Annotated in this window: 52 protein-coding genes, 5 tRNA genes, 1 other RNA gene and 1 riboswitch (2 of these 59 cut by a window edge); of the genes, 35 read left to right on the top strand and 23 right to left on the bottom strand. The window is 63.9% G+C overall.

What is annotated here, in order from left to right; all coding sequences use genetic code 11:
• Positions 1-131 carry the 3' portion of a helix-turn-helix transcriptional regulator gene (locus O0881_RS16160; RefSeq protein ID WP_289912175.1) on the top strand. The gene continues 649 nt to the left of window position 1, outside the view, so the window shows 131 of its 780 coding nt (coding positions 650-780); its start codon lies beyond the left edge, outside the window; its stop codon occupies positions 129-131.
• A gap of 83 nt (positions 132-214) precedes the next feature.
• Positions 215-1141: a LysR family transcriptional regulator gene (locus tag O0881_RS16155; protein WP_289912174.1), complete on the top strand. Its 927-nt coding sequence runs from the start codon at positions 215-217 to the stop codon at positions 1139-1141.
• Positions 1142-1147: 6 nt separating this feature from the next.
• Here O0881_RS16155 and O0881_RS16150 read toward each other — a convergent pair whose 3' ends face one another.
• From O0881_RS16150 to O0881_RS16130, 5 genes are all read right to left on the bottom strand, one after another.
• Positions 1148-2116, bottom strand: coding sequence for an LLM class oxidoreductase (locus O0881_RS16150; RefSeq protein WP_289912173.1), 969 nt, complete (start codon positions 2114-2116; stop codon positions 1148-1150).
• On the bottom strand, positions 2113-2601 hold the full coding sequence (locus O0881_RS16145) for a nuclear transport factor 2 family protein (RefSeq protein WP_289912171.1): 489 nt from the start codon (positions 2599-2601) through the stop codon (positions 2113-2115). The genes O0881_RS16150 and O0881_RS16145 overlap by 4 nt, the downstream gene beginning before the upstream one ends.
• A 15-nt stretch (positions 2602-2616) precedes the next feature.
• Positions 2617-3717 carry an alkene reductase gene (locus tag O0881_RS16140; protein WP_289912169.1) on the bottom strand — a complete coding sequence of 367 codons (1101 nt, stop codon included), beginning with the start codon at positions 3715-3717 and terminating at the stop codon, positions 2617-2619.
• A 219-nt stretch (positions 3718-3936) separates the two neighbouring features.
• A tRNA-Lys gene (locus O0881_RS16135) sits at positions 3937-4012 on the bottom strand.
• 71 nt (positions 4013-4083) lie between these two features.
• Positions 4084-4159: transfer RNA gene (locus tag O0881_RS16130), tRNA-Lys, on the bottom strand.
• Between the two features lie 130 nt (positions 4160-4289).
• Here O0881_RS16130 and O0881_RS16125 point away from each other — a divergent pair.
• Together O0881_RS16125 and O0881_RS16120 are read left to right on the top strand one after the other, a co-directional pair.
• The gene (locus O0881_RS16125; protein ID WP_289912167.1) at positions 4290-4748 is read left to right on the top strand and encodes a MarR family transcriptional regulator; all 459 of its coding nucleotides are present in this window, start codon (positions 4290-4292) and stop codon (positions 4746-4748) included.
• The gene (locus O0881_RS16120; protein WP_289912166.1) at positions 4745-6232 is read left to right on the top strand and encodes an MDR family MFS transporter; all 1488 of its coding nucleotides are present in this window, start codon (positions 4745-4747) and stop codon (positions 6230-6232) included. Before O0881_RS16125 ends, O0881_RS16120 begins: the two co-directional genes overlap by 4 nt.
• Here O0881_RS16120 and O0881_RS16115 read toward each other — a convergent pair.
• Positions 6226-7314, bottom strand: a complete 1089-nt coding sequence (locus O0881_RS16115; protein ID WP_289912164.1) for an NADH:flavin oxidoreductase/NADH oxidase — start codon at positions 7312-7314, stop codon at positions 6226-6228. The genes O0881_RS16120 and O0881_RS16115 overlap by 7 nt on opposite strands.
• Before the next feature lie 106 nt (positions 7315-7420).
• On the opposite strand from O0881_RS16115, the gene O0881_RS16110 reads away from it, so the two are divergent.
• The 4 genes from O0881_RS16110 (at position 7421) to O0881_RS16095 (ending at position 9627) form a co-directional block, all read left to right on the top strand.
• Positions 7421-7762, top strand: coding sequence for a helix-turn-helix domain-containing protein (locus O0881_RS16110; RefSeq protein WP_099668182.1), 342 nt, complete (start codon positions 7421-7423; stop codon positions 7760-7762).
• Between the two features lie 122 nt (positions 7763-7884).
• Complete coding sequence (locus O0881_RS16105; protein ID WP_289912162.1) at positions 7885-9015, top strand: acyltransferase; 1131 nt, start codon at positions 7885-7887, stop codon at positions 9013-9015.
• A gap of 80 nt (positions 9016-9095) precedes the next feature.
• A complete protein-coding gene (locus O0881_RS16100; protein ID WP_289912160.1) occupies positions 9096-9368 on the top strand; it encodes a BrnT family toxin in 273 nt (90 codons plus the stop codon).
• A complete protein-coding gene (locus O0881_RS16095) occupies positions 9328-9627 on the top strand; it encodes a BrnA antitoxin family protein (RefSeq protein WP_289912159.1) in 300 nt (99 codons plus the stop codon). The genes O0881_RS16100 and O0881_RS16095 overlap by 41 nt, the downstream gene beginning before the upstream one ends.
• A gap of 45 nt (positions 9628-9672) precedes the next feature.
• Here the strand turns inward: O0881_RS16095 and O0881_RS16090 are convergent.
• The 9 genes from O0881_RS16090 to ybgC all read right to left on the bottom strand — a co-directional run bounded on the left by O0881_RS16090 (position 9673) and on the right by ybgC (position 15369).
• Positions 9673-9748: transfer RNA gene (locus O0881_RS16090), tRNA-Lys, on the bottom strand.
• Between the two features lie 89 nt (positions 9749-9837).
• Positions 9838-9913: transfer RNA gene (locus tag O0881_RS16085), tRNA-Lys, on the bottom strand.
• Between the two features lie 67 nt (positions 9914-9980).
• Entirely contained in the window at positions 9981-10739 is a 759-nt protein-coding gene (ybgF, locus tag O0881_RS16080; RefSeq protein ID WP_099664974.1) for a tol-pal system protein YbgF, read from the bottom strand.
• 134 nt (positions 10740-10873) lie between these two features.
• Positions 10874-11395 carry a peptidoglycan-associated lipoprotein Pal gene (gene pal / locus O0881_RS16075; RefSeq protein WP_034786578.1) on the bottom strand — a complete coding sequence of 174 codons (522 nt, stop codon included), beginning with the start codon at positions 11393-11395 and terminating at the stop codon, positions 10874-10876.
• A gap of 43 nt (positions 11396-11438) precedes the next feature.
• Entirely contained in the window at positions 11439-12716 is a 1278-nt protein-coding gene (gene tolB / locus O0881_RS16070; RefSeq protein ID WP_289912158.1) for a Tol-Pal system beta propeller repeat protein TolB, read from the bottom strand.
• Positions 12713-13726, bottom strand: a complete 1014-nt coding sequence (tolA, locus tag O0881_RS16065; protein ID WP_289912157.1) for a cell envelope integrity protein TolA — start codon at positions 13724-13726, stop codon at positions 12713-12715. The genes tolB and tolA overlap by 4 nt, the downstream gene beginning before the upstream one ends.
• A gap of 48 nt (positions 13727-13774) precedes the next feature.
• On the bottom strand, positions 13775-14215 hold the full coding sequence (locus tag O0881_RS16060; protein WP_223278896.1) for an ExbD/TolR family protein: 441 nt from the start codon (positions 14213-14215) through the stop codon (positions 13775-13777).
• Between the two features lie 15 nt (positions 14216-14230).
• The gene (gene tolQ / locus O0881_RS16055) at positions 14231-14920 is read right to left on the bottom strand and encodes a protein TolQ (protein ID WP_034759183.1); all 690 of its coding nucleotides are present in this window, start codon (positions 14918-14920) and stop codon (positions 14231-14233) included.
• A gap of 47 nt (positions 14921-14967) precedes the next feature.
• Positions 14968-15369: a tol-pal system-associated acyl-CoA thioesterase gene (gene ybgC / locus O0881_RS16050; protein ID WP_046682324.1), complete on the bottom strand. Its 402-nt coding sequence runs from the start codon at positions 15367-15369 to the stop codon at positions 14968-14970.
• 314 nt (positions 15370-15683) lie between these two features.
• Positions 15684-15808, top strand: a riboswitch (ZMP/ZTP riboswitch).
• A 111-nt stretch (positions 15809-15919) separates the two neighbouring features.
• On the opposite strand from ybgC, the gene glyA reads away from it, so the two are divergent.
• From glyA to O0881_RS15995, 11 genes are all read left to right on the top strand, one after another.
• On the top strand, positions 15920-17167 hold the full coding sequence (gene glyA / locus O0881_RS16045; RefSeq protein WP_034786580.1) for a serine hydroxymethyltransferase: 1248 nt from the start codon (positions 15920-15922) through the stop codon (positions 17165-17167).
• Positions 17168-17311: 144 nt separating this feature from the next.
• On the top strand, positions 17312-17773 hold the full coding sequence (gene nrdR / locus O0881_RS16040; RefSeq protein ID WP_077401309.1) for a transcriptional regulator NrdR: 462 nt from the start codon (positions 17312-17314) through the stop codon (positions 17771-17773).
• Between the two features lie 221 nt (positions 17774-17994).
• A complete protein-coding gene (gene pilV / locus O0881_RS16035) occupies positions 17995-18585 on the top strand; it encodes a type IV pilus modification protein PilV (RefSeq protein ID WP_289912155.1) in 591 nt (196 codons plus the stop codon).
• Complete coding sequence (locus O0881_RS16030) at positions 18582-19541, top strand: PilW family protein (RefSeq protein WP_289912154.1); 960 nt, start codon at positions 18582-18584, stop codon at positions 19539-19541. Before pilV ends, O0881_RS16030 begins: the two co-directional genes overlap by 4 nt.
• A gap of 84 nt (positions 19542-19625) precedes the next feature.
• Entirely contained in the window at positions 19626-20210 is a 585-nt protein-coding gene (locus tag O0881_RS16025) for a pilus assembly protein (RefSeq protein ID WP_289912153.1), read from the top strand.
• A complete protein-coding gene (locus O0881_RS16020; protein ID WP_289912151.1) occupies positions 20207-24169 on the top strand; it encodes a PilC/PilY family type IV pilus protein in 3963 nt (1320 codons plus the stop codon). Before O0881_RS16025 ends, O0881_RS16020 begins: the two co-directional genes overlap by 4 nt.
• Before the next feature lie 58 nt (positions 24170-24227).
• Positions 24228-24731, top strand: a complete 504-nt coding sequence (locus O0881_RS16015; protein ID WP_289912149.1) for a type IV pilin protein — start codon at positions 24228-24230, stop codon at positions 24729-24731.
• Between the two features lie 57 nt (positions 24732-24788).
• Positions 24789-25385 (top strand): GspH/FimT family protein, encoded by a 597-nt coding sequence (locus O0881_RS16010; RefSeq protein WP_354670218.1) that lies wholly within the window; start codon positions 24789-24791, stop codon positions 25383-25385.
• Positions 25386-25420: 35 nt separating this feature from the next.
• Positions 25421-26521, top strand: coding sequence for a bifunctional diaminohydroxyphosphoribosylaminopyrimidine deaminase/5-amino-6-(5-phosphoribosylamino)uracil reductase RibD (gene ribD / locus O0881_RS16005; RefSeq protein ID WP_289912144.1), 1101 nt, complete (start codon positions 25421-25423; stop codon positions 26519-26521).
• Positions 26522-26702: 181 nt separating this feature from the next.
• Positions 26703-27338, top strand: a complete 636-nt coding sequence (locus O0881_RS16000; RefSeq protein ID WP_034786589.1) for a riboflavin synthase — start codon at positions 26703-26705, stop codon at positions 27336-27338.
• A gap of 99 nt (positions 27339-27437) precedes the next feature.
• Positions 27438-28832 (top strand): hypothetical protein, encoded by a 1395-nt coding sequence (locus O0881_RS15995; protein ID WP_289912143.1) that lies wholly within the window; start codon positions 27438-27440, stop codon positions 28830-28832.
• Here O0881_RS15995 and O0881_RS15990 read toward each other — a convergent pair.
• The gene (locus tag O0881_RS15990) at positions 28829-29254 is read right to left on the bottom strand and encodes an OsmC family protein (protein WP_099664963.1); all 426 of its coding nucleotides are present in this window, start codon (positions 29252-29254) and stop codon (positions 28829-28831) included. The genes O0881_RS15995 and O0881_RS15990 overlap by 4 nt on opposite strands.
• Before the next feature lie 357 nt (positions 29255-29611).
• On the opposite strand from O0881_RS15990, the gene ribBA reads away from it, so the two are divergent.
• From ribBA to nusB, 3 genes are all read left to right on the top strand, one after another.
• Positions 29612-30730 (top strand): bifunctional 3,4-dihydroxy-2-butanone-4-phosphate synthase/GTP cyclohydrolase II, encoded by a 1119-nt coding sequence (ribBA, locus tag O0881_RS15985; protein ID WP_289899303.1) that lies wholly within the window; start codon positions 29612-29614, stop codon positions 30728-30730.
• Positions 30731-30906: 176 nt separating this feature from the next.
• Positions 30907-31389 (top strand): 6,7-dimethyl-8-ribityllumazine synthase, encoded by a 483-nt coding sequence (gene ribH, locus O0881_RS15980; protein ID WP_034759563.1) that lies wholly within the window; start codon positions 30907-30909, stop codon positions 31387-31389.
• 188 nt (positions 31390-31577) lie between these two features.
• Positions 31578-32048: a transcription antitermination factor NusB gene (gene nusB, locus O0881_RS15975; protein WP_034759129.1), complete on the top strand. Its 471-nt coding sequence runs from the start codon at positions 31578-31580 to the stop codon at positions 32046-32048.
• A 121-nt stretch (positions 32049-32169) separates the two neighbouring features.
• Here nusB and O0881_RS15970 read toward each other — a convergent pair whose 3' ends face one another.
• Positions 32170-32979 carry a lytic transglycosylase domain-containing protein gene (locus O0881_RS15970; RefSeq protein WP_251350887.1) on the bottom strand — a complete coding sequence of 270 codons (810 nt, stop codon included), beginning with the start codon at positions 32977-32979 and terminating at the stop codon, positions 32170-32172.
• Positions 32980-33566: 587 nt separating this feature from the next.
• On the opposite strand from O0881_RS15970, the gene ubiD reads away from it, so the two are divergent.
• A complete protein-coding gene (gene ubiD / locus O0881_RS15965; RefSeq protein ID WP_071650179.1) occupies positions 33567-35051 on the top strand; it encodes a 4-hydroxy-3-polyprenylbenzoate decarboxylase in 1485 nt (494 codons plus the stop codon).
• A gap of 82 nt (positions 35052-35133) precedes the next feature.
• Positions 35134-35232: signal recognition particle sRNA small type (gene ffs / locus O0881_RS15960), an RNA gene on the top strand.
• Between the two features lie 28 nt (positions 35233-35260).
• Here the strand turns inward: ffs and O0881_RS15955 are convergent.
• Entirely contained in the window at positions 35261-35413 is a 153-nt protein-coding gene (locus O0881_RS15955) for a hypothetical protein (protein ID WP_161789605.1), read from the bottom strand.
• Positions 35414-35469: 56 nt separating this feature from the next.
• Here O0881_RS15955 and dnaX point away from each other — a divergent pair, with 56 nt between their 5' ends.
• Genes dnaX through O0881_RS15930 form a run of 5 tightly spaced genes read left to right on the top strand, consistent with a single transcriptional unit; the run spans position 35470 to position 41210 of the window.
• Positions 35470-37800, top strand: coding sequence for a DNA polymerase III subunit gamma/tau (gene dnaX, locus O0881_RS15950; RefSeq protein ID WP_289912142.1), 2331 nt, complete (start codon positions 35470-35472; stop codon positions 37798-37800).
• Positions 37801-37841: 41 nt separating this feature from the next.
• Entirely contained in the window at positions 37842-38168 is a 327-nt protein-coding gene (locus tag O0881_RS15945; protein WP_034759121.1) for a YbaB/EbfC family nucleoid-associated protein, read from the top strand.
• 47 nt (positions 38169-38215) lie between these two features.
• Entirely contained in the window at positions 38216-38806 is a 591-nt protein-coding gene (gene recR / locus O0881_RS15940) for a recombination mediator RecR (protein WP_034786598.1), read from the top strand.
• A 7-nt stretch (positions 38807-38813) separates the two neighbouring features.
• Positions 38814-40034 carry a CaiB/BaiF CoA-transferase family protein gene (locus O0881_RS15935; RefSeq protein WP_289912140.1) on the top strand — a complete coding sequence of 407 codons (1221 nt, stop codon included), beginning with the start codon at positions 38814-38816 and terminating at the stop codon, positions 40032-40034.
• 33 nt (positions 40035-40067) lie between these two features.
• Positions 40068-41210: an esterase-like activity of phytase family protein gene (locus tag O0881_RS15930; protein WP_289912137.1), complete on the top strand. Its 1143-nt coding sequence runs from the start codon at positions 40068-40070 to the stop codon at positions 41208-41210.
• On the opposite strand, the gene O0881_RS15925 is transcribed toward O0881_RS15930, so the two are convergent.
• From O0881_RS15925 to O0881_RS15910, 4 genes are all read right to left on the bottom strand, one after another.
• Complete coding sequence (locus tag O0881_RS15925; RefSeq protein WP_099664956.1) at positions 41179-43338, bottom strand: EAL domain-containing protein; 2160 nt, start codon at positions 43336-43338, stop codon at positions 41179-41181. The genes O0881_RS15930 and O0881_RS15925 overlap by 32 nt on opposite strands.
• Position 43339: 1 nt before the next feature.
• Positions 43340-46198, bottom strand: coding sequence for a response regulator (locus O0881_RS15920; protein ID WP_289912135.1), 2859 nt, complete (start codon positions 46196-46198; stop codon positions 43340-43342).
• A gap of 190 nt (positions 46199-46388) precedes the next feature.
• Positions 46389-46589 (bottom strand): YbdD/YjiX family protein, encoded by a 201-nt coding sequence (locus O0881_RS15915; protein ID WP_010396213.1) that lies wholly within the window; start codon positions 46587-46589, stop codon positions 46389-46391.
• Entirely contained in the window at positions 46589-48649 is a 2061-nt protein-coding gene (locus tag O0881_RS15910) for a carbon starvation CstA family protein (protein WP_251350882.1), read from the bottom strand. Before O0881_RS15910 ends, O0881_RS15915 begins: the two co-directional genes overlap by 1 nt.
• Before the next feature lie 241 nt (positions 48650-48890).
• Between O0881_RS15910 and O0881_RS15905 the strand changes: the two genes are divergently transcribed.
• The 6 genes from O0881_RS15905 (at position 48891) to O0881_RS15880 (ending at position 55930) form a co-directional block, all read left to right on the top strand.
• Positions 48891-50261 carry a cache domain-containing protein gene (locus tag O0881_RS15905; protein WP_289912133.1) on the top strand — a complete coding sequence of 457 codons (1371 nt, stop codon included), beginning with the start codon at positions 48891-48893 and terminating at the stop codon, positions 50259-50261.
• Between the two features lie 14 nt (positions 50262-50275).
• Positions 50276-50905 carry a response regulator transcription factor gene (locus O0881_RS15900; protein WP_099664952.1) on the top strand — a complete coding sequence of 210 codons (630 nt, stop codon included), beginning with the start codon at positions 50276-50278 and terminating at the stop codon, positions 50903-50905.
• Between the two features lie 302 nt (positions 50906-51207).
• Entirely contained in the window at positions 51208-52296 is a 1089-nt protein-coding gene (locus O0881_RS15895) for an HDOD domain-containing protein (protein WP_354670217.1), read from the top strand.
• A 1-nt stretch (position 52297) separates the two neighbouring features.
• On the top strand, positions 52298-54343 hold the full coding sequence (locus tag O0881_RS15890; RefSeq protein WP_289912130.1) for an EAL domain-containing protein: 2046 nt from the start codon (positions 52298-52300) through the stop codon (positions 54341-54343).
• Between the two features lie 121 nt (positions 54344-54464).
• A tRNA-Ser gene (locus O0881_RS15885) sits at positions 54465-54554 on the top strand.
• A 194-nt stretch (positions 54555-54748) separates the two neighbouring features.
• Positions 54749-55930 carry an integrase arm-type DNA-binding domain-containing protein gene (locus O0881_RS15880; RefSeq protein ID WP_289912129.1) on the top strand — a complete coding sequence of 394 codons (1182 nt, stop codon included), beginning with the start codon at positions 54749-54751 and terminating at the stop codon, positions 55928-55930.
• Positions 55931-56073: 143 nt separating this feature from the next.
• On the opposite strand, the gene O0881_RS15875 is transcribed toward O0881_RS15880, so the two are convergent.
• Positions 56074-56144 carry the 3' end of a hypothetical protein gene (locus O0881_RS15875; protein WP_289912128.1) on the bottom strand. Its footprint extends 97 nt past the window's final position, so 71 of the gene's 168 nt are visible here — the last part of the coding sequence; its start codon lies off the right edge, out of view; its stop codon occupies positions 56074-56076.

Genomic DNA, 56144 nt, shown 5'->3' with positions numbered 1-56144 from the left:
TATTGGCCACCGGCCAGCCCGTCACGACGATTGCACTCGACCTGGGTTACGAGACCGTCAGCGCCTTCATCGCCATGTTCAGGCGCGTGATGGGCGTGACGCCGGGCAGGTATGGGGCCATGGCCGGGTGAAGGGCGGCGCGCCAGCGTGTTGAAGACTGCAAGCATGCAATCGGCGTAAAATCGCTGAATTCATTCTCTGGATTCCACAATATATGCACAACGACGACCGCTTCGATGGCATCAACGATTTCGTCATGACCGTCAAGCTGGGCAGTTTTGCCGCCGCCGCCGCCGCACAAGGTGTGACGGCGTCGGGCGTGGGCAAGAGCGTGTCGCGGCTGGAAGCGCGCCTGGGCACCAAGCTGCTGCACCGTACCACGCGCCGCTTGACCCTCACGCCGGAAGGGCGCACGTATTACGACATGTGCGTGCAGATGCTGGAAGACCTGGAGGCGACGGAGCATGGCCTGATCGTCGGCCAGCAAGTGCCCACGGGACGCCTGCGCGTCGATGTGCCGGCCGCGTTCGGCCGCCGCCACATCCTGCCCACCTTGCTGGCACTGGCCGAACAGCACACTGGCATCGAACTGGCCGTGACCTTCACGGACCGCACCGTCAACCTGGTCGAGGAGGGCATCGACCTGGCCGTGCGCATCGGCGCATTGAACAACGATGCGGACCTGGTGGCGCGCCAGCTGGGCACGCAGCGGCTGCTGATCTGCGCCGCCCCGTCTTACCTGGCGCGCCACGGCACGCCGCAGGTGCGCGGCGACCTGGTCCGGCACGACTGCATCGTGGGCTGGCACCGGCAAGGGCCGGCAGTCTGGTTGCTGCGCGAGGCCGACGGCACCTCCACCGAGCAGGCGATCCGCGTGCGGCATGCCTTGCGCGACGGCGAGGCGATGCTGGCGGCGACCCTGGCGGGCGCCGGCCTGTGCCAGCTGCCCACCTGGCTGATCGACGCGCACCTGGCGTCGGGCCAGCTGGTGCCCGTGCTGGAGCAGCATGCGGGCGGCGAAATGCCGATTCACGCCGTGTGGCCGGCCACGCGCTACGTGAAGCCCAGGCTGCGCGCAGCCATCGATGCGCTGGTGGCGCTGGCGGCCGCACCGAATCCCGTGTTTCACCCCGCCGATTGAGCGGCCTCAGTCCGCGTGAAACAGGGGCAGCACATGCTCGGCCATCTCCGCGATGACTTCTTCGGCCGGGCGCTGCGACGGCTTCATGTTCAGCGCCACGTGGCGCACGCCCAGTTCGCGCTGCGCCTGCCAGCGGTCGATCAGGGCATGGCGGCCGATGCGCACCACATTGTAGAAGCGCCGGGGCGGCGCGTCCGGGTCCTTGTCCAGGTCGAAGAAGGTGGCGTAGCCATACGCGGGCGGCGGCTGCTCGCCCGCATGGTGGCGCAGGCTGGCCAGGATGTCCTGGATCGCTTGAGCATCGTCGACGGACCAGATCCACGCATCGACATTGCGCGCCAGCCAGTCGATGGGCTGGCGCGAGCGGCCGATCGCCAGCATGGGCAGGCGCTGGCGCACGGGCTTGGGCAGCAGGTCCAGGGTGCCATCCAGGGTGCCGTAATGCTGCGTCGTGGCGGCGGGGAAGTCTTGTTCGCCCAGCTGGCGCAGCAGCGCGAAGGCTTCGCGGTAGCGTTCGTCGCGATTGTCGAAATCGGCGCCGAAGGCCGGGTATTCGGCCGGGCGGTCGCCCGTCGACAGGCCAAGCAGGAAGCGTCCGCCGCTCAATTGATCCACCGAGGCCGCCTGTTTGGCGACGATGACGGGATCGCGCAGGGGCAGCACGATGCCGGCCGTGCCGATGCCGATGCGTTTGGTGACGGAGGCCAGGAAGCCCGCATACACGAAGGGATCGAACACCTGCCCGGCGTCGCCGAATGCCGGATCGAGGAAAGGCACGTCGCGCAGCCAGATGCTGGCAAAGCCCGCGTCGTCGACCAGCCTGGCCATGCGTTCGTGGTCTTGCAGCGTGGGCACGGGCGTGCAGGGATACGCCTCCAGCGGCGCGATCAGGCCGAAGGTCAGCTTGCCCGGGCTGAACACGCGCCGGAACGGGGCGTGCTGCGCCAGGTCCATGCGCGCTCCGGCCGCCGTCATGCAGCCTCCCGTGCAGGCAGTTCCAGATCGTCGCCGGGCTGGCCACCGCCGCCATTGCGCGCGGGCCAGACGATGTCGAGCTGCGAGCGGCTGATGTGCCAGCGGCCGTCGATGCGGCGGTATTCGTCCGCATATGCACCGAGCAGTATCCACGGGTCGCGCTGTTCCGGCTGGCGCGTGTGCAGGTCGATCAGGTAGCAGCGTCCCTGCGCCGTGTCGGCGTCGAGCAGTTCCACCCAGTGGTTCGTCACGGCGTGCAGGAAAGGGTAGCTGCCGTGGCGCTCCGTGTCGTAGTCGTCGAAGGCCCGCTGCAGGCCTGCGCGGATGGCGTCGCGGCCCCGCCATTCGCCCAGGCCCGCGTTGCAGACGGCGTCCGGCGCGAACAGTTCGGCCAGTTCCGCGATGCGGTTGCTGTCCAATAAATGGCTGTAGCGGATGCGCAGGTTTTTGATGGCTTCCAGGTCCAGCAGTGTTTGCATGTTCATCGTGTGTCCTTTCAGTTATTGCGCCGCAAAGGCGGGGTAGTCCGTATAGCCGTTCGCACCGTGCGGGCCGTAGAAGGTGGCGCGCTCGGCCTGCGCCAGCGGCCAGCCGTGACGCAGGCGCTCGACCAGGTCGGGGTTGGCGATGAACGGGCGGCCGAAGGCGGCTAGGTCGATGCGGCCATCGTGCAGCGCCGCTTCCGCGCTGTCGCCGTCGAAGCCGCCCGCCGAGATCAGCGTGCCGCGGTAGGCGCGGCGGAAGTCGGCCGCGAAGCCGGCGGGTATCGGCGTCTGCCCCAGGGTCAGCTGGTCGCTCGTGTGCACGTAGGCGAGGCCGCGCGCGTTGAGCGCTTCGGCCAGGGCCAGCCAGGTGGCCGCCTCGTCGTCGAACGGCTGCATGTCGTACAGGCGGCCGAACGGCGAGATGCGCACGCCGACGCGCCGTGCGCCCACTTCCGCAATCAGGGCGTCGATGGTGTCGAGGATCAAGCGCAGACGGTTGGCGATCGTGCCGCCATACGCGTCGTCGCGCGTGTTGAGGGCGCCGTTGATGAATTGCTCGAACAGGTAGCCGTTCGCGCCATGCAGTTCGATGCCATCGAAACCGGCGGCGATGGCGCGCCGCGCGGCCAGCACGAAGTCCTCGATGACGCGGGGGATGTCGGCGGCGTCCAGGGCGCGCGGCGCGCTGGCGGGTACCTGTCCGGCCACGCCCGGCGACACCCAGGCAAACGCGGGCGAGTTGTCCGCGCGGCGCGCCACGGACGACACGGGCGCCGCGCCACCGGCTTGCAGCGACGTGTGCGACAGGCGGCCCACATGCCACAGTTGGGCAAAGATGCGCCCGCCCTGCGCATGCACGGCGTCGCATACCTGGCGCCAGCCTTCCTGCTGCGCATCCGTGTACAGGCCGGGCACGAACAGAAAGCCTGTGCCTTCGCGGCTGACGGGGATGCCTTCGCTAATGATCAGTCCGGCCGATGCGCGCTGGGCGTAGTACAGGGCCGTCTGCGCGTCGGGTACGCCATCCGTGGCGCGCGAGCGCGTCATGGGCGCCATGACGAAGCGGTTGGGCAAGGTCAGTCCTGCCAGGTCATACGGGGTGTAGAGTTTTTTCATGGCCAGTCCTTTCGGTCAAATACGATGCGTGATGCGTGATGCGGGTGCAGGCATTGCCTGTGCCGCCATGCCATCCATTGTATTTATGAACTGGGGAAAGATAATCCGGGTTTGATTCCATGGACTCGATCCTTTCGGGATTGAATAAGGGGAGCGATGGGAGGGGAGGGCTGGAAAACAAAAAAGCCAACCGCGAACGGTTGGCTTTTCTGAAGTATTTGGTAGGCCGTGCGGGATTCGAACCTGCGACCAACGGATTAAAAGTCCGCTGCTCTACCAGCTGAGCTAACGACCCAAAAACTTTGACTACTTGCTGCGGTAACGCTGTGCCGTATCAACATGCTTGCCATGCTGACGACTGAATCTTGGTAGGCCGTGCGGGATTCGAACCTGCGACCAACGGATTAAAAGTCCGCTGCTCTACCAGCTGAGCTAACGACCCAAGGGCGGCTATTATGACGGCCAACGGCGGTTTTGGGAAGGGCTGGACGGGACATGGGTGGAAAAAAGCCTTGCATGGCGGGCATGCGCGGACTAATATGGATAGATAGCCTACCTATATTGATGATCCCATGACCCCTGACGAAGACTTTCCCATCCCCGAACGCGCGCTGGCGCTGTCCGATGAATTGCGCACGGCGTTCAAGCGCCTGCTGCGCTCCATGCAGCGCGAAGGGGGCGAGCTGGAAGGCGGCGTATCGATGATGCAGTACATGCTGCTGGCGCTGATCCACGAGCAGCCCGGCATCGGCGTGGCCGCGCTAGCGCGCCTGCAGAACGTGCGCGGGCCGACCGTCAGCGCGCAGGTCAAGTCGCTCGAAGAGGCGGGTCTCGTCGAGCGCAGTGCGCCCGATCCGCAGGACCGGCGCCGTTCCGGCCTGCACCTGTCCGCGCATGGCCTGGCCATCCTCGAGGCCCTGCGCGCGCGGCGCCGCGATGCGCTGGCGCGGCGCATCGCCCGCCTGACGCCGCAGCAGGTCGATGCGCTGGCCGCCGCCATGCAGCCGCTGCTCGAGATAGGCCGGGCATGAACGGCCTCGGCATACCCGCAGGCGCAGAGGCGCCGTTGACGGAGCGCGAAGTGCGCGCCACCTACCTGGGCCTGATGGCCGTGCTGGGCCTGGGCGCGCTGGACCAGAGCATCGTCGCGACGGCCTTGCCGCGCATCGTCGATGACCTGGGCGGCATGGCGCACCTTTCGTGGGTGGTGACGGCGTATGTGCTGGCCTCGACGGCCACCATGCCCCTGTACGGCAAGCTGGCCGACCAGTACGGCCGCCGCCCCATGATCTTCACTGCCTTGCTGACTTTCCTGCTCGGTTCCGTGCTGTGCGGACTGGCGCAGAACATGACGGAGCTGATCATCTTCCGCGCCATCCAGGGCCTGGGCGCGGGCGGTTTCATGCCGCTGGCGCAAATCATCATCGGCGACATCGTGCCGCCCGCCGAGCGGGGCAAGCGGCAAGGCATGGTGCCCATCGTGTTTGCCGTCACCAGCGTGCTGGGGCCCGTGCTGGGCGGCGTGATCACGGATGCCTTGTCGTGGCACTGGATTTTCTTTGTCAACCTGCCCGTCGGCGCCGCCGCCTTCGTCATCATCGCGCGCGCCATGCGCAAACCCGCGCCCGCGCATGCGCACCGGATCGATTATCTTGGCTCCGCCTTGCTGACGGGCGCCGTCACGGCGGTGCTGCTGGTGCTGGCATTGGGCGGCACCGAGTGGCCGTGGGATGCGCTGGCCATCAAGGTGTGCGGCGGCGTCGCCGTGATGCTGGGGATCTGGCTGGCCTTCCACGTGGGGCGGGTGGATGAGCCCGTGCTGCCGCCCGACCTGTTCGAGAACCGCACCTTCAATATCGCCAGCCTGGTGATGGCCATGACATTCATGGGCCTGATGGGCGCCAGCGTCTTCTTTCCCCTGTTCTTCCAGCTGGTGATGGGCACCAGTCCGGCGGAGTCCGGCGTGATGACGGTGGCGATGATGGTGGGGCTGGTGGCGTCGTCGATGTTCAATGGCCGGGTGCTGTCGCGTTCGGGCAAGTACAAGATGGTGCAGGTGGCGGGGCTGGCCGTGGCGGTCGTGTCGTTTGCCGTGCTGGCCTGGGCCATGGAAACGTCGCGCGGTTACTGGATCATCGAGCCGGCCATCTTCTTCCTCGGCACGGGGCTGGGACTGGTGATGCCGAACATGACGATTGCCGTGCAAAATGCCTTGCCGCTGGCGCGGCGCGGCGTGGGCACGGCCATGCTGGCCTTTTTCCGCTCGCTGGGCGGCTTGCTGGGCGTGACGGCGTCCGGCGCCATCCTTGCGCGCCAGCTGCACCAGCATGGCGTGGAAGCCGTTTCGGCGCTGGGCGCGCAGGCGGCCGTGCAGACGGTGGAGGTGTACCGCCATGCGATTGCCAGCGTGTTCGGCGCCGGCGCCGTGCTGCTGCTGGTGGGGCTGGTCTTCCTGCTGTTCTTGCCGGAACTGCCCCTGGAGGGGCATCCGGCGACGGTCAAGGACGATCAGTAGCGTTCCAGCCAGTGCGCGTACGGCGCCGGCAGGGTCCACGAGGCGCGTTCCACGCCGAGTTCCTTGGCGGCAAAATATGCCCAGTGCGGGTTGGCCAGATGCGCCTTGCCGACCATCACCACGTCCAGCTGTTCTTCCTTGACGACGCGCTCTGCAATCGCCGGCGTGCCGAAGCCCCAGGCGGACGAGACGGGCACGCCCGCTTCGCGGCGGACTCGTTCGGCGATCGGGCCCATGAAAGCGGGACCCCACGGAATCGACACGTCGGGAATCGTGAAGCCCATGCTGACGCTGAGCATATCCATGCCGGCATCCTTGAACTGGCGCACGAGGGCTATCGATTCGAGCAGGGTTTGCTCGTCGCGGCCGTCGAATTCCAGTACGCCGAAGCGGATCGTCAGCGGCAGGTGCTCGGGCCACACTTCACGCACGGCTTTCAATGTTTCCAGCAGGAAGCGGCTGCGGTTTTCCAGGCTGCCGCCATAGATATCGTCGCGCTGGTTCGAGTGGGCGGAAAAGAAGCTTTGCGCCAGGTAGCCGTGGGCGAAGTGCAGCTCCAGCCATTCGAAGCCCACTTCGCGGGCGCGCACGGCCGCGTCGACGAAGTTCTGTTTCACTCGGGCAATATCGTCGAGGTCCATGGCGCGCGGCACTTTCGGCAGGCCGCCGCCAAAGGCGATGGCGGACGGGGCGATGGTTTGCCAGCCGCGCGCGTCGCCTTGCGCGATATGGTCGTCGCCTTCCCATGGGCGGTTGGCGCTGGCCTTGCGGCCCGCGTGGGCGATCTGGATGCCGGGAACGGAGCCGGCCGCCTTGATGGCCTTTACCACCGGCACGAAGGCTTGCGCCAGATCATCGTTCCAGATGCCCGTGCAGCCTGGCGTGATGCGGCCTTCGGGCGCCACGGCCGTCGCTTCGACGATCACCAGGCCCGTGCCGCCGCGCGCCATGCCTGCGTAGTGCGACAGATGCCAGTCGTTGGCCTGGCCATCGACGGCCATGTACTGGCACATGGGCGGCACGGCGATGCGGTTGCGCAGGGTGATGCCTTTGAGGGTGTAGGGCTGGAAGAGGGCGGACATGGTGGCCTTTGTGTTTGTTGGTGGAAATGTCAGGGAATGCTGATTCGGTAGTTCGTAAATATTCGAATAATGGAATTAGTATAGCGCATGCTGTATGATTCTGCTCATGCGCCCACACAAACATCCTCCCGCCAGCGAATTCGTCCTCGAGCGCGTGCTGTACGCCTTGAGTGATTCCATCCGCCTCGACATCGTGCGCCACCTGGCCCGCGTCGATGCGGCCGCTTGCGGCGACCTCGACGGCGGGCGGCCGAAATCGACCGTTTCCCACCATTTCAAGGTCTTGCGCGAAGCGGGCCTCGTCTACACGGAAAACGCGGGCACGACGCACATGAACACCTTGCGTCGCGCCGATATCGAGAGTCGCTTCCCCGGCTTGCTGGACGCGATTCTGGCGCAGCAGCCCTTGGCGCCCGAGCCGCCGCAGGCGGAAAAGCCGACAGTTTAGCCGCCTGCCGTGCCCCGCCATTTTCCAGGCTCGGCTATGATATCGGCCTTTCGGTAAATCCTCAGCCGCACGCCTGTTGCGCGATGGGCTGGCGACACTGCCTGGCATGGCAAGGGATGGGAATGACGGCAGCAGCAGTGGTATCACAGGCGGACTTGGCACATCGTCCGCAGTTTGGCTGGATCAATGGTTTGAAGGCAGGCGCGGCGCAGTTGATCGTGTTGCATCACCTGGCGTTTTACGGCCCCATGTCCGACTACGTGCAACCCCTGTGGCCCGAGCTGCTAGGCTGGCTGGGCGGCAGCGCGCGCATCGCCGTGCAAGTGTTTCTCGTCATCGGCGGCTTTCTCGTCGCCAAATCCCTGTCACCCGCCGGCTGCCCCGGCATTGCCGCGCCGCTGCAGGCGATCTGGCGCCGCTATGCCAAGCTGGCGCCGCCTTTCCTGGCCGCCACCTTGCTCGCGGCCATCGTCACGCCCGTGGCCGGCATCTGGATGCTGCACGATTCCATGTCGGCCGCCGTCACCCTGGGCCAGCTGAGTGCCCATGCCTTGCTGCTGCATGGCGTGCTCGGCTATGAATCGCTGTCGGCCGGCGCCTGGTACGTGGCCATCGATTTCCAGCTGTATTTGCTGACGGTATCGCTGCTGTGGCTGGGCGGCCGCCTGGCGGGCCAGCGGCGCGGGCATTGGCTGATGCCGCTGGCCGTCACCGCGGGCATCACTTTTTCCTTGCTGTATTTCAATCTCGACGCGGGCTGGGACAACTGGGCGCCGTATTTCTTCGGCAGCTACGGTCTCGGCATGCTGGCCTGGTGGGCCAGCGATCCGGCCCGCAAGCCGGGGGGCATGACCGTGCTCATGGCCATGGCCGCCGTGCCCGTCCTGCTGGCCCTGGCCGTCGACTACCGCAGCCGCATCGCCCTGGCCCTGATCGTCGCCTGCGCCCTGTTCCTGTTCGGCCGCGCCCGCACCCCGTCCCAGGGCGGCGCCTGGCGCATCGTCAACACCCTCGGACGCATTTCGTATGCCGTGTTTCTCGTCCACTTTCCCGTCAGCCTGCTGGTCAATGCGCTGTTTATCAGCTATGTCCCGCTTGAGCCGGAGTGGCAGGCGCTGGGCATGCTGGCGGCCTGGGGTGCCAGCCTGGCGGCCGGTGCCGCGTTTTACCGCTGGGTGGAGGTGCCGCTGGGGCGGGCGATGGGCAGCGTGGTGGCGCATCTGGCCGGGAGGCCGGCGCTGGTGTCGCGTTAAGGGTGATGTAGTCGTCCTGATGGCGCCCTTGTTCGCGAAACAGGGCTGGCTGTTTCTATTATTTGTTACTACAATAAATAATGAGAATCACTTTTGATGCTGTCAAGCGTGAAAAGACGCTCAGGGAGCGTGGTCTCGACTTTGCGCGTGCGCGTGTAGTGTTTGGCGGCCTCACCATTACGCTGCCGGACCAGCGCCAGGACTACGGCGAACCCCGCTTCATCACTGCAGGTTGGCTCGACGAGCGTCTGGTTGTACTGGTCTGGACGCCGCGTGGCCGGGCGCGCAGAATCATCAGCATGAGGAAGGCAAATGAACGCGAAATCGACAAATACAAGCAAAGCTTGGGCTGATCCCGACGATGCGCCTGAATTGACGGACGGTTTTTTCGAGCAGGGTGTCTGGCAAGTGGGCGATAAGCCCGTTTCCCGTCCCGAGGCGCAGCAGGAAGCGGTACGCCGCCGCGGCAGACCCGCTGGCACTGGTGGCAAAATCAGCACGACCATACGCTTCGATGCCGACATCCTCGAAGCCTTCAAGGCCACCGGCGATGGGTGGCAAACACGCATGAATGATGCGTTGAAGGAGTGGCTGCGATCCAGGCAAGCCTAGAAAACAAAAAAGCCAACCGCGAACGGTTGGCTTCTTCATAGTATTTGGTAGGCCGTGCGGGATTCGAACCTGCGACCAACGGATTAAAAGTCCGCTGCTCTACCAGCTGAGCTAACGACCCAAAAACTTTTTACAACAACTTCGGTAACACTGTGCCGTAAAAAAATGCTTGCTATAATAACTCGCAAGCAGATCAGTACTGCGTATTCGTGGTAGGCCGTGCGGGATTCGAACCTGCGACCAACGGATTAAAAGTCCGCTGCTCTACCAGCTGAGCTAACGACCCGAAGAAGAAAGATTATAGGGGGTGCCCGGGATTCTGTCAAACCTAACGGGCAACTTTTTCCCCGCTTTTACTTTTTGCCGCCCCGTTCCTTGGCCGCCTGGGCCGCGCTGGAGTCCGGGTAGCGCGAGATCAGGGCGTTCAGCGTCTTGGTCGCGTTCGGCTTGTCTTTCAGCTCCGTGTAGCAGCTGGCGATGTTGAGCATGGCGTCGGGCGCTTTCGGGCTGTCCGGGTAGTGTTTCAGCACGGCCTGCTGTGCCGTGATGGCGCTCTTGCAGTCGCGCTGGGCGTAATAGGCGTTGCCCAGCCAGTATTGCGCGTTGGCCGCATAGGCCGATTCCGGATAGCGTTTCACGAAGCCGTCCAGGGCCGTCACGGCGCCCTTGTAGTCGCCCGACTTGAACAGGCCGAATGCGGATTCGTATGCGCTTTGCTCGGACACGCCCACGGCCGCTTCCTGGCCGTCGATGGTGACTTGGCGCGGTTCGAGCTTGCGCAGGCGCGCGTCGATATCGGTGTAGAAATCCTTCTGGCGCTTTTGCGTGTTTGCCAGGTCGTTGCCCAGCACTTCGATCTGGCCGCGCAGGCGGGCGATCTCTTGCATGGTCTGGTCGTGCTGGTTGAGCAGGCTCAAGGTGCTGGTCTTGTCCGCCTTGGCGTCGATGCGGCTGTTCAGGTCGCGCGCCATGGCGTCGACCTTGGCGCGCAGCTCGAGGATGGCCTTGCGTGCTTCGTCGTCATCGAACAGGGCGGCGTTGGCATGCAGGGGCAGGTAGGCAAACGCGGCCATCAAGGCGGCGGCGACGCCGGCTTTCGAGAATGTCATCATGAGTCGGGCTTTCAAAAGTTACGCAAACATGCAAACGGGGCGCCGGGCGGTGAATCACCGCGCTGCGCCCCATTATTATGCCTATGACTGGCCAGTTAGGTAAGCGTCAATGCTGCCGCGCTCACCCCTGAACATCAATAAACGATGTCAGCGCGGCGGTTTTCTGCCCATGCTGCTTCGTTGCTGCCTTGAGCTTTAGGCTTTTCTTTGCCCAGCGACACGGCTTCCATTTGGCCTTCTGGCACGCCCAGGGCTGCCATCGACTTGCGCACGGCTTCAGCACGTTTCTGGCCCAGGGCCAGGTTGTACTCAGCGCCACCGCGTTCATCGGTGTTACCTTGGATCAGGATCTTGCGGCTAGGCGTTTTCACCAGGTAGCCAGCGTGGTTTTGCACAACTGGGGTGTCCGCTTCGCGCACGACGTATTTGTCGAAGTCGAAGTAGATGCTGCGGTTAGCCAGCACGCCTTTTGGATCGTCCAGTGGATCGACCGATGCGGTCGTTACTGGCTGAACTTGACGGGTGTCAACTGGAGCGACGACTTTTTCAGGAGCGCGCTCAACCACTGGGGTCTCTGCTACTTTGACTGGGGTGCTGCAGGCGGACAGCAGGGCTGCGGTAGCGGCGATGAAAGCCAAACTTTTAAAGTTACTCATTTTTATTCTCCGGGTCATGGTTAAAGGTGAAACTGTACAGCATTTACTTCATAAAAGGACCCCAGGTGGGCTCCTTGATATTGCCAGCTTGCGTAGTCAAACGCTGTTTGACGCGGCCATCCACCGATACCACTGCCAGCGACTTGCGTCGTCCGGATTCGGTCGCGTACATGATATATTTCCCGTTGGGCGAAAAGCTCGGTGATTCGTCGTTGGCGGTGTCCGACAGGCGCAGTTCCTGGCCACTAGCCAGGTCGAGCGCGTAGAGCTGGAAATTGCCGTCGCGACGGGAAATATAAGCGAGTGTCTTCCCGTCGGATGAAATCCGCGGGCTGATGTTGTAGGAGCCGCCAAACGTCACGCGCTTGGCTTCGCCACCGCTGGTCGACATGCGGTAGATTTGTGGTCCGCCGCTGCGATCGCTGGTGAAATAAATGCTTTGGCCATCGGCCGAGAATTGGGGTTCCGTATCGATGCCGCTGCTGGTGCTGACGCGGCGCAAGCCGCTGCCGTCGGCATTGACGGTGTAGACCTGGGTATGGCCGTCGCGCGACAGGGCCACGGCCAGGCGCGAGCCGTCCGGGCTCCAGCTTGGCGCCGAGTTGCTGCCTTTTTCATTCGACACGATGGTGCGCTGGCGCGTCACCAGGTTTTGCACGTAGACGATGGGCTTTTTCTTTTCGAACGAGACATACGCGACCTTGGTGCCGTCCGGCGACCATGATGGCGAAATGATCGGCTCGTTCGAGCGCAGGGCGACCTGGATGCCTTCGCCATCGGCGTCGGCCACTTCCAGGCGGTATTCGCGGCCCGATTGCGTGACGTAGGCGATGCGCGTGGCGAACGCGCCTTTGACGCCCGTCAACTTTTCATAGATATCGTCGGCGATCTTGTGCGCCAGCAAGCGGTTGAATTGCGGCGCGGCCGCATTGTTCATGCTGGAGATCTGGGCGCCCTTGATGGTGTCGAACAGCTTGTAGCGCACGTCCAGGCGGCCATCGGCCATGCTTTGCACGGTGCCGGCCGCCAGCGCGTCGGCGCCGCGCGATTTCCATTGCTCGTAGCTGACGGGCGCCGTTTCCGACACGGGCGCATCGGCGTCGATCAGCTTGAACACGCCGCTGCGCGCCAGGTCGGCCTTGATAATGCCCGACAGCGACTGCGGCGCCGCCGATTCATTGACGAAGCTGGCGACAGCCACCGGAATCTGGTTGCTGCCGATCCCCGTAATCTCCACGCGCAGCTGCGCCTGGGCGCCGGCGGCTCCCAGCATCAGGCCGGCGCAGAGCACGACATAGCTCATTTTTTTCATGGTCATCATTTAGGCAAATCCTTCATCTCGAATATGAGTTCAATCTCGCGTTCCACGGTGCCGTCTTTTTTCTTCGGCAGTGGCGACGATTTATTAATGGCGTTTTCCACCGAGCTGTCATACGCCGGCAGGCCGCTACTTTTAATCTTTCGGACCGAAATAATTTCCCCAGTTGGCAGTTGCTCGATCTTGAACACGGCGCGCGGGTTGCCCGGCACGTCCGTGCTACCGCTGTACGCGATATTGCTCTTGATCTTGCTCGTCAGGGCAGCGACATAGCCGCTGTCCTTGCGTGGCGCGGTCGCTTTCGCGGCCGTACCTGTTGTGCCTGCACCTGCAGCGCCCGTGATGCGGCGCATTTCCGCCTCACGCGCCTTGTCGGCGGCTTTTTTCTCTTCCGCCGCTTTTTTCGCCTTGGCCGCTTTTTCGGCCGCCGCTTTTTTATCGGACAGTTCTTTCTCGGCTTTTTCTTCCGCCGCTTTTTCTTTCTCTTTGGCTTGCTTGGCTTTCTCCAGCTTGTCGGCCTTTTCTTTTTCCAGCTTTTCAGCCTTGTCTTTTTCTTTCTGCTTCTGTTTTTCCAGTTCGCGCTTTTCTTCCTCGCGTTCCTTCAATTCCTGCTTGCGGCGTTCTTCCGCTGCCGCTTTCTCTTCTTTCAGCTTGGCCTTCTTGCGTTCGAGGGCGATCTCCGCCTCGCGCAGGTCGACCTTCGGCTCGGGCGCGGCCACGGGCGGCGGTGGCGGCGGGGCCGGCTGTTCCACTTGCGGTTCCGGCGGCGGCGCCGGTGTCGGTTCCGGTTCCGTCGCCACTTCGGGCGGCGGCGCGGCCGTCTGCACTTTCAGGTCCCACACTTCCGCTTCGACGGCGACAGGTTCCGTATTTTGCCAGTGTACGCCCACCCACAGGAAAAACAGCAGGCCAAGGTGCATCGCCAGCGCCAGGCCCAGCGAGGGCCAGCGGCTGCGTTCGCGCGGCACGCTGTAGGGCTTGCCGAGTACATGGTCGATTTGTTTGGTCTGCAAAGTCTAGTCTATCTAAAAACGGTCAAGTCTGGAAACAGGGTGCTGCGCTTACTTGGTGGCCAGGCCGACGCGGGTAATGCCCATTTTTTTCGCTTCCGAAATGAGCTGGATCACATCGTCGTACTTGCTTTCCTTGTCGCCCGCGATCATCACGGGATAGTCGGGATTGCTTTCGTGCAAACCGCGCAGCTTGCGCAGCAGGGCGTCGCGGTTCGGTTCCGTTTCCGGCGACAGCTGTTCCTTGCCGATGACGCCGATCGACAGCGAACCATTCGGCTTTAGCACGATCTGAATATAGTCATCGGGCGGTTTCGCCGACTTTTCCGCGTTGGGCAAGTTCACCACGCTGGGATTGTTCGACGACGGCATCACCATGAAAATGATCAGCAGCACTAGCATCACGTCGATATACGGCACGACGTTGATCTCGGACTTGAACTTGCGGCCACGGCCACCGCGCATGCCGCCACTATTAAAGGAGGAACCCATGGACCTTGCTCCCTCTTAGCGCGACTGGCGCTGCAAGATGTTGGAGAATTCCTCGACGAAGCTCTCGAAGCGGATCGCCAGGCGGTCGATGTCATGCGAAAAACGGTTGTAGGCGACGACGGCGGGAATGGCCGCGAACAGGCCGATGGCGGTGGCGATCAGCGCTTCGGCAATGCCGGGCGCGACGGCGGCCAGGGTGGCTTGCTGCACGTTGGCCAGGCCGCGGAAGGCGTTCATGATGCCCCAGACGGTACCGAGCAGGCCGATGTACGGCGAGACGGAGCCGACGGACGCGAGGAAGGCCAGGTGCGATTCGAGCACGTCCATTTCACGCTGGAAGGCGGCGCGCATGGCGCGGCGTGCGCCGTCGAGCACAGCGCCGACGTCCAGCGCTTCGCGCGAACCGTAGGAAGCCTTGCCCTTGATGAATTCGCCCATGCCGGCATCGAAGATGCGGGCCAGCGCGCCGCTCTGGTCGCGGTTGCCGCTGGCGTTCTGGTGCAGCGCATGCAGGTTGCCGCCGGCCCAGAAGCTGCGTTCGAATTCGATGGTTTGCTTGCGCGCCTGGCGCACGGCAAACATCTTGCGGAAAATGTAGGTCCAGCTGGTCAGGGAAATCAGCAGCAGCAGGGCCATGATCAGTTGCACGATCAAATGGGCATTGGAGATGAGCGCGAGGAAAGAAAGATCTTGTGTAACGTTCATTGGCTGGCAGTCTGTTGGGTGAATTGTCCGGAGGTGGCGGGTAGGGCTCAGGCGGCGCGCATGCGGGCCGCGACTGCATCAGGCACGGCGCGCGGGCGCAGTGCCGAATCGACGCAGCCGATCTTGACGCGGGCCGTGTTGAGCAGGCGGTCGCCGCACCAGGCTTGTTGCAGGAAAACGATGGAGGCACGCCCCATTTTTTCTATGCTTAAGGTTAATCTTACCGTGTCATCGAGCCTGGCTGGCGCATGATAGTCGGCGTTGACGCTTTTGACAACGAACATCGCGTCATGCTGTTCCAGCAATTCCTGCTGGCCCACGTCGATGGCGCGCAGCCATTCGGTGCGCGCGCGCTCGAAGAATTTCAGGTAGTTAGCGTAATAGACGATGCCGCCGGCGTCGGTGTCTTCATAGTAGACACGTACGTTCCAGGTAAAGACTGAAGGCATGTTTATTGCGCCAGTAGTGAGATTGAGCAACATTTTACGCGATTTTTCTTCTTGTGACTGTGGGCGCTTGCTGGAAAGCCATGCAAAAGCTGCATATAAGTTGCACCGCAGCATTGTAAATCCGGCGTGTGCAATGGCAAGCTTCGTAACATACGCTTACATGCCATGGCCAGGTTTAAGCCCAGCTTAAAAGCCGCGGCCATCCCCGGGGCGGCCTGTGGCCGCGCCCGGGCTGCGATAGCGCGCGGCGATTATAGCCGCACGGTTGCATTCCTTGCTCAATTTGGGTACTTAACTTACAATTTGACTTCCATTACGTCTCACGTGACTGGCGAAAAGTCGGGCGATCTCCATGAGTGGCGGTCGGCAAACCGGCGAAAGGTGGGCACCCACCGGGAAACGTGAGATTTTTCATCAGCCGTTCGCCTGGGTAGCCACTATGGAAAAGCACGAAGAGGCTGCCTGTCCAATGTTGTTATTCACTTAACGCCGGCTCCCCTCATTCGATCCAACCTGCCAGTACAAGCACCCTCATACTTGGAGTTTTTACATGTTTGCAAAAGATCACAACCTCGCCAACGTCGATCCTGAATTGTTCGCCGTCATTCAAAAAGAGAACACGCGCCAGCACGACCACATCGAACTGATCGCGTCGGAAAACTACACGTCGCCAGCCGTAATGGAAGCGCAAGGCTCGCAGCTGACGAACAAGTACGCCGAAGGCTACCCGGGCAAGCGCTACTACGGCGGCTGCGAATACGTCGACGTGGCCGAGCAACTGGCCATCGACCGCGTGAAACAGCTGTTCGGCGCCGAATGCGCGAACGTGCAGCCGAACTCCGGCTCGCAGGCGAACCAGGGCGTGTTCTTCGCCATGTTGAAACCGGGCGACCTGATCATGGGTATGTCGCTGGCCGAAGGCGGTCACCTGACCCACGGCATGCCGCTGAACATGTCCGGCAAATGGTTTGACGTCGTTTCCTACGGCTTGACGGCGGAAGAAGACATCGACTACGAGGCAATGGAACGCCTGGCCCGCGAACGCAAGCCCAAGCTGATCATCGCCGGCGCGTCGGCATTCTCGAAAAAGATCGACTTCGAACGCTTCAGCAAGATCGCCAAGGAAGTGGGCGCCTACTTCATGGTCGACATGGCCCACTACGCCGGCCTGATCGCCGCCGGCCTGTACCCGAACCCGGTGCCGTTCGCCGACTTCGTCACCTCGACCACGCACAAATCGTTGCGCGGCCCGCGCGGCGGCATCATCCTGATGAAGGCCGAACACGAAAAAGCCATCAACTCGGCCATCTTCCCGGGTATCCAGGGCGGCCCGCTGATGCACGTGATCGCCGGCAAGGCCGTCGCCTTCAAGGAAGCGCTGAGCCCTGAATTCGTCGAATACCAGAAGCAAGTGATCAAGAACGCCGATGTGCTGGCGAAAACCCTGATCAAGCGCGGCCTGCGCATCGTGTCCGGCGGCACCGAATCGCACGTCATGCTGGTCGACCTGCGCGCCAAGAACCTGACGGGCAAGGAAGCCGAAGCCATCCTCGGTTCCGCGCACATCACCTGCAACAAGAACGGCATCCCGAACGACCCGCAAAAACCGTTCGTCACCTCGGGCATCCGCCTGGGCAGCCCGGCGATGACGACGCGCGGTTTCAAGGAAGCGCAAGCGGAAGAAGTGGGCAACCTGATCGCCGACGTGCTGGACAATCCGCATGACGCAGCCACCATCGAGCGCGTGAAAGCGGCCGTGAAAGTACTGGCCGACGCGCACCCTGTGTACGCAGCATAATTATTTGTCCAGAATGTGTCATACGGAGTAAGATTCTGTATGACACATTCCAGTCGTGCCCAAGGGCGCCCGGAGTGATTCGGGCGCCCTTTGTACAAGGGCGGCGATTTCCCGTAATTATTACTATAAAGTTGTAGCCAGCCCATGAAATGTCCATTTTGCCAGCACGGCGACACCCAGGTTCTCGATACGCGCGTATCGGAGGAAGGGGATGCCATTCGGCGCCGCCGCCGCTGCGGCAAATGTGACAAGCGTTTTACCACGTACGAACGCATTGAACTTATCATGCCGGCCGTCGTCAAAAAGAATGGCAGCCGGACGGAGTTCGCTGCGGATAAGTTGCGCGGCAGTTTGATGCTGGCCTTGCGTAAGCGTCCCGTCGCGGCCGCCTCTGTGGATACGGCCATCGCGTCCATCCAGGAAAAGCTGCTTACCAGCGGCTTGCGTGAAGTCGAATCCGGCTATATCGGCGAACTCGTCATGCAGGAACTCAAGCGCCTGGACAAGATCGCCTACATCCGCTTTGCCTCCGTCTACAAGAATTTCGAAGACCTGGCCGAGTTCCAGGACGCGATCGCCGAAGTGGGCCAGGCGCGCAAGCCCTGACGCTCACCCGGACATTCACTTTGCCGACAATGGGGCCGCTCCTGCGCCCCGTGTTCACCATGCCGGCGCTTGCCTGGCAAGCGGTCTGATCAATCCCACCGCCGTTCTTCTCGACTTATCATCGTCCTGTTTGCGCTAGCGCAGACGCGGGTTTTTGCGCGCGCCTATCTTGTAGCTGGGCCGCCTGTTTGTGTGGCTCTTTCTGCGGAAGGGAGTAGCGCATGCACAAGGACGGTCGCACTATGTTTCCTGCGGGTGGCAGCAGCCTTGTCGAAGTGCTGGTGTCGCTGCTGCTGTTGGCGCTGGGCCTGCTGGGTGCCAGCATCCTGCAATTGAACGCCCTGCGCGCGCGCCACGAGTCGGCGCTGCTGTCGGCGGGCGTGCAACTGGCCGCCGGCATGGCCGAGCGCATGCGCGCGAATAACGTGCTCATGAATGGCCCCGATGCGGGCAATCCCTACCTGAACGTGGCCTACGCGGCGGCGGACGGCGCCGAAGCTGGCGGTGGCGCGCCGGACTGTCTTGGCGCTGCCGCCTGCAGCGCGGCCGAACTGGCGCAATTCGACATCGCCGAATGGAAGCAATGGCTGCATGCGGCCTTGCCCGGCGCGCGCCTGCGCATCTGCCGCGACCTTGCCGCGTGGGACGCCGCCGCCCAGGGCTTGCAGTGGGCGTGCAGCGGCGGCAAGGGCGCACCCATCGTCATCAAGCTGGGCTGGCGTGGCCGCCTGCCCGATGGCTCGCCCGCCGTGAATGCGGCAGGCGAGTCGCTGCCCAGGCTGGCTTTCCAGCTGGGCGGGGGCGGCGCATGAACGGCGGGCATCGTGGCATGAGCCTGGTCGAATTGCTGGTGGCCCTGTCGCTCGGTGCGCTGTTGATGCTGGCCGCCAGTAGCGTGCTGCTGGCGGCCAGCGGCAGCTATGGCGACCAGTCCGCCAGCGCTCGCCTGGATGACAACGCCCGCTATGCGCTCGACGCCATCGCCCGCGCCGTGCGCCAGACGGCGTATGTGAACTGGGATAGCAGCGCCGCGCCCGTCGCCCATGCCGATTATGACAGCGCGAATATCGCCGGGCTCGACGCGCGCAGCCTGGGCAAGAACAGCGACGGCATCAGCGGCGCGCTGCCCGGCGCCCTGCATGGCAGCGACGTGCTGGCCCTGCGCTATTACGGCGCCGGCAAGGAAGAGGGCGGCGACGGTTCCGTCCTCAATTGCGCCGGCTTCGGCGTGGGCGCCGCGCAAACGGAGGCGCAGCGGGGCTGGAGCATTTTCTACGTGGCGCAGGGCGCCGATGGCGAAGGCGAGCTGCGCTGCAAATACCGCGGCACGAACGGCTGGGGCGCGGACGCCGTCATCCGTGGCGTCGATGCTTTCCAGGTACTGTATGGCCTCGACACGGATACGCCGCCAGACGGCGTGGCGAACCGCTATGTCAATGCCAGCGCGCTCGACGCCTACGATGCGGCGCTGCTGCTGGAGGGGGCGGACGCGGCTGCGCGCCAGCGCGATTTTCAACGGCGCACGCACTGGAAACGCGTGGCCAGCGTGCGCGTGGCGCTGTTGCTGCATGGCGAGGCGGGACCGGCTGACAAGATGGCGGAACTGGGGCCGGTGCAGTTCGACCTGTTCGGCAAGGCGTATGCCGAGGCGCATGGCGCCGGCGACACGGGCGTGCGCATCGCGCGCGCATCCTTGCCTGCCGCGACGCGTTCGCGGCTGCGGCAACTGGTGCAGACGAGCATCATGCTGCGCAACGGGCCGGCCTAGGCGGGCGGCGCGATGGCTGGCGCGGGCGTCCGCTGTTGCGTGCCTTGGTGCCCACCTCGTGCGCGATGCTGCGGCGCCACCCTCGTGTATGTGCTGTGCCTGCTGGTGATCATCTTGCTGCTGGGCATTTCGGCGGCGCAGATGGCCTTGCAGGGAGAAAAGGCGGCGCGCGGCGAGCGCGACCGGCAGATCGCGTTTCAGGCGGCGGAGGAGGCTCTGGTGGATGCGCAGAACGATATCGAAGGCTTTCCCGGCGCGCCGGGACGCAGCAGCCTCTTCGCGCCAGGCAGTGCGGCCGGGTTCGCGGACGGCTGCGGCGAGGGGGGCGCGCTAGGCCTGTGCCTGCCCGCGGCCCCGGAGGCGCCGGCCCTCTGGTTGAGCATGGACCTCGATGGCGCCGAAGGAAGCAGCCGCGCCGTGCCGTATGGCCAGTTTACGGGCGCCGTCATGCAGACGGGGCAGGGTTTCCTGCCGTCGCGCCGGCCCCGCTACCTTATCGAACTGCTGCCGTTTCACCCGCCCGGCGCGCAGGCCACGGCAGTAGTTGGCGGCCTGGCCACGGAAAGCTATGTGTACCGCATCACGGCCATCGGTTTTGGCGCGCAGGAAAGCACGCAAGTCGTGTTGCAAACTTATTACCGCAAGCAGGCGGCTGGAGTGGGGCCATGAGGGCGTCGTGGTTCATCTTGCCGCCCACTTTGCCGTCCACTTTGTGGCCTGCTTTGCGGTTTGCCCGGCGGCATGCCGGCTGCGTCTGGCTGTTGCTGCTGGCCTGCCTGGCTAGCCTCTGTTGCGGCGGCGCCCTTGCCGCCGCCGTCCCGCCGGTGACGCTGGCACGGGCCGACGCGGGCTTGCACGGCGCCAGGGTGCCGCCGAATCTGTTGCTCAACCTGTCCCTCACGCATGCGGCAGCCGCTGCCGCGCATGGCGGCGAGTATGCGCCGCAGCGCGAGTATGCAGGGTACTTCCATGCGCGCATGTGCTACAGCTACCCGTATCGCAGCAAGGATGGCGTCATGCTGCCGGACTTGCGCGTAGCGACCGCTTACTTCTCCGTGCTGAAGCCGGCCGATGCGCTGCACGGTTGCGGCGGCGACAGTTTCAGCGGCAACTTTCTCAACTGGGCCAGCACCAGCATGCTCGACCTCGTCCGCTACGCGCTGACGGGCGGCGACCGCGTCATCGACGAAGTGCGCAAGACGGTGCTGCAGCGCGCCTACCTGCCTGACGCCGACAGCCCCATCGACTTTTTTGCCCACCCCGTCTTTTTCCCGCGCAAGGTCTTGCAGGCCGGCGTGGCGGCGGCGACGCCATTTGCGCTGGCGCAACTGGCCATCGTTTCCTGCCGCAACCGCCTGCTGTTCGGCGACGCCAGCCTTGGCCAGTCTGCGGGCGGCACTTGCGATGCGCCTGGCCTTGCTGCCACGCACGGGGTGTTCCTCGCGCGCGTGCGCGTGTGCGACGCTGACGAGGGGCCGCTGCGCGACGACTTGTGCCTGGCGTATGGCAAGAACTACAAGCCGGTGGGGGGCGTGCAGCGCCATGGCGGCAGGGTGCGCGTGGGCGTGTTTGGCCATTTGAACGGCATGCCCGCCAGCGCCGGCCCCGTGTATGGCGGCGTGCTGCGCGCGCCGCTGGCCCATGTGGGCAGGCAGCGCTGGACGGCGCCCGACTATTTGCCGCAAGACAATGCCGGCGCCGAGTGGCATCCCGCCACCGGCGTGTATGTGGCCGAAGCTGTGGCCCAGGGCGCGGGCCTTGGCGGCGGGGTGACCGCTTACATCAATGGCCTGGGCCGCGGCAATGCAGGGCATCCTGGCGCGTACGCCAGGGCGGCGCCGCTGGCCGAATTGCTGTACGAATCGCTGCGCTACCTGCAGGGACGGCAAGCGAGCGCCCCGGTGCCGCCTGTGACGGCTCCGCCTGCCATCGACGACGGCTTGCCGGTCGTGACCCAATGGAGCGACCCGCAAACGGCCAGTTGCCAGCGGCATATCGTCGTCAGCCTCGGCGATGCGGGCATGGCGGGCGACCGTTACGTGCCCGGCAATGTCCCGGTCACTCCCGCCGCATCCGGCGACCGCGCCCGCGCGCCGGACAATTTTGTGCCGCCGCCGTTCGATGCGATGGCCTGGACGCATGCGGTGGGCAGCCTGGAAAGCGGCGGCACGCCCGGCAATCCCGCACCACGGCCGGAGCTGGCGGCGCTGGAATTGCTGGCTGACGGGGCGGGCGGCGCCAGCTACCATGCGGCGGGCCTGGCCTACTGGTCGCACGTGCAGGCCTTGCGTCCCGGCGGCAAGAACGACGGCGGTGCAAAGGTCGAGCACTATGCGGGCGACTTGCGCCAGGGCGACCCGGCCGGCGAATCTGCCGCCACTCCCGCCGCCACCCCCTTGCTGCTGGCGTCCAAGTATGGCGGCTTTCTCGATGCGAATGGCGACGCCAACCCCTTCAAGAGCGCGACGGGCGGCGCGCTGGATGAATGGAGCCTGGACGGCCGCTGGCCCGGCCATTACTTGCCCGGTAGCGATCCTGCCGCCCTGATCGCGGGACTGCGCGCAGCCTTCGCGGCAGCCGATAAGGGCACCTTGCCGGCGGCGCTCGCAGGACCGGCCCTGATGGCGCTGGCCACCGGCACGGAAGAGGCATACTGGTTCCAGACGCAGCTGCGCCTGGCCGATGGCGGCATGACCTTGTCGCGCACCGCGTTTGCCGTGGGTGCCGATGGCGCATTGCTTCCTGGCAAGCCATGGTGGACTGCCAGCGGACAGGACAAGCCCGTGCCGGATGGCGCGCCCGCGTCCTTGCGTCCCGTCTACACGCTCGACGCCCAGGGCAGCCTGATGCCGCTGGCCTGGAACCGCCTTGACGCAGCGCAGCGCGGCGCATTCGACAGTGGCGATGGCCGGGGCGAGGCGCGCCTGGCGTACCTGTTGGGCCAGCGCACGCACGAGGTGGGCCAGCCAGGCGGCTTCCTGCGGCGCAGGTCAGGCAGCCTGGGCGCGGCGCCATACGGCAATCTGCTGTACGTGGGCGCGCCCGGGCTGGGCATGCCGGGCGCCGGCTATGGCTTGCACCGCCAGGCGCTGCTGCAGCGGCGCAAAATGCTGTACCTGGGCGCCAGCGACGGCTTGTTGCATGCCTTCGATGCGCGCACGGGCAGCGAATTGTTTGCCTATCTGGCGCAAGCGCTGCTGCACCTTGCGCCAGCCGCTGCAAGCACTCACTACAGCTCCGGCCCGCTGCTCGACGGCGCGGCGGCCACGGCGGAAGTGCTGGCGCTGGGACATTGGAAGACGGTGCTGGTGTCGGGCATGGGCGGCGGGGCGCAGGGCGTGTTTGCGCTCGACATCACGGACCCGGCGCGCTTCGCGCAAGACGGGGCGCTGTGGGAATTTACTGACCGCGACGACAGGCTGATGGGCAATGTGCGCGCGCCGCCCGCCTTCGCCCGCATCAATATGGGCGGCAAGGAGGGCGCGCCGGCCTACCGCGATTTCGCCATCGTCGCCAGCGGTTACAACAACTATGTGAACGATGGCAAGGACACGACGGCGCCCGCGTCGGCCGCCGCCATCTTCCTGCTGGCGCTGGACAAGGCCCCCGGCACGCCATGGGTGTTGGGAAGTAATTACTTCCGCCTCAAGGTGCCCGTGGCGAGTGGCGGCGGCCATTACGCTGGTGCGAATGCGAATGTGGATGCTGAGGTGGACGCGGACGCCATGCCCCAGGCGCTGGGTCCGCCCGCCGTGGTGCCGGGCAGCGACGGCGCGCTGGCGTACATGTATGCGGGCGATTTGCAGGGCAATATCTGGCGCCTCGACATGGCTGGCGGGCCGCCGTGGAAGGAGGGGCAGGGACGCAAGCTCGTCTTTGTCGCGCGCGATGCGCAAGGCCGGCGCCAGCCCGTGACGCAGCAACTGAGCGTGGCCTACGCGCCCGGAGGCGGCTATGTGCTGCTGTTCGGCACGGGCAAGCTGGTCGAAGCGGCCGATACCTGGCCTTCCGCCTTCCTGTCGCAATCGTTTTATGCCGTGCACGACGATGTGCGGGAATCATCTTCCACGCGCAGCCGGGCCGACCTGGAGCAGCGCAGCCTGGGCGAGGCGACGGGCGGCGTGCGCGTCGACGGCGCCGAATTGCGCTACACGGGCAGCGACGCCATGCGCGGCTGGTACCTCGATTTTATGCAGACCGCGCAGACGGGCGAACGCAGCGTCAGCAGTCCCGTATTGGCCGCCGGCAAGGTGATCTTCAACACCGTCTTGCCGGGGCGCGACCCTTGCTCCAAGCCGGCCACGCGCCTGTACGTGCTCGATGTGCTGAGCGGTTTTGCCGCCGATGGTGCCGGTGTCGTGCAGGCGGGCGCGCAGACGGGGCGCTTGTTCGATGGCCTGGCGCGCGCGCCGCCGCTGGCGCTCGAACTGAACAGCACGGTGGGCGCCCCGACGGCGGCAGGGCGGGCCGAGGGGCGCAAGGAACTGGCCGTGCTGCAACCGGGCTTGCCCGGCGCAGGCAGCGGGGCGGCGCTCAAGGTCGTCAGCGCATCGCTGCCGGCCCGGCGCCTCAGCTGGCGTGAAGTGGCGAACTGGCGCGAATTGCACGAGGCGGCCAAGAAAAAATAGGCGTGGGCAAGGCCGGCGCAGCGTATCGGCTGGCGCTTTTTGGAAAGGGGGAAATCGCATGGGGACGTTGGCAAGGCGGAACTGGCGCACTGCAAACGGAGGCGCTTTTGCTGCCAACCCGCCGGGCTTCAGCCTGATCGAACTGCTGGCCGTGCTGGCGATCGTGAGCCTGCTGCTGGCGCTGGCCGCGCCCGCTTATCACGGCCATGTCGTGCGCGCCAAGCGGGTGCAGGGGCAGGCGGCCCTGCTGCGCCTGATGCAGCAACAGGAGCGCTATTATTCGCAAAACAATCACTATCTGGCCTTTTCCTCGGCGTCGCCCGCGCCGCAGGCGCAGCAGTTTCCCTGGTGGTCCGGCGAAGGACCGGCTACCGGCAGCGCGTATGAAATCGAGGCGCTGGCCTGCCCCGGCGCGACTATCGGGCAATGCGTGCTGTTGCGGGCCATGCCGGGCACGGCCAAGGTCGATGCGCAATTCCAGGATGCCGATTGCGGCATCCTGTCCTTGAACAGCACGGGCCTGCGCGGCAGCAGCGGCCCCGCCAGTCATTGCTGGCCCTAGGCCATGATTGCGCTGGCGCGGGCACGAGGCAGGGGGGATTCACTCTCATGTCGCCTTTTGCCTTCCTGCGGCCGGTCCTGGTTTGCCCGTTCGCACACGCAGCCACATCGGGCGGGGCATACCATGCTCGAATTGCTGGCCGTGCTGGCGATTGCCGCGCTGCTGGCGGCCGCCGCCATGCCCAGTCTGCAGCAGGTGCTGGCGCGCCAGCAGGTACGGGCGGCGGCCACGGACTTGTTCTCGGCCATCGAATTGACGCGGGCGCAGGCGATGGCGCGGGGGCAGCGCGTGCTGCTGATGCCGGCCGGGCCCGGTGGCGTGGATTGGCGCACGGGCTGGCTGGCATTCATCGACCGCAATGCCAACCTGGCGTTCGATGGCGATGACGAATTGCTGTTCCGCCAGGGGCCGCTGCCGGAGGGCATCACGGCCCAGTTCGCGTTTTCGTCGGCCACGGCGCCGTTTTATATCGCCTACAATGGCGCAGGCCGCAGTTGCAGCGCGACCAATAGTCTGGCGGCGCGCTGGGGTACCCTGTCCCTGGCTTTGGGAAAGCAGGTGCGCCATATTAAAATCAATATGCTGGGCAGGGTGCGCGTGTGCGACCCGCAGCAGCAAGCGGCCAATTGCAGCGGTGTGGCCGACAGTTCGTAATCCGACTCACCTATCACTCACTATCAAAGAAGCCCGTGGAAATACTCAACGATATCGATGGCATGCGCCTGGCGCTGGAATGGGCGGCGCGCGGTTTGTACACGACCTCGCCCAATCCCCGCATCGGCTGCGTGATCGTCAAGGATGGCCAGGTGATCGGCGCCGGCGTGACGCAGGCGGCCGGGCAGGATCATGCTGAGGTGCAAGCCTTGGCCAATGCGGCGGCGCGTGGCAACGATGTGCGCGGCGCTACAGCCTATGTCACCCTGGAACCGTGCAACCACCATGGCCGCACGCCGCCATGCTCCGATGCGCTCGTGCGCGCGGGGTTGGGCCGCGTCGTGGCCGCCATGACGGATCCGAATCCGCTGGTGGCGGGGCAGGGGCTGGCCAAGCTGGAAGCGGCCGGCATTGCCGTCACGACGGATGTGCTGGCCGACGAGGCGCATGAAATGAATATCGGTTTCTTTTCGCGCATGCAGCGCGGCAAGCCGTGGGTGCGCTTGAAAACGGCGGCCAGCCTGGACGGCATGACGGCCTTGCACAATGGCCAGAGCCAGTGGATCACGGGGCCAGCAGCGCGCGCCGACGGCCACGCCTGGCGCGCGCGCGCCTGCGCCATCCTGACGGGCATCGGCACGGTCAAGGCGGACGATCCGCAACTGAACGTGCGCGCCGTCGAGACGCCGCGCCAGCCGCGCCGCATCGTCGTCGACAGCCGGCTCGACATCAGCCTCGACGCACGCATCTTGCAGGGCGGCGGCACGTGGATCGTGGCGGCCGTTGCCAACCCGGAGAAACAGGCGCAACTGCAGGCGCTGGGTGCCGAAGTCATCCTGTTGCCGAACGCGGCCGGCAAGGTCGACCTGGCCGCGCTGATGCTGGAACTGGGACGCCGGCAAATCAATGAAGTCCACGTCGAGGCAGGCGCCAAACTGAACGGTTCGCTGATCCGCGAAGGCTGTGTCGACGAGTTGCTGGTCTACCTGGCGCCCACCTTGCTGGGCGATGCGCAAGGCATGTTTGCCTTGCCCGCCTTGACGGATATCAAGCAGCAGCGCACTTTGCAATTTCACCAGGTTCAGCAAGTGGGCGAAGATGTGCGTATCCTTGCAAGATTCGCCCAGCGCAATTAAAACGCCTGAGAAAACCGTAGCGAGCGCAAGGAAGGCTCGGCGCCCCCCGTTGGCCCGAGAAGCGCAGCTGTACGAAGTACGGGGCCGCCGAGGCAGTGAGCATCGTAGGCCGCAAATTACGACGCGCAGTAAGTTTTGACAGGCGTTTTTAATATTTTTACACTTTTTATAGGGTTAGTTCATGTTTACAGGAATTGTTGCCGCTATTGGCAAAATTGAAACCGTGCAACCGCTCGACGGCGGCCTCGATGCAGGCGTGCGCCTGAATATTCACGCGGGCGGTTTGCCGCTGGCCGACGTGGCCCTGGGCGATTCGATCGCCATCAATGGCGCCTGCATGACGGTGGTGGAAAAGTCGGACACGGGTTTTGCCGTCGATGTCTCGCGTGAAAGCCTCAATTGCACCGTGGGCCTCGATACCACCACGGAAGTGAACCTGGAAAAAGCCCTGACCCTGGCCGAGCGCCTGGGCGGCCACCTGGTGTCCGGCCACGTCGACGGCCTGGGCATCGTGCGCAAGTTCGAAGCCGTGGGCGAATCGTGGGAACTGGTGATCGAAGCGCCGCACGAACTGGCGAAATACCTGGCCTTCAAGGGTTCCGTCGTCGTCAATGGCGTGTCGTTGACCGTCAACCGCGTGGAAGACCTGGGCGCGGGCGCCGTCAACGGCTGCCGCTTCTCGATCAACCTGATCCCGCACACGATCGCCATGACGACCCTGAAACATTTGACGGTCGATGGCAAGGTCAACCTGGAAATCGACCTGATCGCCCGCTATGTCGAGCGCATGCTGTCGCTGGACAAGGCCGCCGCCTGATATAAGAACTGAACAGGGCAACACAGCCGCCTTGCCAGGCGTGTGTTGCTTTTCTTGCAGACGCGCATACTATGAAGCTTTCCGCAGTGGAGGCTAGCCATGGACCCGATTTCGCGCGCAACCGTGCCCAACACCATCCCGGCCACGTCCCGCGTGGGCGCAACGGCACCTCTGGCGCCGGCGCAGCCCGTGCCGGCATCCGGCGCGGCGGCGGCCCTTGCAATACTTTCCTCGACACAGGTAGACATCTCCCCGCTGGGCCAGTTCCTGTCCGGCGTGGCCTTGTCGCGCCGGCAACTGCTGGCCTTGCAGGGCGCCACGGAAGAGGCCAGGGCGGCCAATACCCCTGTGAATGTCAATGACGACTTGCTGGCGCTGGCGCGGCAACTGACGGAATCGTTTGCCCAGCTGCAAACGAGCGGCATCGACGCCAGCCAGCTGGCGACGGCTGGCGACACGCCGGGCAGCCTGGCGCAGCGCTACGATTTATTGTCGGGCGACGGCACGACGGATGCGGCCACGGCGCTGGCGCAGGACGGCAGCTTGCTTACGCAAGCACAACTGGCCCGCATCGGCATCGACTTGCGCAATGAAGATGTCGATGCGGCAACGTTGCAAGCCGCGTATGCGGCCGACAGCAATGCCACCCTGGATGCCTTGCAACAGGGAACGGAGGTGCTGGCGCAGGTAGGCGCCGTGCTGGCCCGGCAGCAGGGCGCGCCGCTGGCGGCCGGTGTCGAAGCGGATTTGACGGGAGAAACACTGCCGTCCGGCGCCGTACATGCGTCGCAGGCCGCGCAGCAGCCCGTCGACGCGGCACTGCCGCAGACAGCCGCCATTGCGCAGCGGCAACTGGAACTGCAGCAGCAACTGGAAGCGGAAGAACTGAACCTGGACTTGCAGGAACTGCGGCCCCAGCCGCCAGCGCAACAGGCCGACAATGCCGCGGACTTGCTGCAGACGCAGCGCACGGACAACCTGCGCGTCGATGCCCAGCGCCTGGATGCCGAACGCATGAATACAGATCAGCAGGCGCAGCAACAGGATGCTGCGCGCGTGGACGAACTGCGCCAGGGGCAGGTACGGCAGCAGGGCTTGCAGCAGCAGGCGCAAGCGGCGGCGGACGATGCGGTACGGACGCAGCTGGCCGGAAGCGACGTGCAGATGGCGGCCCAGGCGGCATCCGATCGTGCGCAGTCGCTGGCGCGCGCAGCGCAGGGACAAGCCGATGCGGGCCTGGCGACGGCGCAAGCCGAGCTGGCCCAGCAAAATGTGCAGGCGCAAGAGCTGGCCGCGCAAAACGCGGGCATGGCCGTGCCGCCGCCGTCGTCGCAAGACCCGTCCGTGGCGGCGGCCATCGCCGCGTATAACCTGAACAATGCAGCCTTGAATCCCGGCTTGATGAACCGGCCATTGCCGGCCAGCGACTCGCGCCTGCCGCTGGTGGCGCCCGTCGCTGCCGTGGAGCCCGTCAAGCCCGTGACGAAAATCTAGGGCAGCAGGGTGGCGTCCAGCGTGATATTGGCTTTGAGCAGCTTCGACACGGGGCAGCCGGCCTTGGCCTTGGCCGTCAATTCCTCGAATTGAGCCTGGCTGGCGCCGGGGATTTTTGCTTTCAGGATCAAATGGACGGCCGTGATGGCAAAGCCGTCGTCCACCTTGTCGAGGGTCACTTCGGCCGTCGTTTCCATCTTTTCCGCCGTCAGGCCCGCTTCGCCAAGGATCAGCGACAGGGCCATGGTGAAGCAACCCGCGTGGGCGGCGCCGATCAGTTCCTCGGGATTCGTGCCCGGCTTGCCTTCGAAGCGGCTGGCAAAGCCGTAGGGGTATTCCTGCAAGGCGCCGCTGCGCGTGCTGATGGCGCCCTTGCCATCCTTGATGCCGCCTGACCAGATGGCCGATCCGTTGGTTTTCATAGTGCCGCTCCTGTGTGGGGGTGTCGCTGCGAATGGGGCGTCAGCGCCGTGGCGGTGACTGGTCGATCTTATGCTCTTTGCAAGGCTCGCGGCGCGCGTCTTGCCGCCGCCGTGTGCGCTGGATCAGGGAATTGGCGCTTTGCGGGGCAGGCGGTGGCATCCGTGCCGCAAAGCTGTCTTATTTCAGGTCTGCAAGCGCTAAATCCTTTAAAATAGCAGGTTATAAGAAAATTCCCGGAAATTCGCGGAAGATTCGCACTCGATGTTTCAGTTCGGTTTCAGTTTTTAGTTTCACTAACAACGCCTGGCAAAACCGACGCGCAGCAGGTTTTGCCAGGCGTCATACGAGGATGAACAATGTCTATATCCAGCACCGAAGAGATCGTCGCTGAATTGCGCGCCGGCCGCATGGTGATACTGGTCGATGAAGAAGACCGGGAAAATGAAGGCGATCTGGTGCTTGCCGCCGATTTCGTGACGCCTGAAGCCATCAATTTCATGATCACGCATGCGCGTGGCCTGGTTTGCCTGACCCTGACGGAAGAGCGTTGCGACGAGCTGAACCTGTCGATGATGACATCGCGCAACGGCACCGCCTACGGCACCAATTTTACCGTGTCCATCGAAGCGGCCGAAGGCGTGACGACGGGCATTTCCGCCGCCGACCGTGCCAAGACCATCCAGGTGGCGGTTGCCAAGGGCACGCAGCCCAGCGATATCGTCCAGCCCGGCCATATCTTCCCGCTGAAAGCGCAAAAAGGCGGCGTGCTGATGCGCGCAGGCCATACGGAAGCCGGTTGCGACCTGACGGCCATGGCCGGCTTGACGCCCGCGTCCGTGATTTGCGAAATCATGAAGGACGACGGCACCATGGCGCGCTTGCCGGACTTGCTGTTGTTTGCCGAGCAACATGGCTTGAAAATCGGCACGATTGCCGACCTGATCCATTACCGTAGCCAGACGGAGTCCCTGGTCGAGCGCGTTGCCGAGCGTACCCTGCATACGGCGCATGGCGAATTCCGTTTGATCGCCTTCCGCGACAAGCCGAGCGCGTCGGCCCATTTGGCCCTCGTGCATGGCGACCTGGCCCCCGGCCTGGAAGCGCTGGTGCGCGTGCACCAGCCCGTTTCCCTGCTGGACGTGCTGGAAAGCGAAGCGACTACCCACTCGTGGACGGTGGCCGCCTCGATGGCCGCCATCAAGCAGGCCGAGCGGGGCGTGATGGTCTTGCTGAATTGCGGCGAGACGTCGGGCGAGCTGTTTGCCCAGTTCGCCGCGCTCGATACGCCGCAAGCCAAGCCGAAAGGCCGCGCCGCCAGCATGGACTTGCGCAGCTACGGCATCGGCGCGCAAATCCTGCGCGACCTGGGCGTGAGCAAGATGCAATTGCTGGCCAGCCCACGGAAGATGCCGTCGATGGTCGGTTTCGACCTGGAAGTAACAGGTTTTCAGTGCCACCCAGGCCAGGACACCTGACTAAATCTACTGCGCGTCGCGATTTGCGGCCTGTGATGCTCACTGTACCTTCGTACAGTTGCGCTTCTCGACCACAACTCGCTGCCGCTCGCTACGATTTTGTCAGGCGTCGATGTAGAGTAAACGATGGCGACATGTGCATGTCGCCCTGAACCACCAGATTAAAGAGGCATATGATGACCGTAGGAGCATACGAAACTAATTTTGCCGGCGAAGGTTTGCGCGTCGGTATCGTCCAGGCACGATTCAATGAAATCGTCGGTGGTGGCTTGCTGTCGGCATGCCTGGAAGAGTTGAGCAAGCTGGGCGTGGCCGATGAAGATATCCTGCACGTGACCGTGCCGGGCGCCCTGGAAATCCCACTGATTCTGCAAAAAATGGCGGAAACCGAGCAATTCGACGCCCTGATCGCACTGGGCGCCGTGATTCGCGGTGAAACCTACCACTTCGAGCTGGTATCGAACGAATCGGGCGCGGGCATCACGCGCGTCGGTCTCGATTACGGCATCCCCATCGCCAACGCAGTGTTGACGACCGAAAACGACGAGCAAGCGGAAGTGCGCATGCTGGTCAAGGGAGCAGAAGCGGCACGCGTGGCAGTGGAAATGGCTAATCTGGCGCAAGCGCTGGAAGAGTTGCAGGACACCGACGAAGACTAAGCGCGTGTGACAAGAATGCCATGGCTGCGTTGCAAGGCCTCGCCGTACTTTCGTACTGTCTTCGGCCTCGCGCCTTGCCCTGGCATCCTTCTCACGCACGCTTGAGCCGCGGCTGCGCTGCCTAAAAGCGCGCCGTAGTGTCTCGCCGGAATTTGTAGTGAACACGTACTTAAGAACAGGTAACAATCATGACTGAGAAAAATTTGCTCGCCAATCCCAGCAAAAACCGCACGCCGCGTCACCGCGCGCGCGAGTTTGCGCTGCAGGGCTTGTACCAGTGGCTGCTGAACAATGAAGACGCGACTACCGTCGTGAACAATATTCGCGCCGCGCATGGTTTCGACAAGGCCGATGGCGATCATTTCACGGTGTTGCTGTACGGCGCCATCAAGGATTCGCTGGCGCTGCGCGAAAGCATGGCACCCTTGATCGACCGCAATATCGCGGAACTGTCGCCCATCGAACACGGCATCCTGCTGATCGGCGCTTTCGAGCTGAAGAACAACATGGAAATCCCGTACCGCGTCGTCATCAACGAAGCGGTCGAGCTGGCCAAGTCGTTTGGCGGTATCGATGGCCACAAGTATGTGAACGGCGTGCTGGATAAATTGGCAGTGAAATTCCGCGAGGAAGAAGTCAACGCCAACAAGCGCAAGTAATATAGAGAGCAGTCCCTGCGGCCAGTGCCGCAGGGCAATAAAAAAGCCACCGGCACTTGCGTGCGGTGGCTTTTTTACTGGGTGCTGCTTTTTGGATGCCCCTGTGAGGGCTTTTAAAGGGTCACAGGCCGGCGATCTCGTTGTGGGGCAGTACTTTGATGGTGATGCCGCTTTCCGCTGCCGGCGCCTTGGCTGGCGCTGGCGTGTTCGATGCCATCACCGGCGTCGTCGTCGGCACGCGCTGGCCGGCCGACACTTGCTTCAGGCGGCGGTATTCGGCCAGCACGCGCGAGCCGTAGCCCGAGTCGGTGGCGAAGTTGGCGGCGCCCACGTAGGTTTTGAGGCCCGCTTCGACGGAACCGCCACGCGTGACGTAATCCTTCAGGATCAGCGAACCGACGCGGATGTTGGCGACCGGGTTCAGCGCTGCTTGCACGCCGCCCATTTCCTGGAAGCGCTCATGGTGTACTTTCGACATGACTTGCATCAAGCCTTGCGCGCCGACGGGGCTTTCCGCGAACGGGTTCAAGCCCGATTCGATGGCCATCACGGCCAGGATCAGCAGCGGGTCCAGCTTGATTTCACGGGCCGTCAGGTACGCCGTCGAGACGAGCATATTGGTCGCGTCGTTGGCCACGCGGTAGCGCTTGGAGAGCCAGTTGGTAACCCATTGCTGCTGCTTTTGCGTGCCCAGCAAGGCTTTTTCTTCCTTGGTCAGCGGGGTATCGCTGGCGGCGGCCGTTTGCACGGAAGCAGGTGCTTCCATCAGTGCGGACAGGGCCGGTGCTTCAACGGCTTGCGCCTCTGCCATCGGCAGCGGGAACAGGCTGTGCGTCAGTTGCTTGCCCAGGTCAGGGCGGAACATCAGCAGGGCGATCAGTGCCAGGGCGGAAATGCCGAAGACTGTCAGTGTGTGTTGTGCCGTGGTCAAAACGCCACGTGCCGAAATGGCCTGTGCGCGGGCGCGCAAGCGCGCCAACGCTGGCTGGCCAGCCACGGTTGAAGCAGGCAATGCTGCTTCAGTGCTACGATGAGTCATAGAGTTCCCCGAAATGTCGCGTCAACAGGCAGTCCCTCCGCGGTCTCGCGGTGTTGTGGGTACTGCCAATGCCGTGCATCAGAAATATCATCGTTTCCGCCGCGTATGGATGCGTGCGAGAAACGCCGTCATTGCTTGCTTGAGCTGATCGGTCCCGTTTTTGGTATTGGATCAGTCGCAATACAACTTTTACCGGGGGTAAGGCAGACGCCTTTTGAAAACACTCCTTAAAATGTCATGTGGAGCCCCGACTCCGTGAATGAAAGAGAAACGCTAAAATCAAGCTCTGGGCCGGCGTGCTCTTTCAAGTTGGGCGAATTGTAGAAGCCGTTTTATATCAAGTCAATACTAACGAATCGTTTCTTTATTACTTTTATGTCTTACTTTTTGACTTGCATTGTGCCAAAAGCCAATAAAATCAATTACTTGGCATAGATCCTTCAGCAACGGCGTCCGACGTCAAAAAAAATTAAAAACACATGAAATATTCAGATTTGCGAGATTTTATTTCTCAACTGCAACAAATGGGTGAACTTAAGCCCATTTCGACCCCCATTTCACCGATTTTGGAGATGACGGAAGTTTGCGACCGCACCTTGCGCGCAGGCGGACCGGCCTTGCTGTTCAATAACCCGACGGGATACGACATGCCGGTACTGGGCAATCTGTTCGGCACCACGCGCCGCGTGGCGCTGGGCATGGGCGCGGAAGATGTCAGCGAGTTGCGCAAGATCGGCCATGTGCTGGCGCGGCTGAAGGAGCCGGAACCGCCGAAGGATTTCAAGGACTTGCTGGGCCTCGGTTCCCTGGTGAAATCCGTGTGGGACATGTCGCCGAAGGAATTGCGCGGCGCGAAGTGCCAGGAAATCGTCTGGGAAGGCAATGACGTGGACCTGGCGCGCCTGCCGATCCAGCATTGCTGGCCCGGCGACGTCGCTCCCCTGATCACGTGGGGCCTGGTGATCACCAAGGGCCCGAACAAGAAGCGGCAAAACCTGGGCATTTATCGCCAGCAAGTGCTGGGACGTAATAAAGTCATCATGCGCTGGCTGGCGCACCGGGGCGGGGCGCTGGACTTCCGCGAGCACGCGATCCAGAGCAAGGGCAAGCCGTATCCGATCGCCGTCGCGCTGGGCGCCGATCCCGCTACTATATTAGGGGCCGTCACGCCGGTGCCGGACAGCCTGTCCGAATACCAGTTCGCCGGCTTGCTGCGCGGCAGCCGCACGGAGCTGGTGAAAGCCATCGGCAGCGAGCTGCGCGTGCCTGCTTCCGCCGAAATCGTGCTCGAAGGCCATATCTATCCGGATGAAAACCATCCGAGCGGCTACGAGCACGCGCTGGAAGGGCCGTATGGCGACCACACGGGCTACTATAATGAGCAGGACAGTTTCCCCGTGTTTACCATCGACCGCATCACCATGCGCCGCGACCCGATCTACCACTCCACGTATACAGGCAAACCGCCGGACGAGCCGGCCGTGCTGGGTCTGGCCCTGAATGAAGTGTTCGTGCCCCTGCTGCAAAAGCAGTTCAGCGAAATCACCGACTTCTATCTGCCGCCCGAAGGCTGCAGCTACCGCATGGCCGTGGTGCAGATCAAGAAACAGTACGCGGGCCACGCCAAGCGCGTGATGTTCGGCGTGTGGAGCTTCCTGCGCCAGTTCATGTATACCAAGTTCATCGTGGTGGTCGATGAAGACGTGAATATCCGCGACTGGAAAGAGGTCATCTGGGCCATCACGACGCGGGTCGACCCCATCCGCGACACGACCCTGGTCGACAACACGCCCATCGATTACCTGGACTTCGCCTCGCCGGTCAGCGGCCTGGGCAGCAAGATGGGCATCGATGCGACGAATAAATGGCCGGGTGAAACGACGCGCGAGTGGGGCACGACGATCGCCATGACGCCGGAAGTGAAGGCGAAGGTGGATGGCATCTGGCAAGAGCTGGGCTTGTAAGACGCTCAGCCGCTTGCTTGTGGGGAAGGGCGGTTTGTGCCTCAACTTCCCCATTCCCCGCAGACCGGTTATAATTGTCCCCGGCGGGCCCCTGCGCATCGTGGCATGGCTAACCTGGTCAGGTCGGGAACGAAGCAGCCACGGCTATTAACCATGAGTGCCGCAGATCAGGCTCGCCTCCTTCGGGAATGTTTTATCAGGATCGACAATCAAGCTGCCATGGGCAGCTTTTTTGCTTTTACGGCGCCATTTTCTTGCCGACCCGCAGCATTGCCGGGCTTGCCGTGTTTTCCATATTTCCAGCTGGCCATGTTATACAATTGCTGCTTTGCCGCGTTTGCCATTTTGAATGGCCCGGCCATGAGGCTTGCGCCCGCCGCGCAGGATCACCCGCAAAATCGCATGGTAAAATCTCAGCATGTCCTATCAAGTCCTCGCCCGTAAATACCGCCCCAAGAATTTCGAGACGCTCGTCGGCCAGGAGCACGTCGTGCGCGCGCTCACGCATGCCTTGCACAGCGGCCGATTGCATCACGCCTACCTGTTCACGGGCACGCGCGGCGTCGGCAAAACGACCCTGTCGCGCATCCTGGCCAAGTCGCTCAATTGCATCGGCCCCGATGGCACGGGCGGCATCACGGCCCAGCCGTGCGGCGTGTGCGAAGCGTGCATGGCGATCGACGCGGGACGCTTTGTCGACTATATAGAGATGGATGCGGCGTCGAACCGCGGCGTCGATGAAATGGCGCAGCTGCTCGAGCAAGCCGTGTATGCGCCAAGCAATGCCCGCTTCAAGGTCTATATGATCGATGAGGTGCACATGCTGACGAACCACGCGTTCAATTCCATGCTGAAGACGCTGGAAGAGCCGCCCGAGCACGTCAAGTTCATCCTGGCCACGACGGACCCGCAAAAGATACCCGTCACCGTGCTGTCGCGCTGCCTGCAGTTCAACCTCAAGCAGATGCCGCCCGGCCACATCATCAGCCACCTGGACAATATCCTGGGACAGGAAGGCATCGCCTTCGAACAGCCGGCCTTGCGCCTGCTGGCCCAGGGCGCCCACGGTTCCATGCGCGACGCGCTGTCGCTGACGGACCAGGCCATCGCCTATGCGGCCGGCGAAGTCACGCTGGACGCCGTGCAAGGCATGCTGGGCGCGCTCGATCAGTCGTACCTGGTGCGCTTGCTCGACGCGCTGGCGCAGCAGGATGGCGCCGATTTGCTGGCCGTGGCCGACGAGATGGCCTCACGCAGCCTGTCGTATAACGGCGCCCTGCAGGATTTGGGCACTTTATTGCACCGCATTGCGCTGGCGCAAACCGTGCCCGCCGCCTTGCCGCAGGATCTGCCTGAATACGCGGATATCGTGCGTCTGGCTGGCGCGTTCGACGCGGAAGAAGTGCAGCTGTTTTACCAGATCGCCGTGCATGGCCGCAATGAACTGGGCCTGGCGCCCGATGAATATGCAGGCTTTACCATGACCCTGCTGCGCATGCTGGCCTTTCGGCCCGGCATAGGCGGCGCCGATGGCGTGCCGGCCGCCGCACCAGCGGCCGCGCCGGGCAACCGTCCCGCCGCCGTGGCCGCCGCGCGCGCCGCCGCTGGCGCATCCGCCCCGGCAGCCCGCGCCGCCACGAACAGCGTGGCCAGCCATGCCGCCGTGACCCCGCCAGCCGTCGTGGCCGCCGCTGCCGCCAGCATGGCGCGCAGCGAAGCGCCGCCGCCGCGCGCGGCTGCTCCGGCACCGGCGCCTGTCGCCGCCCCGGCGCCGCCACCAGCGGCGCCGCCGGCGGCGGCTCCGGCCGCAGCCGCCCCAGCCGCATCGGGCGCCCCGATCAGTTCCGCCCGCGCCGCCATCAATGCGGCGCTGGAAGCGGCCCGCGCCGCCTCGAAAGGCCGTCCCGGCAGCGCGCCGTCGGCGCCATCGTCGGCGCCCAAGCCGGCTGCACCGGCACCGGCACCAGCATCCGCACCGGAGCCGGTCGCCGCGGCGCCAGCCCCGGCCGCACCCGTCCAGGCCGCGCCACCGCCACCGCCCGCCGCCGCGAAAGCGCCTGCGCCGTGGGACGATGCGCCCCCAGTTGCCGTGATGGAAGCACCGGCGGCCGCCGCGGCGCCCGTGCAGCAGGCGCGTCCTGCCGCGCCGCCGCCAGCGCAGCCGGATGACGACTTGCCGCCGTGGGTCACCGAATTTTCCGACGACAGCGCGTCCGCCGCCGTGTCGGCGCCCGCCGCGCCAAGCAGCGAGCAGCCGGCCGTCGTCATGCCGCAGCGTGCCGCCAAGCAAGCCGCGCCCAGCGGTCCGTACGTGATCACGCCCGTGCCGGGCCTGGACTGGGACGGCAACTGGCCGGCCGTCGCCGCCGTGCTGCCCTTGCGCGGCGTGGCCCAGCAGCTGGCCGTGCAGGCCGAGCTGATCGAATGCCTGCACGATGGCCACAGCACCACGTTCCGCCTGCGCGTGCCCATCGACACGTGGCGCAGTCCCGCCAACGTGGAAAAACTGGCGGCCGCGCTCACCGAACGCTTCGGCCGCAAGGTCGCGGTCGACACGGAACTGGGCGCCGTCTGGTACACGGCCAGCGCGGAAGCGCAGGCCCACCGCGAGGCGTGCCAGCTGCAAGCGGAAGCAACCATCGCCAGCGATCCCTTCGTGCTCGACATGAAGCGTGTATTCGACGCTTTTGTTGTGCCGGGAACGATTACCCCTGCACCGGCCGGCTCCGCCGCGCCGACCCTGCATTGATGATTAACACACTCACAAACTGAATTGAACGGAGCATTCTCATGATGAAAAATCAACTGGCTGGCCTGATGAAGCAGGCGCAAGCAATGCAAGACAACATGAAAAAGGCCCAGGAACAACTGGCGCTGGTGGAAGTGGAAGGCCAGTCCGGCGCCGGCCTCGTGAAAATCGTCATGACGTGCAAGAACGACGTCAAGCGCGTGTCCATCGACCCGTCGCTGCTGGCCGACGACAAGGACATGCTGGAAGACCTGGTGGCCGCCGCCTTCAACGACGCCGTGCGCAAGGCGGAAGCGACGTCCGCGGAAAAAATGGCAGGCTTGACTGGCGGCATGAACTTGCCCGCCGGCTTCAAAATGCCATTCTGATGCACTGCCGCATGCGCTCGATCTATGGCACGGGGCAAGGTTGATCCATGTCCAAGTCGCTTGAATTCCTGACCGAGGCGCTGCGGCGCCTGCCCGGCGTCGGCCCCAAGTCGGCGCAGCGGATGGCATTTCATTTGTTGCAGCACGATAGGGAAGGCGCGGCCATGCTGTCGCGCGCCCTGTTCCAGGCCGTCGATGCCGTGCATCACTGCGGCCTGTGCAACACCTTTACCGAACACGAAGTGTGCGAGACCTGTCTCGACGAAGAGCGCGACAAGCGCTTGCTGTGCGTGGTGGAAACGCCCGCCGACCAGCTGATGATCGAGCAGACGCTCACCTACAAGGGCCTGTATTTCGTCCTCATGGGGAGATTGTCTCCACTGGACGGCATCGGCCCGAAAGACATCCACCTGGAAAAATTGCTGAACCGCGCCAACGATGGCGTGGTCGGCGAAGTGGTGCTGGCCACCAATTTCACGAATGAAGGCGAAGCGACGGCCCACTACATCAGCGAAATGCTGAAGGCGCGGGGCTTGCGCGTGAGCCGTCTGGCCCGCGGCGTGCCCGTGGGCGGCGAACTGGAATACGTCGACGCGGGCACGATTGCCCGCGCGATGCTCGACCGCAGGGCAACCTGACTACAACATGACAGACGCTTGCGCATCTTCCGGCCCCCTCCAGGGCATCAAAGTCCTGGAACTGGGCACCCTGATCGCGGGGCCGTTCTGCGCCCGCATGCTGGCCGAATTCGGCGCCGACGTGATCAAGATCGAGTCGCCCGATGGCGGCGACCCCATCCGTACCTGGCGCGTGCTGAAGGACGGCACCTCGCTGTGGTGGTCGGTGCAGGCGCGCAACAAGAAAAGTTTAACGCTGAACCTGAAAACGCCCGAGGGCCGCGCCATCGCGCGCCAGCTGGCCCTGGAAGCGGACATCATCATCGAGAATTACCGCCCCGGCGTGCTGGAAAAGTGGGATCTCGGCTACGAGCAGCTCAAGCAGGTCAAACCGTCCCTCATCATGGTGCGCCTGTCCGGCTTTGGCCAGACGGGGCCGATGAAGGACTTGCCCGGCTTCGGCGCCATCGGCGAATCGATGGGCGGCTTGCGCTATGTGTCCGGCTTTGCCGACCGCCCGCCCGTGCGCGTGGGCGTGTCCATCGGCGACTCCGTGGCGGCCCTGCACGGCGTGATCGGCGCCATGATGGCGCTGCGCCACCGCGACGTGACGGGCGGTCGCGAGCACGGGGAAGGGCAGATGGTCGACGTGGCCCTGTACGAATCCGTGTTCAATTTGATGGAGTCGCTGGTGCCCGAATACGACCAGGCGGGCGTGGTGCGCGAGCGCACGGGCGGTTCCTTGCCCGGCATCGTGCCCTCGAATACCTACACGACGGGCGAAGGCGAAAACATCGTCATCGCGGGCAACGGCGACGCCATCTTCAAGCGGCTGATGCTGGCCATGGGCCGCATCGACATGGCGGGCGACCCGCAGCTGGCGCGCAACGACGGCAGGGTGGCGCGCACGCAGGAAATCGACGACGCCATCGGCGCCTGGTGCGCCACGCACACGATAGACAGCGCGCTGGCCGTCTTGAAGGCGGCAGACGTCCCCGCCGGGAAGATTTACTCCGTGCGCGACATGCTGAGCGACCCGCAATTTCTCGCCCGCGACATGTTCGAACAACACCATTTCGCCGACGGCACGCCCGTCAAATTGCCCGCCATCAGCCCGAAACTGTCCGCCACGCCGGGCAAGACGCAGTGGCTGGGGCCCACCCTGGGCCAGCACAACGACGAGGTGCTGGCGTCGCTCGGCTATGATGCGGCCGCCATCGCGCGGCTGAAGACCGATGGCGTGGTGTAAGCCACGCTCCCGCTGACTCCTTTGATACCGATCATGCCTCAATTGTTCCGCAGCGCGCGCACCGCGCTTGCCCTGGCGTCCGCCGCCGTTCTTCTCTCCGCTTGCGCCAGCTTCTCCCACGACGCACCGATCGCGGGCTTGCGCCTGATCGGCGAACAGCGCATCGCCTTGAAATACCCGTTCGAGGGCACGACGGTGGGCGGCCTGTCCGGCATCGATTACGATGCGGCCAACAACAGCTGGGTGATGGAAAGCGATGACCGCTCGGAAATCAATCCGGCCCGCTTCTACCGCGCCGCGCTCGACTACGACAGCCGCGCATTTGCCGGCGTGACCTTCAACAGCGTGCATTTCTTCACGCAGCCCGACGGCAGCCGCTATCCGAACCTGGCCCATGCCAGGCTGGAGCAGGGCGACCAGGTGCCCGACATCGAAACCATCCGCGTCGATCCGCAGGATGGCAGCCTGTGGTACGGCAGCGAAGGCAACCGCAAGGTGGGTTTGCACCCGTTCGTGCGCCACGCCGATAGCGGCGGCCACTACCTGGCCACCTTGCCTACGCCCGCCATGTTCAAGGTGGCGAAGGATGAAACGGGATCGCGCAACAACATGAGCTTTGAGGGGCTGTCGTTTGCCAGCGATGGCAAGAGCCTGTGGCTGGGCATGGAAGCGGCGCTGTACCAGGATGGCCCGCTGGCCACGCCGGACCACGGCTCCGTGGTGCGCATCACGCGCCTGGACCGCGCGGGCACCGTGCTGGGCCAGTACGCGTATCCGATCGAGCCGGTGGCATCGCGGCCTGCGCCGGGGAAGGAAGCGGACAATGGCGTGTCGGAAATCCTCGCCGTCAACGATCACCAGGTGCTGGTGGTGGAGCGGGCCGGCGTGGAACACGCCGACGGCATCTACACGAATCACGTGCGCATCTACGAGATGGATACGCAGGGCGCCACCGATATCCAGGCCATCCCGGCCCTGGCGGGCGCGGCTTACGTGCCGGCGCGCAAGCGCCTGCTGCTGGACCTGGAAAAGATCGGCTTGCCGCGGGTCGACAATATCGAAGGCATCAGCTGGGGCCCGCGCCTGGAAAACGGCCGCCGCAGCCTGGTGATGATTTCCGACGATAATTTCAACGCCCAGCAAGTCACGCAAATCCTTGCCTTCGAAGTGCTCTAGTTTCCACGCTGGCCAGCTGGCCCCGTTGCCTGGCCAGCATGGCCGTGATCGTGTCGTGCGGCGACGGGTGGCCTAAAAAATATCCCTGCGCCATGTCGCAGCCGTATTCTTCCAGCATCAGCAGCTGTTCGTCCGTTTCCACGCCCTCGGCCACCACCACCATTTTCAAGCCATGCGCCATGGCGATGATGGCACGCGTGATGGCCGCGTTTTCCGTATCCTGCGGCAAGCCGGCGATAAAGCTCTTGTCGATTTTCAAGGCCCGCACGTCGAAGCGTTTCAGGTAATTCATCGACGAATAGCCCGTGCCGAAGTCGTCGATGGACAGGTACACGCCGATGCCGCGCAATTGTTCCAGGGTCACCATGGTGGCGCGTGCATCGTCCATCAACGTTCCCTCCGTCAATTCCAGCTCCAGCAGGCGCGCATCGAGGCCCGTGTCGGCCAGGACCGACAGCACGATCTGCATCAGGTTTTCATCCTTGAATTGCTTGGCCGACAGGTTGACGGCCATGCGGATGGCGCGCCCGCCGTCGCTTTGCCACGCCTTGGCCTGGTTGCACGCCGTGCGCAGCACCCATTCGCCGATGGGCACGATCAACCCCGTCTCTTCGGCCAGCGGGATGAATTCCGTGGGCGAGATGATGCCCCGTTCGGGATGGCGCCAGCGCACCAGCGCTTCCACGCCGACGATCTGCGTGCTGGGCACGTCGATCTGCGGCTGGTACAGCAGGTACAGCTCGTTGTTTTGCAAGGCCTTGCGCAGCCCCACTTCCATCTTGACGTGGCTCATGATTTCCATCGTCAGCGAAGAGCTGTACAGCTTGGCGTTGTTCTTGCCGCAGTTCTTCGCGTGGTACATGGCCGTGTCCGCATATTTCAATAGCGAGTTGCAATCCTCGCCATCTTCCGGATACAGCGAGATGCCGATGCTGGCCGTCACGAAAATCTCGTGCCCTTCGATCATGAAGGGCCGGCGCATGGCTTCCTTGACGCGGTGCGCCACGTTGAGCGCGTCTTCCACCCGTTCCAGGTCGGGAATCAATATCGTGAATTCATCGCCGCCCAGGCGCGCCAGGTTGCTGCCGCCGAAGGTGGTTTCAAACTCGTGTTCGGCGCGCAGCACCAGGTCGCTGGGGCGGATGGTTTCGCGCAGGCGCTCGGACACCACCTTGAGCAAATGGTCGCCCACGTCGTGGCCCAGGGTGTCGTTGATGCGCTTGAAGGCGTCCAGGTCCATGAACAGCACGGCGAATTTCTTGTCGTGCTCTTTCGAGCGCAGCAGTTCGCGCTCCAGGGTTTCCAGGAACGCTTGCCGGTTGGGGATGCCCGTCAGGCTGTCGCAATACGCGAGGCGGCGGATCTGTTCTTCCGTGCGCTTGCGTTCGCTGATGTCGCGCACCAGGCCCAGTACCTCGTCGGCTCCCGTCGCCACCAGGCGCGCCTCGAAATGGCGCGTGCTGTCTTCGTGCGTGAGCGTGTAGTCGACCGAGCCGATATGCTGCGTGGCCAGCACGGCGTGCGCCTTGTCGAGCAGGCGCGCGGCGATTTCGGGCGGCAGCACGTCGCGGATATGGCTGCCCACGCAGTCGCTGAGGGAAAATCCCGCGCTGGCGTCGTGGCCCTGTTCGTAGTCGAGATAAAAGCCTTCGCGGTTCAGGCGAAAGAAGGTGTCGGGGATGGCGGCCAGCACGGCGCGGTTGTGCGCGTCGGCAATGCGCAGGCGGGCGATGGCGTCGCTGGCGCGCAGCACGTACAGCACGCGGTGGCCGAGGATGGGCCAGTTGATGGGCTTGGAAATGAAGTCGGTGGCGCCCACCTCGTAGGCGCGCGTGACGGCTTCCAGCTCGTCGCCGCCCGTGACCATGATGATGGGCACCGTGCCGCCCACTTCCTGGTGGCGGATTTCGCGGCACACGGCAAAGCCGTCCATGGCGGGCATGTCGACGTCGAGCATGACCAGGTCCGGCCCGCTGTGCTTGTAGCTGGCCAGCGCCTGCACGCCATCCTCGGCCTCGATCACGTCCAGGCCCACCTGCGTGAGCATTTGCCGCATCAGCAAGCGCATCACGGGATCGTCGTCGGCCACCAGCACCAGGCCGCGGGGAGGGGAGAGGGGCGCTGTCATGTCAGTGTTCCTTCACGAGGATGGCGTTCAGCGATTCGCGTACGGCCAGGAAGGCTTGCTGCATCTGCTGCAGAAGGGGAGCCGCGCCCTCGGTGCTGCCGGCGCGGCCCAGTTTTTCCATTTCCTTGCACAGCTGTGCCAGGCCGTCGGCGCCCACGTTGGCGCTGCCCGACTTGAGGCTGTGCGCCACCTTGCGCAGCGCTTCCGCATCCGCTGTCGCGATGGCTTCGCGCATGGCGCCCAGCTGGCGCGGCGTCTCGCCGGTAAATGCGAGGATGACCCGTTCGAGCAGCGCATCGCCATCCGTGCCGGACAGCGCGCGGATGTTTTCCAGCGCCTGCCGGTTCAGCGGCGGGGCCGATGCCGGGGATGCAGGCGCCGGCGGCGTTGCCACGGGCGGCGGCTCGGGCGGCGCCTCCTGCGGCGCTTCGCTGTGGTGCACGGTGGCCGCGCGCGGCAGGGTGATCCAGCGGGCGATCGTGTGGCCCAGGTCTTGCTGCGTAAAAGGTTTACTCAGGTAATCGTCCATGCCGGCCGCCAGGCACGCTTCGCGGTCGCCCTGCAGCGCATTGGCCGTGATGGCGACGATGGGCAGCACGCGCGCGTGGCCGCAGTGCTGTTCATGGCGGCGGATTTCCGCCGTGGCGGCAAAGCCATCCATCACGGGCATCTGGCAATCCATCAGGATCAGATCGAAATCCTCGGCCTGCGCCGCCTGCAAGGCTTCTTCGCCGTTGCGCGCGCAGACGACATCGAGGCCCAGGCTGTCGAGCATGGCCAGCGCCACTTCCACGTTGACGGGATTGTCCTCGGCCAGCAGCACGCGGCGGCGCTGGCGCCGGCCCACCTGGCGCGCCGTGTGCGGCGGATGGATGCGCAGGCTGTCGCTGGCGCGCGGCGGCGTGACGATGCAGTCGAACAGGTCGCATTCGCGGGCCGGCTTGATCAGCTGGTAGGCCACGCCCGCCTCGCGCCGCTGCACGGGGTCGGCCGCCGCCTGTTCCGTGCTCAGCAGCAAAAGCTTGAGGTCGGCCAGCAGCGGGTCGCTCTTGATGTTGGCGGCCAGGGCCAGGCCGCTGGTGCGCGGCAATTCCATGTCGAGCAGGGCCACGGCATACGGCGTGCCCGCCTGGGCGGCCGCGCGCAGCTTGCCCAGGCAGTCGCTGGCCGTGCCGGCGCTGTCGCTGACGATGTGCCAGCTGGCCAGTTGCCGCTCCAGCACGGCGCGCGTGGCGGGTGTGTGGTCGACGATCAAGGCGCGTAGCCCTCGCGTGGTTTTCAGGTTGAAGGACGGGTCGTCGCTGTCGACCCGCCGCTTATCGAAATTTACTTCGAACCAGAAGATCGAGCCTTGCGTTAAAGCATTATCAACGCCGATAGTGCCGCCCATCAGCTCCACCAGCTGTTTCGAGATCGTCAGCCCCAGGCCCGTGCCGCCGTGCTTGCGCGTGGTCGAGCCGTCCGCCTGCGAAAACGATTCGAAGATGCGCGTCTGCGCCTCGTTCGAGACGCCGATGCCCGTGTCGTGCACCTCGAAGCGCAAGCCCACGCTGGGCGCGTCTTCGCTGCACACGGTCACCTTCACGGTGACCTTGCCCGTTTCGGTGAACTTGATGGCGTTGCCCAGCAGGTTGACGATGATCTGGCGCAAACGGTTCGGGTCGCCGCAGATGGCGATCGGGATGTCGTAGGCGATGTCGAATTCCAGGCTGATGTTTTTCGCTTCCGCCTGCGGCGCGAACACGTGTTCTATATCGTCGAGCAATTCGCGGAAATTGAAGCGGATGTATTCGACGCTCAGCTTGCCCGCTTCGATCTTGGAAAAGTCGAGGATGTCGTTGATGATTACCAGCAAATTCTGTCCCGAGCGCTGCACCATGCTCGTGTAGTGGCGCTGCTGCGGGCTCAAAGGGCTGGCCAGCAGCAGTTCCGTCATGCCCAGCACGCCATTCATCGGCGTGCGGATTTCATGGCTCATGGTGGCGAGGAAGGCGCTCTTCGCCTGGCTGGCCGCCTCGGCCGCATCCTTGGCCTTTTCCAGCTGCGCCGTGCGCACGCCCACCTGGCGCTCCAGCTGGTCGCGGTAATTGGCCAGCGTGCTGTCGCGGCTGTCGATCTGCGCCAGCATGTCGTTGAAACTGTCGATCAGCACGCCCAGCTCGTCGCTGCGCTGGTGCGCGATGCGGTGGCTGTAGGTCTGGCTGCTCGACACTTTCTGCGCCGTATCGATCAGCTTGGTGATCGGTTCGGCGATCACGCTCTTGAAGCGCCGCGCGAGGAATACGGCGACCAGGAAGGACAGCACGGTGGCGCCGCCGATGGCGCTCACGTGGCGGCCGATGTCGCGCCACATGTGGTTCAGGTCCGCCTCGATCAGCACGGCGCCGATGATCTGTTGCGGCTCGCCCGGCCGGTAGACGGGGCGGTACAGGCGCATGGCGGGCGCCAGGGTCGTGCCCGAGCCTTGCGTGACGGGCTGCACGGCCATGTCGGCCAGCAAGGCCGGGTCCATGTCTTCCGGCGCCGGCAGGCCGTCCGCATGCTGCGGCGCGCGGTACAGGGCGAACAGGCGCCCGCCCTTGTCGAACAGGGCCGCCTGGGCCACCTCGTTGCGCGCGGACAAAGCCGCCAGCACCTGTTCCGCCTGCCCCTGCGCCGATTTTCCCGCCAGCAAAGGCACGGCGCCGGCCGCGCCGATCACGCCCGCCAGCGACAGCAGTTGCTTGCCTTCATCATTTTTGTGGCTGAGCACGGACGTCAGCGCAAACGCCACGAACACCAGCAGCAGCGCGCAGCCCGACGACAGTACCGAGATCATGGTCAGCTTCTGGCTGATGCTGGAGCGTTGGAAATTGAACATGCGTCGCTGCTTCCCCGGTCGCCCGTTGACTGTTATTTAATTCCTATTGGAAAAATATAGACGCGAAGACACACCCTGATATTGATGTGGGTCTAATGGAAGAAAGGGGAGGGGAACTTACTGAAGAGGAAACAACAGGGTGATCCAGCAGGATCACCCCCAGACTCAATTGTGAGTCACGACACAGGACTTAACAGCAACCGCCACGCTTGCCGGCGCCGCCGTAACGCGCTTCCTGCCGTTCGCGGAAAAACTCTTCATACGTCATCATCGGCTCGCCGGGATGGGTCACTTCCCGGTGCGCCACGTAGGTGTCGTACTCGGGCAAGCCGCACATGAGCCGCATGCTTTGCCCCAGATACCGTCCAGCCTTGATGATTTCGTCGATCATCATTGCACCGTGGGCATGGCCTGGAACGGCGTTTCCTTGGTGCTCGGGCGGCTGTCGGCGCGCGCCTTCAGAATCGTGCGGATGCCGAAGAACAGCACGCTGACGACGACGATGACGAAGAAGGCGGCCAGGCCGGCGTCCAGGTAATCGTTGAAGATGATCTGTTGCATCTGCGCCACCGACTTGGCCGGTGCCAGCAGGGTGCCTTCATCCAGGGCCGCCGAGTATTTCCTGGCGTGCGCGAGGAAGCCGACGCGCGGATTGGCGTCGAAGATCTTTTGCCAGCCCGCCGTCAGGGTGCACAGCAGCAGCCAGATGGTCGGCGTGATCGTCACCCACGCATACTGGCCACGTTTCATCTTGAACAGCACGCAGGTGCCGAGGATCAGCGCGATGGCCGCCAGCATCTGGTTGGCGATGCCGAACAGCGGCCACAGGGTGTTGATGCCGCCCAATGGATCGACCACGCCCTGGTACAGGAAGTAGCCCCAGGCCGCCACGCACAGGCCCGTGGCCAGCAGGTTGGCGATGACGTTTTCCGTCTTTTTCAAGCTTGGGACGAAGCTGCCCAGCAAGTCTTGCAGCATGAAGCGGCCGGCACGCGTGCCCGCATCGACGGCCGTCAGGATGAACAGCGCTTCGAACAGGATGGCGAAGTGGTACCAGAAGGCCATCATGGCCTTGCCGCCGATGGCGCCGGAGAGAATCTGCGCCATGCCGACGGCCAGGGTCGGTGCGCCGCCGGCGCGCGAGATGATGCTGTGCTCGCCAACGTCCTTGGCCGTCTGCGTCAGCATGTCCGGCGTGACATAGAAGCCCCACTGCGAGATCGCCTGTGCGGCGGACTCTGCCGTGGTGCCGATCAGGGCGGCCGGGCTGTTCATGGCGAAATAGATGCCTGGCTCGATGGTCGAGGCGGCCACCAGGGCCATGATGGCGACGAACGATTCCATCAGCATGGCGCCATAGCCGATGAAGCGGGCGTGGCTTTCGTTTTCAATCATCTTCGGCGTGGTGCCCGAGGAAATCAGGGCGTGGAAGCCGGACACGGCGCCGCAGGCGATGGTGATGAACAGGAAGGGGAACAGATTGCCCGACCAGACGGGGCCGGAGCCGTCGATGAACTTGGTCATGGCCGGCATTTTCAGGTAAGGCGCGACGACGATGATGCCGATGGCCAGGCCGAGAATCGTGCCGATTTTCAGGAAAGTCGACAGGTAGTCGCGCGGCGCCAGCAGCAGCCACACGGGCAGCACGGAAGCGATGAAGCCGTAGCCGATCAGCATCCACGTCAGTTCCGTGCCCGTGAACGTGAACATCGGACCGAGCACGGCGTGTTCCTGCACGTACTGGCCGCCGATGATGGCCAGCATCAGCAGCACGAAGCCGATGATGGAAATCTCGCCGATGCGGCCCACGCGGATGAAGCGAGAATACACGCCCATGAACAGGGCGATGGGAATCGTCGCCATCACGGTGAAGCTGCCCCATGGGGAGCCCGTCAGCGCCTTGACGACGATCAAGGCCAGCACGGCCAGGATGATGACCATGATCATGAAGCAGCCCAGGAGCGCAATCATGCCGGGAATTTCGCCCAGTTCAGCCTTGATCAGGTCGCCCAGGGAGCGGCCGTCGCGGCGCATGGAAATGAACAGCACGATGAAATCCTGCACGGCGCCCGCAAACACGACGCCCGCCAAGATCCACAGCATGCCGGGCAGATAGCCCATCTGCGCGGCCAGCACGGGGCCGACCAGGGGGCCGGCGCCGGCGATCGCCGCGAAATGGTGGCCGAACAGCACATATTTATTCGTCGGCACATGGTCGAGGCCATCGTTGTGCTTGAAGGCGGGCGTCATGCGGCGGGCATCGAGGCCCAGCACCTTGTCGGCGATGAACAGGCTGTAGAAACGGTAGGCGATCAGGTAGACGCAGACGGCGGCGATGACGATCCAGATTGCGCTGATCGGTTCGCCGCGTTGCAGGGCGACGACGCCCAGGGACCCGGCGCCTGCCAGCGCAAGCGCTGCCCAGCCGAGCTGTTTGAAAATGCGGTTCATGCTTCCTCCAGAGATTGACGGGCGCTGTGCCGTGCGATGATGTGTGCTGCCGAGCCTGGTCGTTGCCAGTTTGGTATGAATTGGTGTATCTGCAGCTTATGGCGAGTATTCAGGAATCGTATAATTGCCGCAAGCGCACGACTACGCAGTAACGCTCAGTATTACTACGCAGACCGATCGCGTCGCCGCGACGTAAAATCACGCATTCCCACCAGCATCGACGCCGCCGGAGCGCCAGGCCATGAAACTCAGACAGAAAGTCATCTTCCTGGCCATCACGCCGCTGATCCTCGCCCTGTGCGCCATCGCATTTGCCGTGCGGCACCAGGCCATCACCCTGGCCGAGCAGCAGCGCGCCACCATCCAGCAGGCGTACCTGGCCAGCAAGGAAGCCGAGCTCAAGCATTACGTGACCCTGGCCAGCCATTCCATTGCTTCCCTGTACCAGTCGGGGCGCAAGGATGACGCCACGCAAGAGGAAGCCAAGCGCATCCTGTCCGCCCTCAGCTATGGCGACGATGGCTATTTCTTCATCTACGATTTGCAGGGCAAGTCGCTGATGCATCCGCGCCAGCCCGAACTGGTGGGGCAGAATCTGTGGCAGTTGCGCGACGCCGAGGGCAATCTGACCATCCAGCGCCTGATGCAGCGGGCGAAGGGCGGCGGCGGTTTCGAGCGCTACAACTGGATCAAGCCGTCGAGCAACAAGTCCGCGCCCAAGCTCGGCTATGTGATCCTGATGCCGGAATGGGGCTGGATGATGGGCACGGGCATCTATATGGATGACGTGGACCAGGCGCTGGCCAAGGTCGACGCCCAGCAGTCGCGCAATATCCGCTCGACCATGGAATTGATCGCTGCCATCGCCATCCTCGGTTCCCTGCTGGTGGCCGCCTGCGGCCTGGTGCTGAACTTGCGCGAATTGCGGGTGGCCGACGCCAAGCTGAAAGTGCTGGCGCAGCGCGTGGTCGAGTCGCAGGAAGAGGAGCGGGCACGGCTGTCGCGCGACTTGCATGACGGCATCAGCCAGTGGCTGGTGTCCATCAAACTGCAGATCGAGGCGGGCATCGCGCGCCTGGCCGGCAATGCCGAACAGAAAGATAAGGCGCCTGCCACCTTCGAGCGGGCCGCCGAGCAGCTGAACAAGGTGCTGGGCGAGGTGCGGCGCATTTCGCACAACCTGCGCCCGGCCATTTTAGATGACCTGGGCCTGGCCGCCGCGCTCGACCACCTGGTGCATGAATTTAACGACAGCAGCAGCGCGCAAGCCAGTTTCACGGCCAGCCCGGCGGTGGCGGGCGAGGGCTTGCCCGACATGGTCAATACCGTGTTGTTCCGCATCGCCCAGGAAGCGCTGACCAATTGCGAGCGCCATGCCCACGCCAGCGGCGTGGAAGTGAGCCTGCACGAGGCGGGCAAGGCGGTGGAATTGCGCATCCAGGATAATGGCGGCGGCTTCGATTTCGACGGCATCGCCCTGCATCCGCAGCGCGGCATCGGCCTGCGCAACATGACGGAACGCATGGAAGCCATCGGCGGCAGCCTGCACATCACTTCGTCCCCGGCCGGCACCGTGGTGCTGGCGCGGCTCGGTCTTCCATCCACACACTAAATAGATACGCAACCATGACCGAGAAGATCAACATCCTGCTGGTGGACGACCACCCCCTCGTGCGCGACGGCTTGCGCGCGCGCCTGGAAGCGGTGGCGCATTTCGACGTGGTGGCCGAGGCGGGCGGCGCCGACGAGGCGTTGAGCCAGGCGCGCGCGCACCAGGTGGACCTCGTGTTGATGGATATCAATATGCGCGGCACGAATGGCATTGAGGCGACGGCGCTGTTCAAGCAGGCGTTCCCGCAGATTGCCGTGCTGATCCTGTCCATGCACGACAAGCTCGAATACGTGTCGCAGGCGATCGCCGCCGGCGCGCGCGGCTATGTGCTCAAAGATGCTCCTGGGAAAGATATCGTCTTCGCCATCGAGACGGTGATGTCCGGCGGCATTTATTACAGCGCCGCGCTGGCGCGGCAGCTGTCGCGCCCGCAAGTGCACGATTCCTTCCTCACCACGCGCGAGCAGCAAGTGCTGCAGCATATCGCGGCGGGCCAGTCGAACAAGCAGATCGCCCGCGACCTCGACCTGAGCGTGCGCACGGTGGAGACGCACCGGCTGAACATCAAGCGCAAGCTTGGTATCGAAGGGCAGGCCGAATTGATCAAATATGCGGTCGAGCACGCGCATGGCGGCAGCGCCTGAGCAGGCGTGCGCGGTGCCGTGGTTTTGTCAAACCCGCATGACAGGCGGGTCTCCCGGCGGAATGTTTTTTTTGAATATTTATTGCCAAAATTAAACTGTTTCGTGGGTGAGATTCGGATAGAATGATTCTCGCTGTCGAAATGGCATCCCTGTCGGGCCAGGGTTGCCAATGCTGGTCAGTTTATTTACTATGGCGCCCTACCCACACTGAGATACCGATGTCAGCGTCTGAATCAAACCTGTTTCCGTTGGTGGGATTACAAGCAGTTGCCAATGCTCATAACGAGTGGGTCGCTGTCACCTTGCATGTACCGCAGGCCTCGACGGCGCCGCTGCTGGCAGCGCTGGCCGCCGCCGATGCGTATGCCTTCCTGGCGCCGCTCGACTGCATCATTCCCCTGGCCGACCCGCATGACGTGGACGAGGCCGTGCTGGCGCAACTGGCGCCGCAACGCACCATCTTCCGTTTGCCGGCCCATCTTGCCGGCGACAAGCACATCCAGAAAAAATGCCAGCAATGGCGCGACGCCGGCTATCGCCTCATTCTCGATGGCGCCGCAGCCGGTCCCGTGACGGCGGCGCAAGTCGACGCGCGTGCACTGAGTTTTGACGCGTCCGGCGCCCGTCCGGCCCTGCACCAGTTGCTGCCCTTGGCGGGACCGCACCTGGCCTACAACATCGCCGACGCGGGGCAGTTTGCCGCCTTGCAAGAACTCGGCGTCAGCTGGTTTGCCGGCGATTACGCCCTGCACCATGCGCGCCAGCAAAGCGAGCCGGAAGACGCCACGTCGCGGCGCCGCCTGCTGGCGCTGCTGGGCTTGCTGGCCCGCGATGCCGACGCGCACGAGCTGGAAGTGCCGCTCAAGCAAGATCCATCGCTCAGCTATCATTTGTTGAAACTGGTCAATTCAGCCGCTTTCGGTTTCACGGCGCCGATTACCAGCTTCAGCCAGGCCATCACGTTGCTGGGCCGGCGCCAGCTGCAGCGCTGGCTGCAACTGCTGCTGTATGCGCGGCAACAGGACGATGGCAAGATCCACGCGCTGTTGCCGCTGGCTGCTGTGCGCGCGGCGCAGATGGAAGCGCTGTGCCAGCTGCGCGGCGGCGACCGCGACGCGCAAGACCTGGCCTTCATGGCGGGCGTGTTCTCGCTGCTCGACGTGCTGCTGGGCATGCCGATGGAAGAGATCATCGCCACCCTGAACCTGGCGCCGGAAGTGAGCGTCGCTTTGCTCGAACGCAATGGCGAGCTGGGCACCTTGCTGGCGCTCGTCGAAAGCGCCGCGCCGCCGCCCGAGGGCTTGCGCCGCGCCGGCATCGATGGAGAAACCTATTGGCGCAGCCTGCTGCAGGCCTACCAATGGGCCATCCAGGTCAGCCGGAACCTCTAGCATGACCCTGTTTCCGGTGTCGGATTTCCTCGGTGACAGCGCCGCCCTGTGCGACGCCGTCGTGCGTTTGCGCGGCCCCGCGCTGGTCGCTGAGCTGGGCCGCATCGCCAGCGCCGTGATGGCCAGCCCGCACGGCCAGTTCCTGCCCGCGGCCAGCCTGGACGCCGCTGCGCCGCCCGCGCCGTTTCCCCGCGATACGCCGGCCTTGCTGCAGGAAATCAGTTTTGATGGCCACTGTTTCGGCCATTACAGCGTGGCCGGACGCAGCCTGTACAGCGACGCCGACCGCCGCCACCTGGCCAGCCTGGCATCCTTGACGGCGGGCGTCTTGCAAGTGCATTCGCTGGCGCAACGTTCCACGCACGCCTACGCGCAAGTCGAAGCCTTGCTGGCGCAGCAGACGCAAATCCTCGACCAGTTGCACGAATCCGTGCTGACGATGGACTTGACGGGCTACATCACCAGCTGGAACAAGGGCGCCGAGCGCCTGTTCGGCTACACCTCGGTGGAAGCCGTGGGCCGCAACATCCTGTTCCTGTACGACGATGAAGACACGGGTTTCCACGACGCCTTCCTGGAGCAGGGAGGACGCCTGATGGAGGTGCGCCGCCGAAAGAAGTCAGGCGAGATCTTCTGGGCCAGCCTGTCCTTGTCGCCGCTGCAAGACCTGGACGACAAGCCCATCGGACTCATCGCCTACCTGACGGATATCACGGAGCGCAAGCTGGCCGAAGAGCGCTTGCACCACCTGGCGTATTACGACCCGCTGACCAGCCTGCCTAACCGCACCTTGCTGGCCAAGCTGGTCGACCAGGCCCTCTCCGTGGCGCAGCGCAGCAAGATGCTCGGCTGCGTGCTGTTCATCGACCTGAACCGTTTTAAACTGATCAACGACACCCTGGGCCGGCGCATCGGCGACGAACTGCTGCGGCAAGTCTCGCTGCGTTTCCGCCATGCCTTGCGCGACCAGGACCTGGTGGCGCGCCTGGGCGGCGACGAGTTTGCCGTCGGCCTGTTCGACATCGGCCAGCATTTCGAGGCCAGCATGGTGGCGCAAAAGCTGCTGGGCTCGCTGGTGGAACCGTTCCTGATCGAAGGCCACGACCTGCGCGTGGGCGCCAGCATCGGCATCAGCGTGTACCCTCAGGACGGGCAGGACGCGGAAACCCTGCTGCGCCTGGCCGATATCGCCATGTACCGCGCCAAGCAGGACAGCGGCGGCGAAGGGGAAAGCGTGGCTTTCTACAGCCAGGACATGAACCTGGGCATGCAGGCGCGCATGCGCCTGGAAACAGGCTTGCGCCAGGCTTTGTCCGAGCAGCAACTGTTGCTGCACTACCAGCCGAAATACGCGCTGGGCAGCGGCCGCATCATCGGCGCCGAAGCCCTGGTGCGCTGGCACCACCCGCAGCACGGCATGATCCCGCCGGCCGAATTCATCCCCCTGGCCGAATCGACGGGCCTGGTCGTGCAAGTGGGCGAATGGGTGCTGGAAGCAGCCTGCGCCCAGGCGCAGGCGTGGAAACTGGCCGGCCTGCCGCCGATCCGTCTGGCCGTGAACGTTTCCGCCCGCGAATTCACGGCAGCCTTGCCCGCCAGGGTGGCGGCGACCCTGGCCCGCTATGGCCTGGAAGCGGCCTGGCTGGAGCTGGAAATCACGGAAAGCACCCTGATGCACAACATCGAGAGGGTCATCGGCATCATGGACCGCATCACGGCCCTGGGCGTGGCCCTGTCGCTGGACGATTTCGGCACTGGCTATTCAAGCTTGTCCTATTTGAAACGCTTCCCCATCGACACCCTGAAGATCGACCGGTCTTTTACCACCGGCATCCCCACCGACGCAAGCGACTGCGCCATCGCCAGCACCATCATCAGCATCGCCCAGCAGTTGCACCACAAGGTGATCGCGGAAGGCGTGGAAACGACGGAACAGCTGGCTTTCCTGAAGAGTTCTGGCTGCGACGAGGTGCAGGGCTACCTGTTCTCGCGCCCGTTGCCGGCGGGGGAGTTCGAGAAGGCGCTGCGGGAAAACTGGGGCGTGTAGGCTTTCCGTTGGCATGCCGGCGCAGCCCACTGGCCCCCGAGGCCGCTTTGGGGCTTAAATGCGCGCCACCGACTACTCGCCATTGGTAAGCCACGGACCTTTATGTATAATGCTGCCATCTGGAAGCGTGGCCGAGTGGTTGAAGGCACCAGTCTTGAAAACTGGCGACGGGTTAAACTGTTCGTGAGTTCGAATCTCACCGCTTCCGCCAAGTACATAAAAAATTCGTGAGTATACTCAACCTATATTCCACCGAATTTCATTGAAAATCAACGACTTAGCTTGATTTTTATCCCTCCGAGTCACAGATTCGGAACCATCCAAAAACCATCCCACAGAATCACGCGTAGGCTGAAATGTAGGTATCATGCGGTTTTTCTCAAACCCGTACCTACAGGATTTCGCATGGCCATCAATACGCTTACCGATGCAGACTGCCGCCGCGCCACGCCGAACGACGGCAAACTGCGCAAGCTCTTCGATGGCCACGGCCTGATGCTGGCCGTCCTGCCAAGCGGAAACAAGGTTTGGCGCATGGCCTATCGTAACGACGAGGGCAAGCAGCAAACTGCCGTCATCGGCCCGTATCCCCTGATCGGCCTCAAGGAAGCACGCGAGCGCCGCGACGTTTTGCGGTTGAAACTGATCGACGGCGACGACCTCAAGCCGAAGCGCAAGGCAAGCAGCCCATCCATTACCCTTGATGCCGCCATCGATACCTACTGGGCGGGACGCACGGACATCAGCGCCGGCTACAAGGCAAATGCACTGCGCGCGCTGGCCATGTACATCTCCCCGACGCTGGGCGCGAAAACCGTGCGTGAAATTACCAAGGAAGACTTGATGGCCGCGCTGCGCCCGATGGATGCCGCCGGCCTGTCCGTCTACGTCCGGCGCGTGCGCATGTGGGTGGGCCAGGTTCTTGACTGGTCCATCCAGCACGGCCACTGCGAAGAGAACCCCGCATCGAACATCAATTCGAAGGTCGCCTTTTCCCGCAAACCGCGCGAAGGCTTCGCCGCCCTGGCATTGGCCGAGGTGCATCCGTTCATGGAGCGCCTGGACCTGGAAGATGAAATTCAGTCTGTGCTGGCCTGCAAGCTGCTGGCGTTGACGTGGACGCGCACGGACGAGTTGCGGCGCATGACCTGGGCGGAAGTGGAGGGCGATGTCTGGCGGATACCGGGCAAGCGCATGAAGAAGGGCCGCGAGCACCTGGTGCCGCTGTCTTCCCAGGCGCTGGACCTGCTGGCGGAAATGAAGCTGCGTTCGCGGGGCAGCAACTACGTTTTCCCGAACGACCGGGGTGGCAGCCGCCCCATGAGTGAAAACGCGATTCTTTACCTCATTCACCGTATCGGCTTCAAGGGCAAGATGACGGGCCATGGCTGGCGCAAGGTCGGTTCCACCTGGGCCAACGAGCACGAGTACAACTCGGACCATGTCGAGGTGCAGCTCGCGCACAAGGACGGCGGCGTGCGCGGAGTGTACAACTCGGCGGAATACCTGAAGCAGCGCCGCGTAATGCTTCAGGCCTTCGCTGACTGGCTGTTAAAGAAGCCTGATCCCAGCGGCTTGGAGCGTTGAAAGGCGCCATCCCAGCGTGCGCTGGGTTATGGAAACGTCCGCCGGCGGCAGCTTGTTCTCCTTCACCCATCTGCGCAGCGTCTCCGAAGTGACGCCCAGCATTTTGTATAAGTCCTGGCGGTAAATAATTCGGTCTTCGTTCATTACTTGATTCCTTTCGTGGTGGGGTTTTTCTTGCGCTGGCCTGGTTCTGCATGGCCTGTTTTGCTTTGCA

Origin of the sequence: Janthinobacterium sp. SUN100 (assembly GCF_030397705.1) — a bacterium.
Lineage (GTDB): Bacteria > Pseudomonadota > Gammaproteobacteria > Burkholderiales > Burkholderiaceae_D > Janthinobacterium > Janthinobacterium kumbetense.
Note: the sequence above shows the minus strand (reverse complement) of the source record. Positions and strands in the feature narration are given on the sequence as shown.

Bases quoted from the DNA above. Each gene is read 5' to 3' on its own strand.
- O0881_RS16155 (WP_289912174.1), top strand. From the start codon at position 215: ATGCACAACGACGACCGCTTCGATGGCATCAACGATTTCGTCATGACC.
- O0881_RS16150 (WP_289912173.1), bottom strand. From the start codon at position 2,116: ATGACGGCGGCCGGAGCGCGCATGGACCTGGCGCAGCACGCCCCGTTC.
- O0881_RS16145 (WP_289912171.1), bottom strand. From the start codon at position 2,601: ATGAACATGCAAACACTGCTGGACCTGGAAGCCATCAAAAACCTGCGC.
- O0881_RS16140 (WP_289912169.1), bottom strand. From the start codon at position 3,717: ATGAAAAAACTCTACACCCCGTATGACCTGGCAGGACTGACCTTGCCC.
- O0881_RS16125 (WP_289912167.1), top strand. From the start codon at position 4,290: ATGACCCCTGACGAAGACTTTCCCATCCCCGAACGCGCGCTGGCGCTG.
- O0881_RS16120 (WP_289912166.1), top strand. From the start codon at position 4,745: ATGAACGGCCTCGGCATACCCGCAGGCGCAGAGGCGCCGTTGACGGAG.
- O0881_RS16115 (WP_289912164.1), bottom strand. From the start codon at position 7,314: ATGTCCGCCCTCTTCCAGCCCTACACCCTCAAAGGCATCACCCTGCGC.
- O0881_RS16110 (WP_099668182.1), top strand. From the start codon at position 7,421: ATGCGCCCACACAAACATCCTCCCGCCAGCGAATTCGTCCTCGAGCGC.
- O0881_RS16105 (WP_289912162.1), top strand. From the start codon at position 7,885: ATGACGGCAGCAGCAGTGGTATCACAGGCGGACTTGGCACATCGTCCG.
- O0881_RS16100 (WP_289912160.1), top strand. From the start codon at position 9,096: ATGAGAATCACTTTTGATGCTGTCAAGCGTGAAAAGACGCTCAGGGAG.
- O0881_RS16095 (WP_289912159.1), top strand. From the start codon at position 9,328: ATGAACGCGAAATCGACAAATACAAGCAAAGCTTGGGCTGATCCCGAC.
- ybgF (WP_099664974.1), bottom strand. From the start codon at position 10,739: ATGATGACATTCTCGAAAGCCGGCGTCGCCGCCGCCTTGATGGCCGCG.
- pal (WP_034786578.1), bottom strand. From the start codon at position 11,395: ATGAGTAACTTTAAAAGTTTGGCTTTCATCGCCGCTACCGCAGCCCTG.
- tolB (WP_289912158.1), bottom strand. From the start codon at position 12,716: ATGATGACCATGAAAAAAATGAGCTATGTCGTGCTCTGCGCCGGCCTG.
- O0881_RS16060 (WP_223278896.1), bottom strand. From the start codon at position 14,215: ATGGGTTCCTCCTTTAATAGTGGCGGCATGCGCGGTGGCCGTGGCCGC.
- tolQ (WP_034759183.1), bottom strand. From the start codon at position 14,920: ATGAACGTTACACAAGATCTTTCTTTCCTCGCGCTCATCTCCAATGCC.
- ybgC (WP_046682324.1), bottom strand. From the start codon at position 15,369: ATGCCTTCAGTCTTTACCTGGAACGTACGTGTCTACTATGAAGACACC.
- glyA (WP_034786580.1), top strand. From the start codon at position 15,920: ATGTTTGCAAAAGATCACAACCTCGCCAACGTCGATCCTGAATTGTTC.
- nrdR (WP_077401309.1), top strand. From the start codon at position 17,312: ATGAAATGTCCATTTTGCCAGCACGGCGACACCCAGGTTCTCGATACG.
- pilV (WP_289912155.1), top strand. From the start codon at position 17,995: ATGCACAAGGACGGTCGCACTATGTTTCCTGCGGGTGGCAGCAGCCTT.
- O0881_RS16030 (WP_289912154.1), top strand. From the start codon at position 18,582: ATGAACGGCGGGCATCGTGGCATGAGCCTGGTCGAATTGCTGGTGGCC.
- O0881_RS16020 (WP_289912151.1), top strand. From the start codon at position 20,207: ATGAGGGCGTCGTGGTTCATCTTGCCGCCCACTTTGCCGTCCACTTTG.
- O0881_RS16015 (WP_289912149.1), top strand. From the start codon at position 24,228: ATGGGGACGTTGGCAAGGCGGAACTGGCGCACTGCAAACGGAGGCGCT.
- O0881_RS16000 (WP_034786589.1), top strand. From the start codon at position 26,703: ATGTTTACAGGAATTGTTGCCGCTATTGGCAAAATTGAAACCGTGCAA.
- O0881_RS15995 (WP_289912143.1), top strand. From the start codon at position 27,438: ATGGACCCGATTTCGCGCGCAACCGTGCCCAACACCATCCCGGCCACG.
- O0881_RS15990 (WP_099664963.1), bottom strand. From the start codon at position 29,254: ATGAAAACCAACGGATCGGCCATCTGGTCAGGCGGCATCAAGGATGGC.
- ribBA (WP_289899303.1), top strand. From the start codon at position 29,612: ATGTCTATATCCAGCACCGAAGAGATCGTCGCTGAATTGCGCGCCGGC.
- ribH (WP_034759563.1), top strand. From the start codon at position 30,907: ATGACCGTAGGAGCATACGAAACTAATTTTGCCGGCGAAGGTTTGCGC.
- nusB (WP_034759129.1), top strand. From the start codon at position 31,578: ATGACTGAGAAAAATTTGCTCGCCAATCCCAGCAAAAACCGCACGCCG.
- ubiD (WP_071650179.1), top strand. From the start codon at position 33,567: ATGAAATATTCAGATTTGCGAGATTTTATTTCTCAACTGCAACAAATG.
- O0881_RS15955 (WP_161789605.1), bottom strand. From the start codon at position 35,413: ATGGCCGGGCCATTCAAAATGGCAAACGCGGCAAAGCAGCAATTGTAT.
- dnaX (WP_289912142.1), top strand. From the start codon at position 35,470: ATGTCCTATCAAGTCCTCGCCCGTAAATACCGCCCCAAGAATTTCGAG.
- O0881_RS15945 (WP_034759121.1), top strand. From the start codon at position 37,842: ATGATGAAAAATCAACTGGCTGGCCTGATGAAGCAGGCGCAAGCAATG.
- recR (WP_034786598.1), top strand. From the start codon at position 38,216: ATGTCCAAGTCGCTTGAATTCCTGACCGAGGCGCTGCGGCGCCTGCCC.
- O0881_RS15935 (WP_289912140.1), top strand. From the start codon at position 38,814: ATGACAGACGCTTGCGCATCTTCCGGCCCCCTCCAGGGCATCAAAGTC.
- O0881_RS15930 (WP_289912137.1), top strand. From the start codon at position 40,068: ATGCCTCAATTGTTCCGCAGCGCGCGCACCGCGCTTGCCCTGGCGTCC.
- O0881_RS15925 (WP_099664956.1), bottom strand. From the start codon at position 43,338: ATGACAGCGCCCCTCTCCCCTCCCCGCGGCCTGGTGCTGGTGGCCGAC.
- O0881_RS15920 (WP_289912135.1), bottom strand. From the start codon at position 46,198: ATGTTCAATTTCCAACGCTCCAGCATCAGCCAGAAGCTGACCATGATC.
- O0881_RS15915 (WP_010396213.1), bottom strand. From the start codon at position 46,589: ATGATCGACGAAATCATCAAGGCTGGACGGTATCTGGGGCAAAGCATG.
- O0881_RS15910 (WP_251350882.1), bottom strand. From the start codon at position 48,649: ATGAACCGCATTTTCAAACAGCTCGGCTGGGCAGCGCTTGCGCTGGCA.
- O0881_RS15905 (WP_289912133.1), top strand. From the start codon at position 48,891: ATGAAACTCAGACAGAAAGTCATCTTCCTGGCCATCACGCCGCTGATC.
- O0881_RS15900 (WP_099664952.1), top strand. From the start codon at position 50,276: ATGACCGAGAAGATCAACATCCTGCTGGTGGACGACCACCCCCTCGTG.
- O0881_RS15890 (WP_289912130.1), top strand. From the start codon at position 52,298: ATGACCCTGTTTCCGGTGTCGGATTTCCTCGGTGACAGCGCCGCCCTG.
- O0881_RS15880 (WP_289912129.1), top strand. From the start codon at position 54,749: ATGGCCATCAATACGCTTACCGATGCAGACTGCCGCCGCGCCACGCCG.